Consider the following 48,963-nt stretch of genomic DNA (forward strand, 5'->3'; position numbering starts at 1 on the left):
GATATTTTTAGCTTCACTCCCTAATTCAAAAAAAGTATATTCTTTAGAAAAATTAGAAGAAGCGTATAGAAATCTTAACGGGTGATGGCAAGGGGAATGGTGGGAGTCCCAGTGTCAATTGCGAAATATACAGAGAGATGTAAAATAATTGAAAAAAATTGCAGCAAACTAAAAGAAGCGGAATATAACATAAAAATAATATCAGTGCATATCGCCCACAAGGAAATCCACCGTAAGCTGCTAAAGTAGCTGCCATACGACACGTTGGCAGTAACATAAAGTATTGAATGAAAAATGATGCGTCAATGAATATCTATATAAATGGTGCACTTCAAACTTGAAGTAGCAGCAAAAATATATTTGATAAGTGAATAAAAAAATACTTGCAAAGTGCAAGTATTTTATTACTATTGCATCTAGGGATAAATAATATGAGCTATCGCCAAAATATGTTAAAAAAATCAAAAATTAATATTAATAAAATACTACGTGATGTATTGAAAGCAGTGTATCAGTTTGAGCGCTATAAAGAAAAATATTTTGGCATTACCTATGAACTATATTATGCACTTACTCTCATTGATGATACAAAAAAGATTACAATATCGGAAATTGCTGAAGCTTTATGCATCCCATTGCATAAAGCAACGCGGATTATACAGCGGTTACATGCAAGACAGTTAGTAAAAAGAACAATATCTTTGCATGATAAGCGGGTGGTATATGTTTCTCTCACTAAAAAGGGGATGAAATGTCTTAAAACAATTGAAGATTTTTGCTATTCTATAGTGATGAATAATGCTGCCAGTTTATCTAAAGATGAGTTGTCAATATTTATTCATGTGGCTTCAGCAATACCAGATATTTTAAAGATATCGCATTCTGCATTTAGCGAGGTAAAGTATGCCAAGTAAATTTAAAGGCTATATGGGAAAAATCTGTGACATTAATCTTTCAACAGGAGCTATTGGCGAATATCCGCTTTCAGATGAAGACAGAGAAAAGTACCTTGGTGGAAGATTTATTTCTACAAAGATTTTGTGGGATCAACTTAGCCCGGGTGCTGACCCGCTGTCAGGCGAAAATATTTTGGTTGTTATGACTTCACCTTTGACGGGCACAGGTGCACCTTCAAGTAGCCGCTTTGACATTTCAGCAAAAAGCCCACTGACAGGACTCATTGGTCATTCCAACAGTGGGGGCAATTTTGGTATGCACCTGAAGCGTGCTGGATTTGATGGTGTTGTAGTACGCGGAAAGGCATCACGGCCAGTATATATAGAATTTGATGATGGTAATGTCAGCATAAAAGATGCATCATCAATATGGGGAATGAATACACAGGATGCACAAAAAGCCATGGGTCAAGGTGGCACCTTAGCCATTGGACCCGCAGGGGAAAATCAGGTGTTATTTGCTTCTGTTGTGTCCCAGGAGCGAAGCCACGGCAGGTGTGGTATGGGAGCAGTGATGGGTTCAAAAAACCTCAAAGGTATGGTTGCGCGGGGCCAGAGTAAAATTCCTATTCACAATAATGAAGAATTCAAGAAACATGTTAAGCAATGGATAACCATGTTGCAGCAACATCCTGCAACTGGTCAATTTGCACCTCGCTACGGTACCGCTGGTTTTTTGACAGCACTTTCAATGAATAATGCTTTGCCCACAAAGAACTTTTCTAAAGGCCAGTTTGAACATGCTTGGAAGATTGGTGGCGAGCGATTAGCTGAGGAATTTTTAGTAAAAAATTCTGGATGCATCTCATGCCCAATACGTTGTGGTAGGGTTGTTGAAATAAATGGAAAAGAAGTTAAAGGGCCAGAATATGAAATTTTATCTTTGCTTGGATCCAATATGCTCATAGATGATATGGACGCTATCATTAAGTGGAATTACCAACTTGACCTATTAGGACTTGATGCAATTACCACAGGGACATTGATGGGATTTGCAGCAGAACTCAATGAGCGTGGAATCTGGAAATGCGGGATTGAATTTGGAAAAAAAGAAAATATTTCACAGATTATTGAAGATATTGCATATAAACGGGGTATTGGCAAGGAGCTATCGCAAGGTGTAAGGTACCTTGCAAAAAAATACAATGCACAAAGTTTTGCACCTCATGTCAAGGGCTTAGAACTGGCTGCGTATGAGCCGCGAGCTTCAGTAGGGCACGGATTGGGGTATGCTACTGCCTCGCGTGGTGCGTGCCATTTAGATGGTGGGTATATGATATACTTTGAGGTTACAGGGCCGGTCACACTCAATCCGCATCACTATCGATCAAAACCATCATGGACAATACTTGACCAGAATCTGCTTGCTGCGGTCAGTGCAGGCGGCAATTGCCTTTTTACTTCATGGACTTTTGTTCCAAATATTGCATATAAAGTGCCCGGGAGAAAATGGCTTTTTTCACTTATGCGATTTATTCTAACGCATACATGGATACTCATTGACTTTACAGTTAAAATGCCCAAATGGCTTATGCACTTTCATGTGCCATTACTTCCGCATACAAAAGCTATTGAGCTTGCCACTGGTATGAAAATGGATTTTGGCAGATTTTATTGTGTTGGAGAGCGCGGTTATACCTTAGAGCGGATGTTTAATATACGTGAAGGGTTAACTGCACAAGATGATACATTGCCCGCTCGGTTTACAAATGAACCACTGATGTTTGGAAAGAAGGGATATACTGTGCCTCTATCTGCAATGTTAAAAAAGTATTATGCTCTCAGAGGATGGGATAAACAAGGGAAGCCCACACGTAAACTTTTGAAGAAACTTGGAATTGAATAATATCAAACGTATATAAAAGGAAATTGCAAAACTAAAGCTTAAAAAAATTGGATGTGCAGTATTGCATCATGCTCTTGTAGTAATGTTTTTGAGGGCTTCTTCATTTGTTTGATAAATGTTGACAAAATCAGTAATGCCAACAATATCCATTACTTTTTGAAAATGCTGTGAAAGCCCTGTGAACACCACCTTTCCGCCAAAATCGCCTAAATCCTGAATAATGTTAATTAATGTAGCTATCCCTGCAGAATTTATATATTTTGTCTTATTAAAGTCTATTATAAGGTAAAAAGGGGAATGTTTTTCTTTAAGTTCCCGGTAGCTATTCATGATATCATTATCAGCTTCAGAAGTAATATCACCCTCCAGGATAAGAATAGGAACATTACTCACTATCTTTGATGAAACCCGATGTGTTTTTTCCATAATCCAGGCCTTATAGTAGAATTTCTTAATATATAATTAACCAATTTTTAATATATAATGTCAAGAAAAAAATTATGATACAGGTTCAAGTGGTGTGTAACGCTCTAAAAAAGTTTTGGTGAAACCGTTCAGAAATCGTATAGTCAACTTAACATTATCACCTTTGCCCTGTATTGAAGTAATAGTACCAATGCCAAATGAAGGGTGTTTGACTCTTTGATGCACTTTAAACTTGGAATCGGAATTTTGGCTATGCGTGTTGCTATAATAATTTTCAGGAACCATAGTATAATTATTACCTGATAAGGTCTTGGGAATATCCCAGGTATCATACAATGAGTTATACACCTTAAACTCACACAGTGATGATGGCAATTCGCTTAAAAATCGTGATGCTTCTTTATATTGGGCAGTGCCCCAGCTGCGTCTTAGTTCTGCTGATGTAATAAACAGCCTGTCTTTTGCGCGAGTCATACCTACATAACACAGGCGCCGTTCTTCCTCAATTCCTTCTTCTGTATCGCTTGCATTGGCATGTGGGAATAAACCTTCTTCCATACCAGTTAAAAACACAACTGGAAATTCAAGCCCCTTAGCGTTATGCACCGTCATAAGAGTGACAGCATCCTGAACAGTACCGTTTGTTTCATCAGCTGGTGTAAGAAGCGAAATGTCCTGTAAAAATTCATCAAGTGTTGCAAGGGGTTTGAGATGTTCATATTCAAATATGCTGTTAACAAATGCATCGATATTTTCAAGCCTTCCGCGCGCTTCAATGCTGTTTTCAGCTTCAAGGGTCTTTTTATATTGGGTTTCGTTTAAAATGCTGATGCACAAATCAGAGAGCGTATAGTGCTGTGGTGTAAGCGCTGCTTTGTCAATTAATTTCTGCATTGTATCTTTGAATGAAGCAAGTGCAGGCGATAGTTTGTATGAGTATGTCTCACTGTTGGCGATGATATCCCATTCGCTGACTGCATGTATGTATGCTGCATCCCTAATTTTTTCTATAGTTGATGCGCCAATGCCACGCGCTGGCGTATTGATGATACGCAGCAGCGAAACGGTATCGTGCTGATTTGCGATAAAACGCATGTATGCCATTATGTCTTTTATTTCTTTACGCTCATAAAATTTTACACTGCCTATCACCACATATGGTATATTTTCCTTTCTAAGGTATTCCTCAAAAATTCGCGATTGTGCATTGGTTCGGTAGAATATTGCAAAGTCTTTGTTTGTGTAGCCTTCTTTATGTTTGAGGCTTATGATAGTGTTGATGACATACTCTGCTTCCCCATATTCGTTGTTGGCGGTGCACACTATTATTGGTTCGCCATCGCCGCGGTGTGATGTAAGTTTTTTGTCTTTTCGCTTATAATTGTTTTTGATAACATGCCAGGCAGCTTTAAGGATTGGTTCAGTTGAGCGATAGTTCCTGTGTAAGGTTATTACAGTTGCATTGGGGTAATCTTTTTCAAAATTTAAAATATTGCGGATATCAGCACCACGCCAGGAATAAATTGATTGATCATCATCGCCCACAACACAGATGTTCTTTGTTTCTGATGATAAATATTTTGCAATTAAGTACTGTGCAATATTTGTATCCTGGTATTCATCAATCATGAAATATTTCCATCGGGATTGTAGCGTGTGTAAAACTTCTTTATTGCGCAAAAGCTGAACTGTACGTACTAAAAGATCGCTAAAATCAAGTGCATTTGCAGCCGTAAGCTTTTCATGGTACTTGGTAAAAATTTCATGAAAATTGAAAGAGTGGAATTTATGCAAAAGTTTGGTTACATCTCCACCTTCAATGTAGTGTATGCTCTCCTTAATGTGTGAAATTTTTTCAGCAATCATTGATGGTTTGACTGCCTTGGGATCAATATGAAGGTCGCGTAGTATATCCTTAATCACTGATTCTTGATCATGGTCATCGTAAATGGTAAAATTGGAAGGAATACCAATAGCATTACCATGACGCCGCAATATATATACCGCAAGTGAGTGAAATGTTTTAATCATCACACTTTCTGCAATGGGGCCAATGAGATCTTTTATACGGGTTTGCATCTCTTGAGCGGCTTTATTGGTGAATGTGACGGCAACAATAGCATACGGGGGTATGCCAGCATCTTTTATAAGATGGGCTATTCTGTAGGTAATTACGCGGGTTTTCCCTGAACCAGCACCAGCCAGTATTAGAAGGGGACCATTAATATGAGTTACGGCCTTATATTGTTCTTCGTTGAGCTTTTGCACTAATTCCATGGTGTTTTTTAGTTAATTTAGTTGTTGTCTATGTTTACAGAGATAGTACGTTTTGCCATATAACTGTAATGTATACATCATCACTGCCATAGTATGGTGACAGTACATTAATGACATAATTAATACTACAATGAATTGTTCAAGATAAAAATATAAAAAATTACATCTGTTTAAGGATTTTTACTTGCAAAGTAAGTGAAATGCAAAACAGTAGAAGAAGAAATCTAAAACACTTTTTTTATGGCAGGTTATCTGTGAGTGAGGTGAGCATCACAAAATGGATGAAAATAGGTATACAAAATGTCATCCTGGACTTGATTCAAGATCTCAATTGAAGAAAAGATTACAAATCACGTATATAGTGATAGTGTGAGGACTTTTCAATCCATAGTACATTGCTAAATCACTTATTCTTAAGGAAATTCAAAGAGTGAAAAAAATAATTGCAATCATGCTCATATGCATATTTGTCAGTTGTGCTGATACAGACAAGCAGCATATTGTGATATTCCATGCCGGCAGCCTATCGCCATTATTTAAAGAATGCAAAAGTCAATTTGAAAAAATTCATAACTTTACCGTACTTTTGGAAGCTTCAGGGAGTGTGGATGCTGCCCGCAAGATAGTTGATTTAAAAAAACAATGTGATGTAATTGCACTGGCTGATGCCAAACTTTTTGAAAGCCTGCTGAAAGAGTACTGCGCTTACTGGATTGGATTTGCAGGCAATGAAATGGTGCTTGCATATTCTCCGGAAAGCAAATATGCTACACAATTAGCTATAAACTGGTTGGATGCGTTGAAAAACTATCCTGTTGTGTGCTCACGCTCTGACCCTCTTCGCGATCCTTGTGGTTATAGAACACTCTTGGTGTGGAAACTGGCTTCGCTGTTATACCACAATCCAAAGCTTGAGGCGCTGTGTGAAAAACGGTCGCCAGTACAGTATATGCAACCAAAAGAAATTGATGCAATAACGCTGGTTGAAACTGGAGCGTGTGATGCTGTATGGATATATAAGTCGCTAGCAGTACAACGAAATTTGCCATTTGTTACTTTTGATGAACGGATAAATTTAAGCAATACTCGATATAATAATTATTATAAAAATGCATGTATCACACTCAAAGATTTTATGCGTATGTATACCATCTGTGGTGATGCAATCCTGTATGGTGTAAGTATTCCAAAAAATGCTGGTAACACACAAGGTGCAGTTGAATTTATACAATTTCTGCTTTCACCAAAGGGGAAGGAGTTGATTCAAAGACACGGATTTACCAGTACTTTGTATGTTAACAATCTCAATGCACTTCCTCAACCTTTAAAGAAGGTGGTAGCTCAATGAAAGGAACTGTTATATTTTATATAAGTATAGTCACACTATCACTTTTGCTTAGTGTTATCATCATTGTGCCTATTGCTTCTATGGTGTTTTCGGTGAATGTGGTAGAGCTTTATGCTGCAATCACTGACCAAGAAATTATCAGGTCACTGCTTCTTACATTTGAGTGTGCCATGTATGCCACTGTGATAGCAGTTATGCTGGGCATTCCGCTTGCTTATATTTTTGCGTATATTGAATTTCCATTAAAACGATTTATTATAACACTTTTTGATATTCCAATGATAATTCCCCATACTGCAAGTGGCATAGCACTGTTGTTTGTATTTGGCAGTGGTAAAATTGGCAGCATGTTGCATTCTGCTGGTATTGAGTTTGTTGGTGCAAAAACAGGAATTGTGATTGCAATGACGTTTGTGGCAATACCATATTTTATCAATGCCGTACACAATGGATTTGCATCAATTGATGCACGGCTTATTAATGTTGCGCGTACGCTGGGCGCTACAAAAAGCCAATGTTTTGTCCACGTCATTGTGCCGTTATCGTTCAGGGCCATAGTTACCGGTGCATTAATGATGTGGGCCAGAGGAATTAGTGAATTTGGCGCAGTGGTTATTATTGCCTATCATCCAATGATAGCGCCTGTGTTGCTGTATGACAGGTTTACTGCGTATGGGCTTAAAGGCTCACATCCTGTTGCAGCATTGCTGATTATATTCTGTATTATATTCTTTGTGATTTTACGCGTTGCTCTGACATATAGGGAAAAACATGCTTACTCTCCATAATATTTACTGGCAAAATGCACAGTTTACACTGTCAATCCCTTTCCTTGAATTTGCCGATCATGCACACTGTATGATTATGGGCAGATCAGGCTCAGGGAAGACGCTTTTGCTGTCAATCATTGCTGGTATCGTGAAGCCACAATCAGGAAATGTGCTGGTAGATGGCGGTAACATAACCAGTGTGCCGCCACACAAGCGAGGTATAGCAATGGTATATCAGGAGCCATTACTTTTTCCGCATTTGTCAGTTTATGAAAACATCTGCTTTGGTCTTGTGATGCAGCGGGTGCAAAAAACAATTATAAATGATAAAGCACATGAAGCAATGAAATTGTGCAATATTGAACATTTGAAAAACCGTGATACCAGAAATTTAAGTGGTGGGGAAAAACAGCGTGTTGCATTTGCACGAGCTATCGTTACAGAGCCAAGAATTTTACTGTTAGATGAACCGTTCACCTCGCTTGACCCTGTGTCAAAAGAAGAATTAGTTGCGTTACTGCAACGCATAAAAAAGTACTATAACCCAATGATTATACATGTGACCCACGATTTTGATGAAACTGTATCAATGGGCGATTACCTATATGTGCTAAGTGGTGGGAAGATCATTCAGCATGGTAGTGTGCTGGATGTGTATCGGTATCCTCAGGATGTGTTTGTTGCAGCCATGGTGGGAGCAAGGAATATTTTTACCGGGAAGCTAGTGCATTCAAAGGAGGGTGCGTATTTTGTTACTCACAAAGGCTTGCGGTTTTTCTTGGGCAATTTTAGTGCAGGAAACCCTACGCATGCAATTGTCCGTTCGGAAGATATTATCATTGCAAAAAGAATGCAACACAGCAGTGCAACAAATCAGTTTAAAGGAGTTGTCACCGACATTACAGAAATTAAGGGGCTGTATAAGGTGAGCATAGATATTGGTGAAACCATACAATCGGTAATCACAAAGCGCTCCCTTATTTCGTTGAATATAAAAAAAGGAGCAAAAGTTGTTGTAATTTTTAAAGGCAGTGCAGTATATTTGTTGTAACAACAGAGGTAGTCAATGCAGCGATTATTTCATTACACTTTTCTGATAACTTTACTGTGTGTCCTTTCTCAAGGAGCTATCGCACAAAATCCGCTGGAAGCTAAAAGGTTAAACCAGTTGGGGCTACAGTTACTTGAATGTGGCAACTATCAAAAAGCATCTGAGTATTTTAATTATGCAATACAAGCCGATCCATCAAATAAACTTTTCTACAATAACTGTGCCGTTGCATATATGAATATGAAAGAGTATCGCAAGGCAAAGGATATGCTGGCGATAGCTCTGGTAATTGATCCTCACTATGTCAAAGCACTCACCAACATGGCAATTGTGAGTTTTCATTTATTACAATTTGCTGAAGCGTATAGCTATTACACAAAAGCGCTTGTAGCCGATAGCTCATATACAAAAGAACGCTTCAGGATAGATAAAGTCATTGCAGGCGTAAAAAAGGTACAGAGTGAAAATCCCAATAACTCAGATGTTAAAGAGATTCTGCGGCAACTGGAAATAATTAAAAATACAAATGATGCCACGTTAAAATAATTTTGAACTATCTAAAAGTATTGTAACAGGCCCATCATTAATAATGGAAACCTGCATATAAGCTTGAAATTTTCCCTGCTGCACTTTTGGATAATGCTTGGCACATAATGAAACAAATGCATCAAAGAATTGTGATGCCTGTTGGGGCTTCATTGCACTGGAAAAGGAAGGCCGTCGTCCTTTGCGGGCATCACCATACAGTGTAAACTGTGGCACGATAAGAAGCTCCCCACCAACATCAGCTACTGATAGGTTCATAAATGAATCTGCATCATCAAAGATGCGCAATCCGATTATCTTATGGCAGATGTAGTTGAGGTCGTTGTCTGTATCAGTATCGGTAAAGCCAACAAACACACACAACCCTTTATTTATGGAAGCTATAATATGGCTATCAACTGCAACGCTAGCCTGGCGTACTCGCTGGATTACTGCCCGCATTGTTTTACAAAAGTTTTTTCTTTAATACATTTTCAGGTTGAACACCAATCATTCGGTCAATCTCTTTGCCATTTTCAAACAGAATGAGCGTTGGAATTGATGAGATGCCATAACGCTGTGCTGTTTCAGGATTGTTATCCGTGTTTACCTTTACTATCTTTGTTTTTATTTCAGGATCCTGAGACAACTTTTCAAGTATTGGGGTTTGCATTCGGCAAGGACCGCACCAGGGTGCCCAAAAATCAACCAGCACTTTGCCATTATGTTCAAGTACTTCAGAACTAAAATTACTATCGTTTATTTCTACCAAGCCCATGATTACCTCCACATAATTTCAGATTACAATAATAGCATACAGATATATAAATTCAATAATTATTCTGTTACATATAATGGTATTTGTAATATTTTAGAATATAGCCAATATGGTTTAGTAGAACACAACATTATATTGATTGTATATAAAATTATTGTCAATTCAAAAGATTGGAAAGCAATGCTATAAGTTATTTTTTTTTTAGTTAAATTATAAGTATAGACAATAATAAAATAAGTTTATGTAATGTTTACATATTCTTTTTATTTGACATGCAGCTATGGGTTGATACAAATAATAAAATCTAATTTCAATAGTATATCCATTACTATGGTTTGTTGCAGTGTATACACTATAAAACAAAAGTGCATAGTAAATCGGGGGAAATGGTTACAGGCAACTATTATAAGGAGTTTTACGCATGCTAACAATTAAAAATCTTTTTAAGTCTATCTGGCTCATCATGTGGGCTTCGCTGATGAGCGTATTGCTTTTTATACCTATGACTGTGGCTGCTGTATTTTCAGTTACCGGTAATCTGGCGTTTAACATTTCCAAGATATGGGCATGGACAATGCTTATAGTAACTGGTGTAAAGGTGCACATAAAAGGTAGGGAAAAAATACAGCCTGGTGTGCAATATGTAATTATCAGCAATCATCAATCTCAGTACGATATATTAGCTCTAGTGACATCGTTAAAAATACAATTCAGATGGGTGATTAAAAAAGAATTGCTGTATGTACCATTGTTTGGATGGGCGCTGTATGCCGCAAAAAATGTATTTATTGACAGGGGTAACAGGGAAAAAGCCATAGCAAGCATTAACAGGGCCGTCAACCGTTTACCAAAGGGCGTTAGTATACTGGTATTTGCAGAAGGAACACGTTCAAAAGATGGTTCATTGCAAAAATTTAAAAAGGGTGGTTTTACAATAGCCATAGAACGAAAGATGCCCATTTTGCCAGTAGCAGTCAAGGGAAGCAGGGAAATTCTTCCTAAGGGCAGTTTTGTTTTTACCCGTGGCAGCATTGAGGTAGTGGTGTGTGATCCTATACCAGTTGAAGAGTATACTCACGAAAGAATTGATGAATTGATTAATAAAACTCATACAATTATAGAAGACGAACTCAAGAGAAGTTAATTTCCCTCAGCTGTGTATATATTGGTCCTGTGGGGGTTAGCTTTGATGAAAAAAGCACAATGCGATTGAATACTGCAGAGCCAAATTCTGCTCTCTCTAAGGATTTCAGCTTCTCGTTAATCTTTTCTGTTAGTTTTCTTCCCTTTCGGATGCGTGCAAGGGTAAGGTGTGGCACAAAGGGGCGGTTTTCTTCTTTTATGCCAAATTGTTTTACAAATGACTCCATTTGCTTTGCCAGCTGATTCATTGCTTTTTCATTGGTAATAATCCCAGTCCAAAGTACTGAAGGGTTTTTGCTGTTGGGAAACATCCCAATTCCCTTCACAGTATACTCTAAGGAGGATAGCTGTATTGCAATAGTACCAAATGCTTTTTCTATTGCATGTGCAACATTACCTTCGCACTCACCAATAAATTTAAGTGTTAAGTGGTATTGTGCAGGTTCTACTACTTTTAACACATCAGAGAAAGCTGATAATGTGTTGTATACGGGTTTTAGATTAGTGATAATTAAATCATCAATCGGCAATGCAATAAATAGCCTGTTCATTCTATCTCCTCAATGATGCGTGGTACAATAAAATGGTTTTTTTCAAACTGTGGTGCTATTTTTTCAACTTCTTCAACTGACAGAGATTGATGTACAGTATCTTCTCTAAACACATTGGATAGTGGAACTATATGATCAGCGGGTTGCACATTGGTGGTATCAAGTTCATTTATCTTTTCAACATAGCGGATAATGTCCTCAAGCTGCCTTGCAAACTCTTGTTTTTCTTGTTGAGTAAGCTCTAAACGGGCCAATTCACATACTTTGTTTATTACTGATTCATCAAATTTCATTTACTAATCCTCCATGGTGGTTTTAAGGAAATGATTGCCTTTTGTCCTATATTCTTTACGTACAAATGTACAATCAACAATTTTTTCAACAGTGGGCAACTTTATTACAACCTGCACAGTGAATTGGCGCTCACTCACCGGGATCCATTTTCCTGCTACCACCATGCAGTGGATATCTGCTGGTAGAATAAAGGGAAGTGTGTAGGGAATGACATCATTTTCAAAATCAATTTTCTGAATTTTACCGGTGTATGTGAGCAATCGTTGTGGGGTTAGCAGTTCTTCTGTCTTTATGAATCCATAGGCTGGCGAGGATAAATAGCTTTTCAATTCATCTTTAGTAAACACTGGTGTACGGTTGTTGCCGTAAATAACTGCAATCTCTTTTATTAAAAGAGGCTGATTGCTTTTATTTTCAATCAAAATAAGAAAAAAGGGTATTTTAGGCAGTCTTCCACTTATTGACCTGTCAATGAACTTGCTGCTGGTAGCAATTCTTGTCCAGGTGTCTTCGGTAAATGGCTCTATAGTTACGGTAATGTCATTATTAGTTATTGTTGCAATTGGCTCTTTAGTCTGTGACTCTACCGTGTGAACAAGTCCAAATTGCGTTTTACATGCCACTAAAAGAGATAGTAATACTATTATTGTTCTATACATAACCTGTGTACCTTTGGTAAAAACAATAAAAGGGCGATAGCTCATTTGTAAAGTTTTTTAAATATAAAGAAATAAGAAAATTTAATCACAGACTAAAGCTATACAGGATTATTCGGCTTGTTTGGATGCGGCAAACCTTTTGCAGACTCAAGTGCAGCTGACCCGATAGGATGCTATTGTTTAGAATGCAGTGGAATGATTAAAAACTACAATACGTGAGCACAGTGTTATATATACGTTTGCTATTGTACTTTGTACCTTGCAATAACCAAGTAGAAATAAACATCATTGTCAATGGTAATGAATCAATCTATAAATCAAATAAAAAAAAATTTATTGCAATAATCCCGTCATCTGCACTTTATGCATAGAATTGAAGGTTGAAAAAAATTTATGCGAAAATATTCTATTGTTTTAGCAATTCTATTGTATACTGCCTGTGGCAAGCAGCCAGTTGTGACAAATTTGTTGAATACAGATTTTGCCATTGAATACAATATACAGTATTTGCAGAATTTGTATTCCAACACCATTTATATTGATCCATGGATGAAAAAGCCATATATTGTAAAAATTGCTCATGACATTGATATAGAAAAAAAATGGTCAAAAACAACGCGCTCACTAGTGCTTGCAGCAACAAAACAAAAAAAGGCACGAGTTTATTTTCCACTGCTTCACAAAGGGGTTTTGTCGTTTGACTGTGCATCATTGGGTAAGGGAAGGCTTTCTATTCAGTTACTATCGCCAAAAAAAAAGATAGTATTGGGGCACTATGAACTCACATCATTGCCCTTTAAATCATTGAGCTTGGCAATAGATACAATACCAGCTGATTCAAAACTTGTGATGGAATTTGAAACTGATAGTGAAAAACCAGAGTATTGTTTTATTGCCAATGCGTTTGTGCAGCACAGGCCAAATAATTCTAAGCCAAATGTGGTGTTTATTTCTGTTGATGCATTGCGTGCTGACGCTGTTCACTGTATTGTACCAAAGTACAATATCACACCTAATATTGATGCGCTATCAGCTGATGGGGTTGCGTTTACCAATCACTGTGTTGTTGTCAACTGGACGCGCCCTTCCACCATTGCAATGCTTGCCTCCGTGTATGGCTCTGCAACGGGAGTCAACATTTACTACTTTCAGGTATCAAATCAGGAAAAGAAATATTTTTATAATCAAAGTGGTGTGCTGCCACTGCCTGTGCTATTTAGTCAACATGGTTATATAACCCGCTCCATTGGCAACAATGCATTTATACTGGACCATACTGGTATTGGTGTTGACTTGGGCTTTGACGATATGTCCGAATACCAGCGTCAGTGGGAAGATACCATGGATATTGCTGATGAAGTGATACAATGGTTGAACGCCAATAAAGATAAGCCGTTTTTTCTTTTCATTAATTTTAATGCTCCGCACAATGCCTATATACCACCACCAAAATATTTGGATCCACTGCGAAAATCAGTCAAAGGTGTGCACCCATGGTTTAGGCGCTATTTAGGCGAAGTAGCGTACACCGATGATTATGTTGGCAGGGTAGTTGCAACATTGAAAAAGCTTAATCTATACGATAATACAATTATTGTACTAACAACTGATCATGGTGAGGTTTTCAACAGTGCACATGAACATAGCCCTTACACTGACAAGAAGTCAATATTTACTCATGGGCAAACGCTCTTTGATGAAGAAATCCATGTACCATTGATTATAAAATTTGCTAAAGATAATGAAGTAAAGTCAGCAAAAGTGGCATATCAGGTGCGTAATGTTGACATTGCACCAACGGTATGCATACTTGCAAAGCTTCCTGTGCCCGATAGCTACCAGGGCAAAAGCCTGCTCCCATTGATTGAAGGGTCAGAGCATGCTGATAGACCTGTATACTGTGAGGGGAGGCTTATGTATGGGGTACGCATCGACAATTTTAAATATGTAGAGAAGTTCTATGGCTTTGGGGTTAAACCGCATCACTGGGGTGGTGCCATGGTTGATGAATATTATGAATTATACGATTTACAAAAAGATCCTGAAGAGCTAAACAACATTGTGAATGTAAATACGCAAAAAGCCAGGGAAATGCAAAAGAAATTGTATGCTCTGAGATTTACTCAGCCTGAGAATGTTCTGTATGCAAAAAATGATGTTAAAGGCAGTATATCCGTACAGCAAGGATTTTTTTATACACTGGAGTCTGATGGCAAGGTAGAAAAAATTAACAGGCAGCAATATACGTTCAGCCTTAAAAAAGGGCAAAAACTGGTATTCTCAACCATACCATCCCGCACTACGTATTACATCCAGTCAGAAAGTATGGTATTGTGGGGATACAGTGGTACTGTACTCCCTAAAGTAGGCAACCGGTATGTCTTTGATACAACACAGGTCCTTTTGCAAAAAGTGCCTGATGAGGCTGCGTTGGGCTTATTCCCTGATGATTTAATTGTGTGGAGTAAACAACAAAAGGGTGGTATACAAGCAGTTTTGGAGGATGTTCCTATTTCTAGTGAAATGAATACACTGCTTAAGCAATGGGGCTATATACAGAATGGTGGTGCTCGTTAAAATCTAACGGATTATATCCTGAATCCATTCAACAGTTTGGCCCAAAATGGAGATGCAGTCAAAACGGATGGTAAATTGTGTGGTATTGTATTGAGGATATTGTGTCAAGAAGTATGTTGCAACCGCACGCAGTGATTTTATTTTTTTATGAGTGATAGCGTATGATGGATTACCAAATGCTGGTGTATGACGCGTTTTAACCTCAAAGAACACTAGGAGATTATTTTTTGTGCCAATAATGTCAATTTCACCATAACGACCGTATCTAAAATTTTGAGCAATAATAGTAAACCCCTGATGTTCTATATACTCTTTTGCCAGGGATTCGCCCTGGTTGCCGTACTGATAATTATTCATTATTGTGTTCCGCTATGTATATTTTACATTACAATACTTCAAATAGATTGACGCCAATTTCAGATTCATCCAGTGCACGGGTAATGTACAGTGCTTTTTCTTCAAGCAAATTGACTATGATGGTATCAGTGAATCGCTTTTTGTTTGAATCAATAATAAGTTTCACTATAGGGCGTAAAGGCTTTTGCGGGATAGACCCTATTACAATGCCTATAGTACCATTGTTCAGCTCAACGATAGAACCAATTGGATATACCGACATGCGTGACAGAAACACTCGCAGGATAACTGGGTCAAATTTATTGATGCCACTTGAAAGCAGATTTTTCATTGCCTGATAAAAAAATACCCGCTTGCGGTATGCCCTATTTGCTATTTGAGCTTCGTATGAATCAGCTATTGCTGCAATACGTGCATATTCATCAATTTGTGTGCCTTTTAATCCTCGTGGGTAACCTTTGCCATCGTACTGTTCATGGTGCTGCAGGCACACAAGGGCACTTTTTTCGGGTATTTTGCCAAGCTGACGCAATGCCTTGTATCCATGCAGAGGGTGCGTTTTTATCTGATTAAATTCATGCTCGGTGAGGTTGGATTGCTTGTGCATAATGTATGCAGGTAATTTTATCATACCTGCATCAATAAGCATGGTGCCAATGCCAAGTTCACGAAGCTTAAGAGGAGTGTATTTTAAAGCCATACCTATGAGCAATGAGTAAAACGTAACATTTACCGAATGGACAACTAAATAGTTTTTGCCTTCTTCCAAACCATATAAAAACAGAAAGATATTGGGATAATTTTTCATAATTTCAATTATCTTTGTAAGGGACACATCAATTCCATCAATAGAAAACTGTTCATCTGCTTTGATAGCATTATGGACATTAGCTACCGCTTTGCAGGCTTCTTTATGAATTTCTATAAGGGGTACCCGCTGAGTGAGGAGTTTATTGTAGTCATCAATAATCTTTCTGGCTTCATCGCTTTCGGTCATGGTTGCTCGGGCTGTTGCAGCTTTAATTTCCTGCTCGGTAGAAACTAAATTACCTGCAGTTTCAACCTCGCTGACACCCCAGCGCATAAGTTTTTTTATGTCATCAAGCTTGATAGAGACATTGGCAGCAACCAGCATGTTGTTACTGTCTATATATACAGGTTTGTCAAACCTCATGCCGGGTTTTAATTCATCAACAGGTATTTTTCGCATTTCAGCCATAGTTGCAAGATTTTTATATTACATTATATTCATGTTTTTACAAACAAACTGTGTATACCATTCAGTACGGTATTTCAATTCAATTTTCGTCTAAAATCGCTGTTTACTCTATAACAATATGCCAGGACAATTGCTACCGCTGCGTAAAGATTTTCAGGTATGAAAGAATCTGGTTCCAGTGAAGATAACACTACAGCTAAATCTTTATCCTGATAAATTGGTATATTATACTCTTTTGCTTTGTCAAGAATACTTTTTGCAAGCTTACCTTTTCCTTTTGCTATAACCTTTGGAATTGCATCTTCTATTGAATATTTCAATGCAACTGCAATATCTTCCATTATTGAATTTCCTATACTGAATAATCGATGCTATATTGTATGTGTAACGTGTTAATTAATGCAATAATTTTTTCTTCCCACTGGCTCTTTTGTATGCATGTGCATAATGCCTTTTTGCCGGTATGTTCTTCAATCATCCTTGCAAGCAAAGTACTCTGTGGCTGTAATTTGTTAAATGATGTTTCATTGAAACAATATATTTTTACAGCTACCATATCTTTTTCATACATGACAATATTCAGCTTCCCTAAGTGGGTAAATGTGATATCAATACATACAAAATTATCATCGGCAATAATATAGGTATCATTAAATGTGGTGCCATCATAATACGGCACGGTGAATAAATTTCGGGAGCTATCGCCAAGATATTGTACAAGGCTTTCGATGTCATCCCTTGAAAGCATGGACATGATACTTTGTATTTCTTCATCTTCAAGCACAAGATTTTGCAATGAGCTATCGCCAATATTTTGTACTATATGCATAGTTAAACTTATACCAGTTTCTTTTGATAAAGTGTAACAAAATTTTTGTAGCAGTTTGTCAGGGATCCCTTTTTGCTGCAAACGCTTGAGCAAGGGAGATAACACTGTAAATGTTGCCTGCTGCGCTGCCATGCTGTCAAATAGAGCTTTATGAATTGTAAAAACAGTAAGGGCTTCTAGCTTATGCACTCTACGCAAAAATGATGGATAGTGTGGGGGTGTGGCCATAAGTATATCGTTATGTGCCACAGCCTTTGGTTCAATCAGTGAAAAGATAAAACGGTTGCCGGTGATTTTATCAAATTTAAGCAATATATGATTGGATGATGGAAGTCCTTTGGTAAAACGAGTTTCAAAAAACTGGTTGCCAACGCGCACCATAGCTGTTGTGGCGTCAATTCGTTTGGTTATTGTGCCTACTACAATCTGTCCACTTTTCAGTGCAAGTGTGGATGTCTTTGTGCTGTATGCGCTTACTATGTTATCTGTAATTTTCATTCAAATAGCGATAGTTCCTGGCAAAATAGGCTTGCAACCGGCTCATAGGTCCTTCGATGAAGGGGCGATGGGCCGCATTTTTTTATTGCTTCTATATGTTCTTTTGTTGCATATCCCTTATGGTGGGCAAAGCCATATTCCGGATATTGTGCATCAATATGCATCATATATTCATCACGGGTTACTTTGGCAATGATTGATGCAGAGGCAATGGAAATAGAACAGCAATCACCTTTAATTATGGAATGATAAGGGAGTGCTAGAGGGAATGAAAAATTGCCATCAATAAGTAGCTTATCAGGTGTGTACGGGCACTGTTGCAAAAGCCTTGTGATAGCAAAATAGGTGGCTCCATTGATATTTTTTTCATCAATGATTTCAACTGGCACCAGCAGGCAGTCCCACCACATGCAATATGTGGTGATAATATCTTTTGCTTTGGTTCTTTTTTTGTGCGATAGTTTTTTTGAATCATCTATGCACTGTACAATCTCCTTGGGTGGCTGCTTAAAGAATTCCTCAGGGTATATAACCATAGAAACAGAAAGAGGCCCCGCCAGTGAGCCCCTTCCTGCTTCATCTATGCCAGCTATGAGTTTACACCCTTTTACATATTCTTCATATTCTATTGCAAAATTTGGTTTTGCACACATACACTATTGTGCATTAGATTCAGTAGTTTCCTGGTTTTCCACAACTTCGTGTGTTGCAGGTGTTTCAATGGCCTTCTTGCGTGAACGCACTTCTTTAAGTTTGGCTGATTTACCTGTCCTTTCGCGGAGGAAATAAAGTTTGGCTCTACGTTTTTTGCCTTTTCTAACCACAGTGATTTTTTCAATTCGCGGTGAATGCAAAGGGAATATCCTTTCAACACCCACATCATAGGATATTCTCCTCACTGTGAAGGTTTTGCTAATACCTTTGTTATCTATAGCAATAACTATGCCTTCATACACCTGGATTCGCTCTTTGTCGCCTTCAATTATTCTGTAGTGGACTTTAACGGTATCCCCTACCTCAAAGTTGACATTGCGGTAACTTTTGCTAAATTCGTTTTGAACTAACTGTATTGCTTTCATTGTTCTACCTCATCTTTTTTTGCTAAATACAATCTATACAGATCAGGCCTTACTGCCTTAGTCTTTTCAATGCTTTTTTCCAAACGCCACTGCCGTATCTTTTCATGATTGCCGGAAAGCAGTATATCCGGGACCTGCATTCCGTCAATTTGGCGAGGGCGTGTGTACTGTGGATACTCTAAAAGATAATTTTCAAAGCTCTCTTCCGATAGTGACTGGGGATTGGACATAAACCCCGGTATATATCGGCACAGCGCATCTATAATTACCAGTGTTGCAAATTCGCCGCCAGAAAGGATATAGTCGCCAATTGATATTTCATAGTCAACGTAGCGGTCAATGATCCTTTGATCTATGCCTTCATACTGGCCGCAAATAAAACAGTAACTATCGTACTCAAAAAGCTTTTTAACAAGAGCCTGCGTCAGCACAGTCCCTGATGGTGAAGGGTAAATAACAATTGCATTACCCTTGTGCTGCTTTATAGCTTTACATAAAGGTCCTGGCATAAGCACCATACCGCTTCCGCCACCGTAGGGGTAATCATCGCACTGCCGGTAGTGCCCTTCGCCAAATTCCCTCAAGTTAATAATATCAAACTGGCATAGCCCCTTTTCAACTGCTTTTCCTAAAAGCCCCGTTTGCAGGGGACTTTGAAAAAATTCTGGAAACAGCGTAATGATTTTAAAGATCTTCACTCAATAAGCCCTTCAATAGGGAAAATCTCAAGGATACGCTCATCAATCCTTTGGGTACTAACCATACTTTCAACAAACGGGATAAGATATTCCTTACCTTCAGGAGTTTTTACTACCAGCGTATCCGCTGCGCCAGTTTGTACAATATCAGTTATATTGCCAAAATGGATGCTGTTATAATACACTTGGCATCCAATAATTGCCGAATAGTGAAAACTGTCACTGTCAAGATCTATTTGAGCGTCCTCAGAATCAACAAAAAGCTCGCACCCTTTTATTGCATTTGCAGCTTCTACATCATCTATGCCCTTTAAATATAAGTACCCTGTGCGGCGTGCTGCAATAGTAAAACCCGTTACAGTAAATGCTTTGTAGTGCCCTCGTATATTTACATATACTGGCACATCACCAGAAAACCGCTCAGGAAAATCAGTAATTATATGCACTTTTAGGCATCCATCAAGCCCATGGATGCCCGATATGACTCCAATACGGAAATATTCTTTACTGCTCAATCAAGTATTTCCAATACAATCCTTTTGCCAGTTTTTGTAGCTGAAGCATTTAAAATAGTTCTGATTGCACGCGCAATCCTTCCATGCTTCCCAATGACTTTGCCAATGTCTTCTTTGGTAACTTTCAATTCAAGGATAGTAGATTTTTCACCTTCAATCTCTCTAATTTCAACTTTGTCAGGATTGTCAACTAATGATTTAACCATGTACTCTACAAGTTCCTTGTAATTCATCGTTATCGCCTCCGCTTGTTAGATTGAGATAGCCTCTAAATACCGGCTTTTTTTAATAATTTTGCGATAGTATCTGTAGGCTGAGCTCCTTTTTTCAGCCATTCTACAACCTTTTCCTTATCAACCACAAATTGTTCACCTTTCACTATAGGTTGATAATGTCCCAAGCTTTCAATAACAGCACCATCACGACGTTTTCGTGAATCAACCACCACAACCTTATAAAACGGTTTCTTTTTGGTTCCAGCGCGTTGCAATCGAATCTTTACCACGTATCTACCTCCTGAAATAGTTAGTGGATGATTATTTTTTATACTAATCTTTTGTCAATACAAAATATACTACACCACAAGATTGAAATCAAGTAAACAACAATTTATGGGTAAAATATAAAGAATAAAATAATGTACTATGTAGTATAAGTATATAGTAGTGTTTAGCACAAATGTTTTACAAGTACAAAATTTATTGGGTTTATTGTTTTGCCTTTTTTGCTAATTCCAGTAGTTTTTTTGCCCTGGCATTGAAATCATCATTAGTGAATACAGCGCTTCCTGCAACTATGATTTGGGCTCCCGCTTTTACCACATCTGCAATGGTGTCTTCATTGATGCCGCCATCAACTTCAATACTGACATTGAGGTTGTTAGTAGTAATAAATGCAAAAAGTTTTTCTATTCTTTTGAGCGAGGATGCAATAAATTTTTGTCCGTAGAATCCGGGCTCAACGGACATTATCAGTACCATGTCGGTATATTCAAGAATGTCGTACAGGGATTCCACCGGTGTTGAAGGATTTATGCTAATGCCTGCTTTTATGCTGGCATTGCGTATAGTGTGTAACAGACGTACCGGTTGCTGTGTGCTTTCATAGTGAATAGTTAAAAAATAAGGCTTACATTCAATATACTGCTGTAGCGATAGCTCCGGTTTTTGAATCATTAGGTGTACATCAAGAGGTATATCAGTGTGTTGCTTTAGATTCTGTATATATCCAGGACCTATGGTAAGGTTGGGTACAAAGTTGCCATCCATCACATCTATGTGTAGGAAATGGATACAGGTGCTGTCAAACGACGACACAACAGAGCCAAGCGTTGTGAGGTCAGTGGCTATGATAGAGGGCGACAGTAATACTATATCAGTCAAATTCTTCAACATCAAAACTGAGTACCTTTACCTGTTTTTTATTACACATCACGTATACTCGTGCATTACCTGTACGGTGGAATACACAATCAATAGTATTGCCAGGTTTTAATTTCTGTGAAAAACAAAGCCGCTTTGATGAATTATCGCTTACATATATTTCATAAAGGCCTTCATCTTCATCATTGGGTACTGTGTATTTAAGACGTTCATACGCGTAATACGGCTTGTCCTTCATTTCGTAATAATACACCTGTAAGGTTACTGTTTGCCCTTCGGTTAGTGGCTGTCCTTCCTGTGGGTTTGCCTGTGCAATGATACCGCTCTGTGCAATGTCATTAGTGGGTATCACTGTAAACGTAACAAATACTTTTTTTGACATTAATAGAGGAAAGCACAGGTCAACAGATTGGCCTACAACCTTTGGCATTACAGGCTGTGTTGCACTTCCGCTTGAAACCAGCAGATTCACTTTTCGGTCAAGCAGTATCTTTTCTCCAGATTTTGGACTTTGGTCAATAACCACGTTGTCGGCGGTTTTCTCCGAGGGAATGTAGGAGATGACACCCACACGCAGTGATATGGTTTTATCATATAAATGCAGATTTTTAAGCTTGTTGAGGGCAAAAGGCAATTCCATGCCTACTACACTAGGCATATCAATGGTTAAATTACTGCGGCTTACTAATAGGCGAATGGTGCTGTTTTCAGAAACTATCTCCCCTGGTTCTGGGTATTGTCGCAATATAATATCATTGTCAATATCATGCACATCGTAAAATTTAAGCTGAGGCTTCAAACCTTTGCGAATAAGGCTGTTGTGGACATCAGCATAGCGTTTGCCAACTACATCAGGTATTTTTACTTCTTTTTCAGGTTTGGTCAATACCACTACAATGATAGCAGATACTATCAGATATATAGAGATAGCAATAAAAATTATAAAAGCAATCCTGCTGTATGGATGCTTAAGCCATCCTTTTGACCGTTCAATAATATCTTTCAATGAATAATTTGGCATTGCGTTTACCTTCTTTATGTTAGCAAAATTATAGTATATAGTAGTATCAGTACAATGAAATTTGAACACAAGCAAAATTTATATTTTGCGTCAAGAATTATTTTTGGTAATGGTTATTTGTTATCAAGAGTTTTCAATAATTCTTTAGCTTCTTGCGCTGCATTTGATTGTGGATAATATTGTAGTAGGTAATTAATTGTAGATTTTGCTAGTTCCTTGTTTCCCATTGCCAGATATGTTTGAGCAAGGCCAAAGTATCCTTCGCTTCTAATTAAAGGTTCGGGATAATTATTAAGCAATTGAGTGAATATGTGTTTTGCCTTTTCATAATCCTGTATATTTTTTAGCAGTATGTGTCCTATTCTGTACAATGCCACATTTGCTTCGGTTGTGTTTCCGGTTTCTTTTACAAATTCGTTGTATCTTTCAATAGCTTTTGTGTACTGCCCATTTGATTCAAATACCATAGCTTCTTGTAACAAGCGTTCAGTAATTCGTTCAATTCGTATACGCACAGTGTTAGTAATTCGGGGCTTGCAATCTATTTCAACAGTAGCAGCTTTACATCCTTCGGCTTTTGCTGTCACTACGTTTTTGCCTTTTTGTGCGATTGCCATAAGCTTTTTATTTTTTGTAGTACCTGCAAATGTGTCATTTATATAAATTTCCGCATCTACGGGCTCAGTAGTAATTAAAAGATTTGCAATTTTATTGTTGAGTGCATCGTCAATTGTTTTAGCAATATGCGATGCTATAGCCCTGAGGGAATTTGGAGTGACTGCATCTACACTTCCAGTAAAGATGATTTTTTGATTGCTGGAATTTATTATTCCGTAGTTGACAACAATGAGGTCAGGAAATACCCGTATATTGCCAATAATCCTGTATTCTATTCCATGAATGGTAAACAGTTGATCCGCTTTAGAATTTTCAATGATGCCAGCCATTTCCAGTGATTTTTCTTCAAGAAGGCGGCTTGTAAATTTACTTTCAATAATGCTGTTTTTGGTCTTATCAGCTAATGCGCTAGTAAGCATTTCCATAAATGTAGCGCAATATAGTGCAGTAGGTGGGTTTTCAAAAAATTCCCTGAACTCCTGAATGCCAACAGTTGGTGTGTCTTTTGTGTGTTCCAGATATTGTTGTATTTGTGAAAATGTTAAAGAAGAAAAATAGTCAGCAACCTTGCTCACTCCATTGTTGAGACCATCCGCTTCAACACCACAGGTTGAAACTATTTTCCATGATTGGATGTCCACCATACGTGCATCAACTTCGTATCTATCTAATATTTTGCCAATACTGCCAACAACAAGGTAGTCAATCTGCAGCATATCAGCTTTCCCTTTTAACACAGTGGGATCCTCAATTCCTATCTGAACCTTTTCAAGTAGATTAAGGTAGCTTTGTATGGCATTGGGTTGCCGTATGGTGATATGTTTATTGTTCGATAGTAACTGGGTAAGTGAATCTGTTGCAGATGGACTTATCGCTTCCATTGCAGGGGTGTCATCAAAAGGAGCTATCGCCACACGTATACTCTGTTCCTGACCGATCAAGAAGCTACATACAATAATTAATGTTATAATTATGGCAGGGATAATTGTTTTTTTCATAATGCGCCTCCAAGCATTCTTATCCAGGATTCAACTGCTTTGCGGTCGGGAGCATTTGGGCGCACGGTAAGATATTTTTTATACCACTCTATTGCTGCTTTACTGTTTTTTAATCGCGTTTCATAGAGTATGCCTAAGTTTTTATACGCTGGTGCAAAATCAGGTTTTGTAGTAATACATTTTTTTAAATATTCTTCAGCCTGAGAATATTTTTGTGTTTGGGCATAAAGCAAGGCCAGGTTATTCATTGCCGTGAACATTTTTTGGTCATATTTGATAGCAGTAAGGTATTCTTCAATAGCTTGAGGGTATTTATATTGCTTGTATAACGAGTTGCCCAATTCAAAGTGTGCTGGTGCAAAGTCAGATTTTAACTTTATTGCTTCTTCTAATTCTTTTTGAGCATCCTGATAGCGTCCAACTTCATTATATGATTTCCCTAACAGGTATCGGGAGGTATAGAGGTTTGGCTGATATTTTACCGCGTTCTGGGAGTAATCTAACATTAATGCAATATTGCCTTTTAATGCCAGTAACTGGGCAATTTGAGTGGATGCAACAGCTTTTTCGTAATCATTGGGAGCTTTGAGGAGTTTTTCTTTGAGTTGTTCAATCTGTTTATTTATGCTGGTTTTAGAAGCAAGGTTTGCTTCCCGAGCGACAATTGCCGCCTCATCCTTTTTGCTGCATGCAGAGCACAGAAACAGAATAAAAATAAGAAATGGTATTATGTGTTTCATAATAACCTTCGTAATGTTTTTTAAGATTATTGTGCCAGTACTTTGTGCACTTTGGTTGCAAATGTGTTCAAATAAAATGAATAATTTGATTAACTTGTCAAGAATAATATAACTGTTCAATTATAATTCATTTATGGAATGATTATCCATTGATTGTAGTTTTCTTTTGTTATGATCTTATTTACTTTAGATCATAGGCCATATCTGTTGTGAAATCAACAATACTGTGATATGAACTATATAAGTATGAAGGTATACAAATACACCTGTGGGAAAAAGAGAAGAGTTGAGAAAGGATAAGAATGTAATAAAAATATTTTATTACTATTGTGCGATAGTTACTGCTATTTAAACCACCGTAAGAAAATATTTAAAAAAATAGTAAGAATAATACTTATTAGTAGCATAGTCATAAATGGAAAGTACACTGTAATGTTGCCTTTGTTGAAGGTAAAATCGCCGGGCAACTTACCTAAAAATTTGAAAGATAGCTGCCACAGTAAGCCAATGACAATAAGAATAATACCTGCTATTATTAATAATCTTCCCATGATACACTCACTCTCCTACAATACGGTCTATTTATTACAACCATCATTACAACGACGGTGAATACATTTGTAATATAAATTTGTTATAAAATTAATTATCGCTTATAAAATACTAAAAGAGTTTGTTGTTGACAATATGTTTTTTGTTTAGTAGGATATTGTATAATAAAGTTGTTACTATATCATTATGGATTATTCGTTTGAACATACTGTTGATTTGCATGAATTAATCGATAATCTGCCAGATTTAATTTTGTCCGTGGATTATCCTTCAGGAATTATACAGTATGCTAATATCCATGCAATTGAAAGATTAGGGCTTTCTTTAAAAAAAGTTAAAACATTGCGCGACCTTTCTCACTATCTCCATCCACGTTATCGGAGAAAATATCTTCAGCATTGGCGTGATATAAAAGATGGAATTCTTGTGCCATCGTTTACATTTGAAGTCAAAACAAATGACAACACTGTGTTGTGGGTAGAACAAAAAAATATATACATAAAGCAGGGTGAACAAGTCATCCGTGTCTATGCAGTCATAAGGGATATAACCGAGCGCAAACGCCTAGAAGAAGAAATGCTTCAGGCATTTTATTTTTCTGAAAATCTTTTTTTGCATTCTCCATATATTATTTTGCTTTATGATACTTTGGGATATATAAAAAGGCAAAATATGACTTTCAGAGCAATAGCAGAACATGTTGATAATTTAATACCTCACTATAATGTATGGAAGGACAAACAGTTACAAAAGCATGGGATTGACCTTATTTTTAAAGAAGTTTTACGAGGGCGCATAATGGATGTGCCGCGTTTTCCGTATACGCTTAAAATTAAGGGGGAGGATGTCACCTTCTATTTTGCAGGAAAAGCTTTTCCATACGTGCGTTCTTCACGTGAAACCGAAGGGTTTGTTGTCATGTTAGAGGATGTATCTGCCAAGCACAAACGTGAACAGGAAACATTGGAAACAAAACGGCTTGAAAGCGTTGGGCGACTTGCACGCGGTATTGCACATGAATTTAATAATATCCTTGCTGGTATATCCGGATTTGCGGAGATTCTTTTGCGCAAGCTATCACCAGATGATCCTAACAGGCATTTTGCAACCAGGATATTTGAAGCTGCAAGCAAAGCAGCAACTCTTACCAATCAGCTGTTAGGATTTGCACGGGGGCAGCTTTATAATCCTTCATATCTAGATATTCGTGCTCCCATTATGTATGCGATAGGTGCCACGCCTAATCTGCATAACAGAATTAATATAAAAAAAGAATTTGAGGAATCAGAATATAAGGTATATGGTGATGTAAATCAATTACGTCAGGTATTTATAGAGATACTTCGAAATGCAGCGGAAGCAATTGGACAGGAAGGCCAAATTGAAATAAAAGTACAGTATATAAGCAATGAATTTTTGCCCGTAGAGGTCAGAAAAAAATATGCTAAGTGTGTTCAGATTGACATTACCGACTCCGGGGTGGGCATTGACAGTGGTATACTGTCAAGGGTGTTTGAACCGTATTTTACCACAAAAGATCCGTTGAAACATAGTGGAATGGGCCTGGCTATTGCATTTGGCCATATAAAAAATCATGAAGGGCATATAACAATTACACCTGTAGAAAAAGGGACAAAAGTTACAGTACTTCTGCCTGCAATAAAAGAGCCCGACCTTTCCATATTAAAACACCCTCGTTATCAGCGCATACTTGTTATTGACGATAACAATGAAACCTGTCTCCTGTTGCGATCTTATTTTGAGGACAGGGGAGTATTTGTAACTGTTTCCAATAATGGATTAAGTGCAATAGAAATGATACAGAATGCGCCAAATCGATTTGACTATATATTTCTTGATCTTATTTTGCCTGATATAAGTGGAAAGGAAGTGTTGACCAGGATAAGAAATTTTAATGCTACTGTGCCCGTGTGTGTTATGAGCGGACATGATATGTCGTCATTTATCAGTGAACACAGCAATGATTCAAGCCTTTTCTTTCTGATGAAGCCATTTAATTTGGAAGACCTGGACGTGTTATTGCAATAATGATTTAATGTATGCCGTATTTTTTTAATTTTTCATACAGTACACTTCTGCTAATCCCTAACATCTTTGCAGCTTTTGATTTGTTATTATGAGCAAGCGATAGCACATAAAGAATATGTTTCTTTTCAAATTCTTCCATAGCTTTAAAAAGGTTAAGGGGCGATAGCTCATGTGATGGACTTTCCTTGTATTCTGGCAAAATTTGTAAAAAAGTGTCTTTTGTAAGAATACTGTTTTCGGCAACTATCATTGCATGTTCGATAACATTCTGCAACTCGCGTACATTACCTTTCCATTCTCTTTTGGAAAGCAATTCCAGCGCATCATCGCTTATACCAATAATGTGCTTATTCAGGTCATAGCTATTCTTTAATATGAAATGCTGTGCCAAAAGAGGGATATCATCCCTGCGATCACGTAATGGAGGAACATGAAGTTCAATTGCAGAAAGCCGGTAATATAAATCTTCTCTGAAATTTCCCTGTGCTATCTCTTCATCAACATTAATGTTTGTAGCACTGATGATTCTAACATCCACTTTAACAATTTTACTGGAGCCTACCGGTTTAATTTCGCGCTCCTGCAAAAAACGAAGCAACTTACTCTGTATATGTGGTTTGAGATTTCCAATCTCATCAAGGAAAATAGTTCCCCCATGAGCTTCTTCAAAAAGCCCCTTTTTATTTTTGTCTGCACCGGTAAATGCACCTTTTATGTGGCCAAACAATTCAGACTCAATAATGGTTTCGGTTAGTGTGCTGCAATCAACCGGTATAAACTGGCTGTCTTTTCTCTGACTTTCTTCATGAATTGCACGGGCAATAAGCTCTTTACCTGTGCCACTTTCACCAAGTATCATTACAGTTGCTTTAGAGCCGGCAATCTGTTTGATTTTGCTTTTAAGTGAAGCTATGGCTTTATTATTGCCAATTATTCTGTGTATACCAGTGCGCTCTTGCGGCATTACATGTTCTTTTTCAATTACAGTTGATGTGATGTTAGCTCCGTGCATTTTTCCTTGCTGTAAGTTGTGTATATTGTGTATGAGTTATTACTACAATGCTTTCACCATTTATTGGTTATTGTATCACTATGCTTTTTATTAAAATTATGTGTATAACATTCAATATTATCTTCATTTATTATATAAATATGTTTTTATAAAGCTATCTACTAAACGGAAATACCTGTCATATTTGTTATGTGAATATTCCCTTTATTATAATAGAAATCACATATTATAACCAATAATGATACTAAACAATATTTCTACAATCATTTTTTTAAATTATGTTTGACCAAAGTATAGTTATTTGCAACTATTATTCAGAATTTTTTTAAAAATTTTTTTAAAATCTGTATAAAGCGAAATATATACAATGATTTCTATTTTGTTGATGTCTGACATTCACTTTGGTGCGGATACAGCATTGCCATATATTGATGACAGTGTACGATTTGCTACATTCCAAAAGATTTGTATGATTGCAAAGCAACACAGCATTTTTATTATAGCCGGTGATTTATTTGAAGGAGCTATCGCACAAAATCCTTATTATGATTCTGTAAAACAGCTATTGCAATCGTTATTAAACGAAGGTGTGAAAATAATATATATACCAGGTGAAGCAGAACTGAATGATACTAGCAATAGTGAGGCTATTCATGAAATCCCTTCAACTGCTACACTATTTAACCGCTCTGACAATTATTGTTGTGTTGTTTTGAATAATGAAATGATATACTGTTATGGTGATGGCAATAATATTACTGGTATTACAAAAGTAAGTCAGGATGGTTTTCATGTAGGTGTGTTTCATATTGATCTTGAAGAAAATAATCACAGTATAGGTGATTTACATACTGTTTCCCTTAAGCTTTTAAAATCAATGCCGTTAGACTTTTATGCACTTGGTCATCATCATAACTTTTCAATGTATAAATACAAAAATAAAATCATTGGTGCATACCCTGGAAGTCCTGAAGCAGTGACAATTAATGAAACAGGCGACAGATATGTTCTTTCTATTAGTGTAGTAAATAATGAAATTCATCAGATAAAACGCATCACAGTAAATACATTACGGATAGAATCGCTGGTTGTCCAATGTGATGCTATTAATTCTGACGATGATTTACATCGCATAGTAAAACCTCATAACAAGCCATCTGTTGTGGTGCATTGCATACTGGAGGGGGTTCGCTCATTTGATACTGCCCGGATCAACGCTATGTGTGACCGGTGTGCTGGTGTAATACTACATGATAATTCAAAGCCTTCGGGCGAGTTTATATGTGCACAGTATAAGGATGAGAAAACACTTAAAGGATATTTTTTTACTGAATTGCAAAAAAACTTACATACTATTACAGGAGACGTAATGCTGGAAATTATCAATGATATTGAAAATACCTGCTCAACTTTTAAAGGTGATCTGTGAAGTTAGTACGGAGTACAATATCAAAAATTGGTTTTGCAGAAAATAAACAAACTGATTACAATGATGGGCTGCATTTTTTCTTTGGCAAAAATAATTCTGGTAAAACATTAATTGCAAAAAGTTTTGTTGATACATTGTATCCTGATAATCCTTCCCTGATAGATAGTGACGCTTGGGATACAATGTTTGCAACATTTACACTACACTACAGCAACACAAGGATTGATATTCAGAGGAAAGGAAATAAGGAGATAAAAATTTTACAGATTGCATCCAATGGTACCACACTACAAGAAGAAACCTTCCCATTACCGGTACAAAATGGCAATTTTCCTGAACATTATTTAAGCAAGTTGCGAGCCCTATTTAACAAGGATGCATTCTCAATACTAAGCTATATTCCCTCGCCACTGGATGCACATTACTACAACAACGATTTTTCTGAAAGGATTAAAACAATTCTTTTGTTAGACAGATCTTTGTATTATTGTGCTTTTACAAAGCTATTTTACGACAAAAAGAATGAAACCCATGCCTATCACACTCATTTGCAGGCAGAGATTCAGAACAAAATCAAACATTGCAGGACAAAACTTGATTTAATAGAACTTAAGGAACAAAAACAAAAAAAACACCTTACTGAAATACAGGAGGCTAAAGAAAAAATTGCTGTATATACCAGCCAGATTGCAGAGCTACAGAAAAAGATTGAAGCATGTAACCGCTATAGTGATACATTGTCTGCTATTCATCATGTTTCTCAGCAGGTAGAAGCAATAGATACGCAGATAAAAAAATTACAAGAAAAGATTACAACCATAGAGAATTACACTAGGCTGATAGCTACAAAATATCCTCAATTCAAAGATTTTTCTGCTGAAAAGCGCAACAATATTCATACTATGCAGAACATTTACCGGCAGATACAGGCTATATCCGAAGAAATTGAAACAATTATTTTTGAACAGGAAAATAAAAATCATGCCCTGGCCCGAAATCTTTTAATCATTAATATTGTGCTTGCATTAGGAGTGCTGTTTGTATTTTTAAAGCCACTGTTTGCCACTGGTTCCATGTACCGGTGGATATTAGTGGCCTTATTAATATTGACGCAAATATCTAGCGTTGGGTACTATCTTATCTATACAATTATGCATTCATTTAAAAAAATTGTTTTGCCTTTGCAGCAACAAAAAGAAACGTATCAAATAAAATTAGAAACGTTGCTTAATCAAAATGATATTTCACTAGATGGGATAACAATTGATGAAATCTATGAATTTCTGTTACAGTATTTTGAAGAGTATAATGAATATAACGAAAAACAGATAGACCTTTTGACGATACAAAAAGAGGTTGATGAGAGTACATCGCTCGATGAGCTCAATGACCAAAAGAGAAAACTTGAAGATACAATGAGAAGTTTGCACAATACACTGAATTCCCTGGCCCAAGAGATTGGATTGAATGTTGGGTCAGGAGAGAATATTGCAGACATAAAAAAGGATTTGCAGAATGAACTTGAAGAAAAAATGGCATTAATAGTTTCGTTACAAAAGAAGTGTGATGATATGCCTCAGGAAATAATTGCTTTTGATGATGAAAAGAATAGCATACTCAATGAGATAGCAGAACTGGAAAAAGAACTGAATACAATAAATGAAAAAAACAGGCTCCTCACTATTATTACAAATTCATTTACTGTTGCTGCACAGCGGTACTATAACGATAAATTTGCCATATTCACTGAAAAAATCAAAACAATGGTACAAGATTGTACAAAAAATAAATTTGGGCAAATTGATGAGGAGTATATAAAAAAAATAATTACCAATTCCACCGAAACATCCAATGCTTCATTAAAATATTATGTATACGTTGCAGCTGTTTTTGTGCTATATGAATTATTACAGCAGGAACTGCCGCACATTCATCTTCCATTGATTATTGATGATCCGTTTGTACTTATGGATGAAGATGCCATGAATGATTTTGCTTGTATACTTGCGCAATGGGCCAGTAACAGGCAGGTCATTGTGTTTACACATAATTCAAATATAAAGAAAATGGGTACAGTTTCACAATTATAAATATGGATAAAAACGGACAATTAACATTTTATGATGACCCATTGCTTCAGGGCATTAATGAAGCCTATACCCTTATTGAACAGGGTGATTTTACTCAGGCAGTGAAAAAAATAGACAGCCTTATGTCAATTAATCCTGATTATCCGGGGCTTGCAGAAAGCTACAGGGTTGCACGATTCTGGGAATCACGCAAGAAGGCAATGGAAGAACTTCCTAGGGGAAAGGAAACAGCGGATTTTCTTATGACTCAATGGGAGGAATTTGAAGTATTTGCTAACAATAAAAGGCTTGTGTCAGCAACAGCGTATCAAAAAGCCATGCACTACGTATTTTTTACAGCTTCCGAGCACTATACGATAGCATTCAATGACAGGGAAAATCCAACTGATAATTTGCAACTTTTGATGCAGCTTGGAACGTGTTTTATACGCCTTGGTGAATATCAGCACACTATTGAAGCGCTTGAGTATGCGCGCAGTGCGTACCGGAGCAATGCGTGTATACTTTCTCTTCTTGCGGAAAGCTATTATCATACCGGTGATATACCCCGGGCATTGCTGTATTTCAGAGAAGCATTTTTGCTTAACCCATCTGAGATTGATATACAGTTACTATCGGCCAAACCCATTATTGAAGCAATTGAGCTTGTTAAGCAATATAAACCTGAGTGTGCTGATGTGCGGGAATGGATCCCGGTTGTGGCATTTATCCATGATATTTTTTATGTTAAGCGACAGCTCAATTCATCGCAGCTTGAATCTATAAAAAAGGATATTGTAAAATTAGAAGCAAGCTTTCAGACTCTTGACAAAGAAAAAATAGCCAACTCTAATGTTGTACCGCGACTTATTAACCGGTATTTGTGGATGATGGATTATTTTGAATTTCAGCAGTATGATCAGAAAAGCTTAATTGACATTCGCGACCGTTTGCTTGCAATTGATAAAGAGCTTTTTGAAAGTTACTTTCAAAAGAAGACATTTACCAAACCGTAAATACTCAATTGAAAAAATTCATTGACACTGAGTACAGTGCTCAATAATTAACAACATAACTATCTTACTAAAACGCACAAATAACACAGGTGGTATGGTATGGAATTGTCAGCGTCATACAATCCAAAAATTGCCGAATCTAAATGGTATGCAATATGGGAGAAGGAGGGACTTTTTCATGGTGATGAAAATGATCCACGTGAAGCGTATTCAATAGTAATACCTCCACCTAATGTTACCGGCAACCTGCACATGGGGCATGCTCTCAATAATACTTTGCAGGATATTCTCATCCGCTGGCAGCGTATGAATGGAAAAGCAACATGCTGGATGCCTGGTATGGATCATGCAGGTATTGCCACTCAGAATGTAGTGGAACGGCTGCTATTAAAAGAAGGAAAATCAAAATATGACTTAGGCCGTGATGAATTTGTAAAGCGCGTGTGGGATTGGAAAGAGCATTCAGGCGGGCAAATAAAAGAACAGCTCAAGCGTTTAGGATGCTCGCTTGATTGGGAACGTGAGCGCTTTACACTGGATGAAGGATTATCGCATGCAGTGCGCACGGTGTTTGTGACATTGTATAATGAAGGGCTCATCTATCAGGGGTACAGAATTATCAACTGGTGCCCACGCTGTGAGACAGCTCTTTCAGACATTGAAACAGAATATAAGGATGTAGCAGGAAAGTTGTACTATATCCACTATCCGTATGAAGATGGTAAAGGACATATTACTGTAGCAACAACCCGACCTGAAACAATGTTAGGAGACACTGCGGTTGCAGTAAATCCCAATGATGAACGCTATTCCCACTTAATTGGCAAAAGAGTTATTTTGCCACTTATGAATAAACCCATTCCGATTATTGCCGATGAGTTTGTTGACCCTGCATTTGGAACAGGACTTGTGAAAGTAACCCCTGCACATGACCCAAATGACTTTGAGATGGGGAAACGCCATAACTTAGAAGAGGTGAATATCTTTGATAAAAATGCAATTGTGAATGATAATGGTGGGGTGTACAAAGGGCTTGACCGTTACACGGCACGCGAAAAGGTGCTTGAGGATTTGAAGGCGCTAGGGCTTTTAGAAAAGGTAGATGACCACAATCACGCTGTTGGCCATTGCTATCGTTGCCATACTGTTATAGAACCGTATTTATCCAAACAGTGGTTTGTGAAAATTCAACCACTGGCACAGGAAGCAATAAGAGTGGTGGAAGAGGGCAAAATACGATTTATTCCTCAGCAGTGGACAAAGATATACTTTGAATGGATGTATAACATTAAAGATTGGTGTATTTCACGCCAACTGTGGTGGGGTCACCGAATTCCTGCATTCTATTGCAAAGACTGCGGCCACATCATGGTAGAGCTTGAAGATCCCACAGTATGCAGCATGTGTAATTCAAAAAATCTTGAGCAGGACCCTGATGTGCTCGATACGTGGTTTTCATCAGCGTTGTGGCCATTTTCAACATTTGGCTGGCCCGAGAAAACAAAGTCACTTGAGAAATTTTATCCCACGAGTGTACTGGTAACTGGCTTTGATATTATCTTTTTCTGGGTTGCCCGAATGATTATGATGGGCTGCAAGTTTATGAATGATGTTCCCTTCTACGATGTATATATACATGCACTGGTTCGTGATGAACATGGCCAAAAGATGAGCAAATCCCGTGGCAATGTAATAGACCCGCTTATTATGATGGATAAATATGGCACGGATGCCTTCAGGTTTACACTGGCAATATTTGCTGCTCAGGGTAGGGACATTATCTTATCCGAAAAGCGTATTGAAGGTTACAGTGCTTTTTGCAATAAGATATGGAACAGCACGCGTTTTATTGTGATGAATTTAGGCAATGATTTTACACCTCAGCCAATAGATATTGATTCGCTTGAGTTGTTTGACAGATGGATATTACACTCGTTCAACCAAACCGTAAAGAAGACGACACAAGCGCTTGAGGAATACCGCTTCAATGATGCGGCACAAACGCTGTATGATTTCTGGTGGCATGAATTCTGTGACTGGTATATTGAGCTTTCAAAGCCACGTATATACAGCCAGGGGTCATTGTCAGGAGCTATCGCCAAACAGGTGCTTTATTATGTTTTGCATGAATACCTTAAGCTCTTGCACCCGTTTATGCCATTTATTACCGAGGAAATATGGAGTACTATTACTCGCAGTGAAGGGCGTATTGTGGTGGCTCAATGGCCACAATATGACGAGCGATTTTCTTTTAACACCGAGTTTGATGATGCAGAAATATTTAAACAGATAGTATATAAAATACGAAATATCCGTGGTGAAATGAATGTACCCCCTGATAAAAAAGCTCACGTAATTATCAAGGCAAGTCCAAAAATTGAAACGTTAATACAACAACAGGAAAATAATCTAAAGATTTTGGCAAAGCTTGAGGATGTTACCTATGATGCAGCGTATGTGCCACAGAAAACTGATGCTTCTGCTGTTCTTCCTGAATGTGAGATATATGTGCCGCTGAAAGGTTTAATTGACCTGGATAAAGAAAAGGGGCGTCTTGATAAAGAGATTACCCGCATTCGGGGTGAGCTTGATAAGGTGCTGCGGAAATTAAACGACAGTACATTTATGTCAAAAGCACCCCAGAACATCGTTGCAAAAGAACAGAGTAAAAAAGCTGAGCTTGAAGAAGTGCTTGATAAACTTTTAGCTAGCAGAGCAAAATTAGGTTAAATATATTGGAGGTTGCCATGAAACGCAAAAAGATTTTTTTATTAATTACTGCTTCGCTCTTTTTATATGTTTCCTGCTCATCTTCTCTGTTAAATTTTTTCAGGTGGTATGAGCGCTCCAGGGCTGGCCTGGTTGAAAAAACAATTGAAGTAGATGGACACACAGTTCATTACCTTGAAGGCGGCAAGGGCCAAACAATTCTGTGCATTCACGGTTTTGGTGGAACCATGGATCATTGGACTCGGTTTGCTCGCTATATGACAGGAGAATATAGAATCATAGCCCTTGATCTTCCTGGTTTTGGCGATAGCTCATTTATAGAAGGCCAAGATTATTCAATACTAAAGCAGGTAGAACGCGTCCACCAGTTTGCACAAAAGCTAAAAATTAGCCAATTTCACATTGTAGGGAATTCTATGGGAGGCTATATTGCTGGCTACTATGCTGTAACCTATCCCAAAGATGTAGTAACATTGGCGTTGTTTGCTGCAGCTGGTGTAAAAAGCCCAAATGAAAGTGAGCTTTCAAAAGAATTGAAAAAGGGTAATAACCCCCTTATAGTTAGTGATGTGAAAAGCTATGATAATTTAATGGAATTTGTATTTTATAAGCCAATATGGCTACCTGGTTTTGCCAAGCAGTATTTTGCACAAAAGGCAGTAGAAAAGAAGAGTCATTTTGAGTATATTTTTGCGCAGGTTCATGATGTGACATTACTGGAAAAACATTTGAACACTATTAGTGCCCCTACATTAATCCTTTGGGGTGAAAACGATAGAGTGCTTGATGTATCTGGTGCGTCTGTATTCAAAAAAGGGATTAAGAATTCTCAGTTGATTATATTCAAAGAGTGTGGCCATTTGCCAATGATTGAAAAGCCTGAAGAATCTGCAACAGTGTATAAAAAGTTCTTAAAAGGGGAAAACGTGGCATTATAGCTTTCTATACAACATATCTTCGTAGCCTTGCAGCATGGAAAATGTTGCACGGTCAAAGTACAGCACCACGCGGTTGTTTAATGCCAGCGCTTCTTTATAAGCAGTGGTGTCGTCATACAGCTTATCAAGGACAAAAAGCCACAGGTGTCGTTTTTGCAATATTAACGCCTTGCATGCCTGAGAAAAAGGGATACCCTGTTCATACCGTTCGTGCCCAACCCTTCGGTAATAGCGTGCTATCTCCTCTTTGGGATAATCTTTTGCAATCCATTTTGATAATTCACGGTATAGATTGTCAGCAAATTCATAAATAAGCTGCCTATCAAGCTTCCTGAAGGCTATAGTATCAGGATTGCGCAGAAGATTGTTCATAAACTGTTCAGTAATGACTTGATGGTTTTCCTCAATAAGTTCAACAAACCTGTTAACAAGAGCGCTTTTTATTTTCATATCGTATGATTTGTATTATGATAATATAGTATAATGTAATGATAAAAAAGCGTATATATAACTATATGTAAAGTACTTTTTTTAGTTACTTTCTTTTTTTGGATTTTGCTCTAAAAGCAAGATTATATATTGTATCAAACTCCTGCAGATACAGTTTTGCTATATCACTGGATCGTATCATGATACAGTTTTCGTCATTGCGTTTTTTAGCATTTTTTGAAAAATTATATGACCCGGTAATAACCCATTCCTCATCAATAATTATTACTTTATGATGCATCGTGTTGGGATTGGCATCATAGAGTACATCAAGTCCTTCAACCTTCAATTTGATATATTCACTGTTAACATTTTTAATGTCCTTTTTTTCAAATACTCCTTTTACTGTAACACCTTGTTTGTGTTTAGCAATTATTGCTTCGCCAATTTCATCGCTTGTAAATGAAAACGCTAAAAAGAAAATTGACTTCTTTGCCTTTTCTATTCGCTTAGTTATGATACGCTCAATATTGTCATCAGGGGAAAAATATACATTAATATCAATGTCATTGAGTTTGACATAATACTTGTTTGATAGAAATGGGAATGGGGTATAGTCTGCACGGTTTCCAAAAACACCTTCTTCAAACATTTCATTAAATTCTGCAAAATAGATAGAAGCTACATCTTCATTTTCAATATAAATGGCATTATTGTTATTGAGCTTAGCTTCGCGTTGCGTAATATTATATGAGCCAGTCCATACGGCTTTACTGTCAAAAATAAAAAATTTGTTGTGCATAAAACCTTTTCGTTGATCCAACCGCATAGGGATATGATATCGTTCAAATTGTGATTTTATGTTTTCTGGCAATCTTTCGGATTCCAATACTAATTTTACGTCTACACCTTTTGATTTAGCATAACATAATGCATCTACAATTAATGGATCAGTAATTTCATATACGGCAGCATGTATTGATATTTTTGCAGTATTTATTTTTTGTAATAGTGCTTTTTGAATTGCGGTGACCTGTTCCTCTTTTTCGGGAGCAGTAAAATATACTTCAATTGGTGAAATTGCATATAAAAAAGTATATGATATAAGCAGTATGGCGCATGCTATCAATGTTTTATGATACTTCATTGTCTTTTTTCCCATATAGCATTTTCGTATTCAACAAATTGTAATTCTGCTTCCTTTGTGGGAAAAAGCAACTTTGCTTTTTTAACTAATGTCTGAAATGTTACAAGGTCATTTTTTGTAGCTTTGTCAATAAATTCTTTAATTTTCTGGTCATTGTGGGTAATAAGATATAAATAAAATTCGTAGGCTCGTTTTAATTCCTTTAGTTTTTCCACATGTTTGCGCAATTCTTCCTTATCGGAATGTTGTATCATTGTGGATAAAAATGCAATGATATATTGTGTATCGGATTCCGTAATATCCATATCTAGCATGATTTGTTTCACTCTAACTAAATCTAAATTACGTAAATGTATGCGGGCCAAAAACACAGGATTCTGCGAAAGCAGATTAATATCAACATTGGTTAACTGATCAACTGCTCGTTTGGAGTCATCTATTGTGGTATCTGGAGCTTTATTGACTATCTCCAGATACGATGATGGGGCAAGGGAAGATATAAACTGGATATCGGTCTGGTTTAGAGTACTATTTACAATTATGTAATCAGGGAGAGTGCCTTTTTTAACAAAACTGACAAAAGAAGCAGTATCACTAAAAAACTCAGTTATGCAGGGTAGCATATCCAGAGAGGTATTAGTGTGAATAAAGAGATATTTCTTTTTCCCTTCGTCGGAAGTGTAGGGAATAATCATGGAATTATTCTGAATTTTAAATAACTCGTACGCAGGTTTCCTTATTGAGCTATATGATTCAAAACCAATGAAAACAACTGTTTTCATTGGATGGAAAGGTTTTGCTTTGTTTTCATCGGAATAGATGATTTCCCCTTTTGGGTTGAACACTACAAACTGTTTTTTTGCAATGTTAATTTTAAAAATATATCCCTTTGGTGTCTTCTCTTCAATAATGGGTGTTGACATTACCATGTACCTTTACATAGAATTTACTGGAGCATGTAAATTTTCATTGAAATTTTATTAATAGTTAGCACTTTATGCTTTTTACAACTATTATTATGTATTGAGTTAAATATCTGTACAAAAAAATTATGTATAATCAAAAATACGGTATAACCACTAAATTATAATTGATAAAAAATCAAGCAAATGTAACTATTTAATGCAAAATCATGGAATAAATATTGTATCATAAAATATAATTTTGAATAGTAGTGCTATGAATATGGCTTTATCTTGAAAGTGAGTCATAGCCATAGCAGCTACTAAAACTTTTTTAAAATAAGTAATGTTTTTTATGTTACATCTTTTTAATATGGTATTGAAACGTGCACGCTGTATGATATTCCACAATATATGGTGGGTTGATAATTCAATAGTGATTAAGAGCATTTTCCTTTTGCACTTTCTTTTGTTGCTTGTTGTGAAAGAAGAAAGTACATAATATATTTTAAAATTTATTTTCTAAGGAGAAAATAATGAGTACTGTTAATATACTGTATCCTGTCCGCTATACAGGGAAAATCCATGCTTTTTCAAGCAGCTTTGAAAAAAATGAAGCAGAAAATGTTTTAAAGAATGATGCAACATACTGGTGCACTGCAAAAAATCACAATGCGGTAAGTGAGTACATCACAATTGATTATGGTTCAATGGTTGCGGCAAATATTATAGAAATTTTTCCATCTCCTTCAGGGAAGACAACATTTCCTTCAGAGTTTAGGCTAGAATGTAGTGCAGATGGCATTAACTGGGAGGTAATCAAAGCAGAAAACAGATATACCCTAGAGGATGATGCCTATCGCCTGTTTTTACCCATTAAAGTGTTCCGGTTTTTAAAGTTATATATTGCCAAACCCAAAAGGATTGCCGCAAAATACTTTTCTGAGATAGGAAGTATCCAGGCAGGCTTGCAAGGCGCTGTTTCAATTACAGCCAGTTCAAGTTCTTCGTATGAACATGATCCTTCATGCCTAATAGATAGTGATACACAAAAATATTGGGAATCTGAAATTACACAAAGTGCATCCAGGCAATGGATTGAAGTTGATTTAGGACGCATGTTCCCGCTTATACACATAGGGATCATTGCAACCGGGAATCCTACACTCTTTCCTGAGCAATTTTCTATAGAGATAAGCGATGATAAAAAAATATGGTCTACACTTGCAGATGTTAAACGTTTTAAAGCAGAACCAAAGGGGTCGTATATATTTGGAGGATATCAGTTTAATGCCAGGTATATACGAATAAATGTAATGACAGTACAAACCGATAAACAGAAATATTGTGCACAAATTGCTGGCATTACTGCTAATGCTCCATTACCTGCAGTACAGCACTTTCATATAAATGCGGGAGTACAGTATGCCACTGTTTTTCAGCCGGGCATTGTTAAGCTAGCTGCTGATGGTGATACCACTCCGGGTACGGTGGTGCAGGCACATGATACAAGGCTTCGTGATGCAAGCACAATATTCAAGGGTATAGTACAACTGGCTGAAGATGGCTCAAGTGAGAAAGGCTTAGCAGTGCAGGCATCAGATTCGCGGTTGGCGCTTGCAACTGAATTAAAAGCAGGAATTGTACGGCTGGCGTATGATAGGGAGGTTTCCGAAGGGGCTGTGGTGCAATCTACTGACTCTAGGATAAAGGAAGCAACTGAAACAACATTTGGTATAGTAAAATTGTGTCCTGATGGACAGTATAGCAGCAATTCGGTTGTTCGCGGTGATGATAGCAGATTGCATAAAGCAACAACAAGGAAATATGGCATAGTGCGCCTGGCTGAAAATGGCGAAGACAATGAATTCTGTGTTGTACAGGGCAATGATAGGCGCCTTAAGGATGCTACAATCGTTTCTAAGGGGATAGTAGAGCTTGCAGAGGATGGTGAAGATGCACCGAATGTAGTAGTGCAGGGCAATGACAGAAGGCTCAAAGAGGCAACTACGCACAGCAAAGGGATAGTAGAGCTTGCAGAGGATGGTGAGGATGCACCAGGAGTAGTAGTGCAAGGCAATGATAGGCGTCTTAAAGAGGCAACTGAAGAAACTCCTGGTATTGTTACACTTGCAAAACATGGCCAAAGCCGTAAATTTCATGTAGTTCAGTCAGATGATCCGCGACTATCTGATAAACGCGAACCATTACCGCATACACACGACTATGCACCGTTAGTACATTCATTTGACAGCCATACAGGAACTATCGCCATAATTCAGGAAAAATCAGGTGAATTAATTGGTATCACACCACCGACAAGTGACAGTGCAATACTATATGGAAAAAATACTGCACACACAGGCACTACAATAGGTGTTGCCGGAATTGCATTCACTGCTCCTGATTCAGATGCAAGGTCGTATGGTGTTGTTGGGCATGCACCATTGTGTGGTGTGCGCGGGCAGTCACAGGGTAATTCAGATACGATGCAGGGCAGCGGTGTAATGGGTGTATCGCGTTTTGGTGCTGGTGGTGTGTTTGTAAGCGAGCATAACTGGTCGCTGGTGGCTGATGGCTTTGGAGCTATCGCCCACTATGATGATACGCTGCAGTTGGTAGGTGATGGTAGAGCGCTGTACGTTAATGGCCAGGCATATTTTAAAGGAACAATAACAATAGATACAGATGCAAAAGAATATTATGCCAATATAGTTGAGATGTTTGAAACGGATGAAAAAGAATTTATCTCTCCTGGCGATGTACTTGTGGTCAGCACCCAAGGCAATTCAATACTTTCACGGTCGCGCACTGCGTATAACAAAGGGGTAATTGGCGTTGTTGCTGGCAACCCTGTTGTAGTGATTAACAATGCATCAGCTGAAAAAAAATTATATCCGGTAGTATTAACAGGCTCAGTGCTATGCAAGGTAGATGCACGCCAAAAACCGGTAAAGCCTGGTGACTTATTAGTGACTTCCGACACGCCTGGATGCGGCATGGCAGCGTCCATTGATTCATTTGATAAAATTGGCACAGTGTTTGCAAAAGCACTCACAGCGCTTGATGATGGAATTGCACTTATACCGGTTATGATATGGAAGATGTAATAGGATAAGAAAGTGCAAGGTTATGGTTTGAGTTGTTTGAGTATCTCCTGTTCTTTTTTGCTGAATACCAGAGTGTGATAGGCGTTAATATCCTTTGCCATTATTTTGCTCAAATAGGTTATCTTGCGGCAGAAGGGTTTTTTCTCATAACTGTCCACCCATACAATTATAGATGTTGATTCTGATTCCCATATATATGCGCCCTGATTATTCTTTATAGATTCACCAGTTGGTGGGCCATACTTTTCTTCCATTTTCTTCTTCATATCATCCAGTGAAATATAGGGAAACTGAATCACAACATAAAACAGCTTTGGCTGCTGATTTGCTTCCTGATTATACTCTGGATAAAAAAATCCATATCGATATTCTAATTCACCATCTTTGGATACAATAATACGCTTTTCATCAGTAAATGCAATTCTTCCCAGTACCTGTGGTTTTACATCGTTAAATGTGCTGCCCCACCTGGCATTACCATACCCGTCAGCTATGTTTTTACTCTGGGCTGGCTGTGTTTTCTCAGGTGCTTTCTGCTGGGTAAATGAGGTATTCACTGTATAAAAAACAATGCCAATACACCCAAGGGCTACCCATAGTATTTTTTTCATAGTACTATCCTTTGTACATAAATATATCTTTACGCTTATACTATCGGAAATATATTGTTTAAAATATATTATAAATTTTAGGGCGATAGCTCCAGTAAAAAATCCACTCATGTAATTGTTGAATATATTTTGTAATACAACCATCTTGCGTGAGAATGAAAGTATAGACGATGAATGGACGTGATACAAATTTAGGGTAGTATTATACAATAATAGTTTACTTTGTGTAAAAATTTATTGAAGAATAATTAGTACCAGAGTATATTATCATAATCGTTTTATGTAAGGGAAACAACATGGAATCTTTTCACCAGCATGAGCATCATCACTCTCATAAGAGTAATTCTACCATACGGTTTATTCTGGTTGTTATACTCAATATTGTTATAACTGTTGCAGAATATATTGGTGGCATGGTATCAGGAAGCCTTGCACTAATTTCTGATGCAGGACATAATCTTTCCGATGTTGCCTCTCTTGTATTGGGATATATAGGGCAAAAGGTGTCACGTCAAAAGCCAGGTAAAAAATATTCTTTTGGGCTCAAACGCTTTGAAGTACTCATAGCGCTTATCAATGCTCTGACACTGCTTGCTATTGGTGGCTACATTATTTTTGAAGCAATTCAGCGATATATTAATGTACAGCCGGTTCATGCGGGTATCATGCTTCCTGTTGCTTTTGTTGGTCTTGCAGGCAATGCAATCTCAATGCTAGTATTGTATAAAAGTAGGGATGAAAACCTCAATATAAAAGCTGCTTTTTTGCATCTGTTGTATGATGCTGTATCATCTGTTGGAGTTATTGTGGTAGGCTTTGTGTTGCTAATTAATAGCAGCTTAGTTATGCTTGACCTGTTAGTAAGCGTGGCGATAGCTCTTATGATTGTGGCAAGTTCACTTGAAATCATCAAAAGTTCATTGCGAATATTTTTACAGGGTGTACCATCAAGAATTGATTTTGATGAAGTGTATAATGCAATTTTAACAATACCACAGGTTGCAACCATACATGGGCTGCATATATGGTCAGTTGACTCCAATGAGATATTCTTGTCATGCCATATATGTATAAAAGGTGGCGATAGCTCCTTAAATACTGATTCCATAATTCAGGCAATAAACACAATGCTTGAGGAGCAGTTTAACATTACTCATACTACATTACAGATAGAACATGACAACCTGTGCACATTAGAAGGTGGAAACTGTTGCAGGTGAATATGAGTGTATATTTTACACATCCCACACTTGGGCAACAGATAGAATCTATTGCAGGGGTATATGCATATACTGAGGAAAAATGCATACAGATAGATGGAAAGAACGTTCTGTATTTTATTGGATTTTGTGTTACAAACAAAAGCTGCTGTGGTGTTGGTGGGTGCATGTTTGCTAATGTTGCAGGATTTGTAAAAAGCTATGGCATACAAGCTAAGGAAGGAAAAATTATATCAGAAGTTGAACCCATAGATGATGAAATAACAAAACACTACATAGAAAAGCTAATAAAGTTGCACGGAGTGCTCCAGGTAAATTTTTTAAGCTAATCAGTCAATGTAAATTTCCCACTAAAATAAGTTTTTTTCACATTTTTTGCTTTTTCCAAAGCCCATTTTTCCAGTCCCATTTTCTTGATGAGGCATAGGTTAAACACCTTTGTATTATGCGGAACCTGTGAAGCTTTGTCTGCATACGGGTGAAGGTTGTCACAGGGGAAATCGTCACATTCATAGCAAAAGCTAATCCCTTTGCCCTGAGCGCACGCATACACGCTGCAGGGTTTTTGCATATTCATAAATCCTATTGTTCCCTTTTCATTACGGCAGCCCTGGCACACTGCTTTTTCCTCAGGGATATTCATTGACTTTGCAATTTTATTTCGCAATTCTTCATTGGTAAGTGCCTGGTACATAGGGCAATTGAAACAATCAAGGCCACAGGGTGCAGTAAGTTGAATGTAATCCATAGTAAAAGTACCTCACAATGTTAATGGCACTGCTTGGTGAAACGGTGCGTATGTTAGTAACTATCGCATACTACCTATGTATATAAGTTTGTAAAGAATAATATTGTTTATTATAGTATAAATGATTATAGAGCAAAATAAAAAATGAGTGTAATATCATTAAATATGGTTGGACATCCAATTAATTATTGACAAAAAATAGTCTCTACAGTAACATTGCAATTATTATGGTATCGTGAAGTCAGTAGCATTTATAGTGAAAAGGTACACTAATTCAGAATTGATTAATTTTTGTGATAAAATGTTGACATATAATTAATACGTTTTACAGTTTACGTTAACTGGATTCATTTTTAAATTTTTATTATATGTTTATTAATATATTACTCTTTAAATAAAATAATTGTGACAGAAAGGAGAGATTGGTATGGGAGCTTTTAAGGAATTAACCATGTGGCAGGCGCTTCATGAGACGGTTGAAAAATATCCTGACCATGAAGCACTGGTATGCCCAGAATTTGGGGTTAGGTTGACTTATGCTGAGTTTTATAGCAGATGCAGGGAAGTTGCCAAAGGGCTCATAGCATTGGGGATACAGAAAGGGGACCATGTTTCACTGTGGGCTACTAATGTGCCTGAGTGGGTATACTTACAGTTTTCATTGGGTATGATAGGAGCTGTTCTAGTAACTGTCAACACCAACTATAAATCGCATGAACTTGAATATCTGTTAAAACAGTCCGATTCTACTACACTCTTTATGATAGAAGGGTATCGTGACAGCAATTATTATCAGATAGTTCGTGAAATAATACCTGATTTAGACAACACAAATCCGGGTAATGTAAATGCTTCCAATCTTCCAATGTTGAAAAATATTGTGTATATTGGCAAACGGGATTCTACCCCTGGTATGTATAAGTTTAATGAAATTGTTGCATTGGGAAGTTCCGTAAATGATGATCAGCTTGATAAAAGAATACAGGAATGCGATATTCATGATGTTATTAACATGCAGTATACATCTGGTACAACGGGGTTTCCTAAAGGTGTCATGCTAACACATTACAATATTGTCAACAATGCTATTATGGTGGGCGATGTGATGGGGATGACCCCTAATGACAAACTGCTCATCCATGTACCTTTATTCCACTGTTTTGGATGTGTAATGAGTACCTTAAATTGTGTAACGCATGGATCAACCATGGTAGTAATGGAATATTTTGATCCACTGAAGTCGCTGCAGGCGGTACAGAACGAAAAATGTACAGCTATCAATGGGGTGCCAACCATGTTTATTGCAATGCTTAATCATCCCGATTTTGGCAAATATGATATGTCTTCACTTAGAACTGGCATCATGGCAGGAGCTCCATGTCCTGTTGAAACAATGAATCAGGTGCGTACACTCATGCACTGCCCCGAAATAGTCATAGCATTTGGCCAGACCGAATGTTCGCCGGTAATGACTATGACACGGCGAGATGATCCGGTTGATCTGCGGGTGTCAACGGTTGGGCGTTTGCTTCCCGGCATTGAAGGAAAAATAGTTGATCCAGAAACTGGTCAGGAGTTGCCGCCAAATACTCAGGGCGAGATAGTGACCCGTAGTGCATGTGTTATGAAAGGGTACTACAAAATGCCTGAAGCCACTGCAAATGCAATTGATAAAGATGGATGGCTACACACCGGTGATCTTGGATCGGTTGATGAAAATGGATATTTCAGGGTTACGGGCCGTATTAAGGATATGATTATCCGTGGCGGTGAAAATATCTACCCGCGCGAAATTGAAGAATTTTTGTTGACTAATCCAAAGGTAAAGGATGTACAGGTAGTAGGTATTCCTGACGAAAAATATGGTGAACAGGTTCTTGCCGTAATACAGCTAAAAGATGGTCAAAGTTCATCAGCTGAAGAGATGGTGCAGTTTTGTACAGGCAAAATTGCTCGCCATAAGATTCCTAAATACTGGGAATTTGTAGATACGTTCCCTATGACTGCAAGTGGCAAAGTGCAGAAGTACAAACTGCGCGACATATTTGCTACAAAATATGGCAAGGCCAAATCAGTGTTTGAAGCAATGCAGAGTAAATAAGTGATAGAACAAAAAGTAAAAACATATTCAATTGGTGAGCTGGCTAAGCTTTTAGAGATGAGCACGCGCACAATCCGGTATTATGAGGAATTGGGGCTGCTCAACTCTGTAAAGCGTATTGAAAATGGCCGCCGCATTTATACCGATGATGATGTCAGGCGCTTGAAGCTTATCAAGCGCCTGAAGATTTTAGGTTTAACGCTTTCGGAAATGCATGAGCTAGAGTCAATTTGGCAGATACACAAAACAAACGATATCGTGTTGCGCCGACTGCTTGAAATCTTAGATTCGCACGTCACACGCATTGATGACAGGATTAAAGATTTAGAGATATTAAAAAACGAAATAATAGAGTACCAGAACAGAATCAAAAATAAAATTAATAGATAATTTCACGCTGATGCCTTTCCTGCTATGAACTGTCGCACAACCGTATCCTGACACTCCTGTATCTGCTGTGGCGTTCCCTCAAAGATGATTGTGCCATCATGCAGCATTGCAATGCGGTCAGCAATTCTGAATGCAGAACGCATGTCATGTGTTACCACCACTGAGGTCATACCAAAAGTGTTGCGCATATACACAATAAGTCGGTCAACCGAGCCTGCGGTAATTGGGTCAACACCGGTGGTGGGTTCATCGTACAGCATAATTTCAGGGTTTTTGGCGATAGCTCTGGCAAGTGCCACCCGCTTCTGAATACCGCCTGAAAGCTCTGAAGGCATCTTTGCCTCAATGCCCTTTAATCCAACGTGTGCTAACAATTCAGGTACTTTGTGGGCGATAACCTCTTCACTAACGCCCTGCCTTCTGAGTGGAAATGCAATATTGTCGTACACATTCATTGAATCAAAAAGCGCACCACCCTGGAAAAGCACGCCAAACTTTTTAACGATAGCTGCATCAGCATCAGTGTAGGTGAGCGGTTGACCATCAACAGCGATTGTACCGCTATCAGGTTTTATTATGCCAATGCAGTGTTTGAGCAATACTGATTTGCCACTTCCGCTTTTGCCAATGATGCAAAGAATTTCACCTTTATACACAGAGAGGTTGAGTCCAGAAAAAATAACCTGCTGTCCAAAGGATTTGTAAAGGTTTGTGATTTGTATTTTTGTGTTCATAAAGTTAAACACTACTTGTCCATGCAATGGATTACATATAATTAAAGTGTATAATTGGTGTAAAATAGAGTAAATGTCAAGTAAGAGATTTTTAATTCAAAGTGTTATTTGTTTTAATTTAATTACTGGGTATTATTGATAAAATTTTGATTCTAATTCTTTTAAATTCGTCTGGAAATTTTGAATTTTGATATTCATATATTTTTTCTAATGTTTTTATTATTACATCACATGAACTTACAATAATAAAGGTTAATGTTTCTTTATCTAAATGTGGGTTTATATCAAATTGATGATTGTTTGTATCTGCATTTATATAATAATGTTCTAATGTTTTTATCTGATTATGTACTGACATTGATAGATAAGGATACAAATTATAATAATAACATTCCATTCCTGCCTTTTTTGATAATTTTGAAATGTTCAATTTATAGTTTTGATATTTTTTATAATAATCTTCAGCATATTTAATTTCATTTGAAGTATAAAACATTTTTATCAATTTATTTATTCTTTTGTATTCATCTGTATCTTTATTTATCACCATTAATTCCTTAACCTGAAAACTGAAGAATTTTATCAAAATGTATATCCTTATATGTACAATTTATTATATGT

General features: G+C 37.4%; 49 protein-coding genes. 19 read left to right on the forward strand and 30 right to left on the reverse strand.

Annotation, left to right across the window (positions count from 1 at the left end; genetic code table 11):
• The first annotated feature begins 431 nt into the window (after positions 1-431).
• Both N3F66_05330 and N3F66_05335 read left to right on the forward strand, forming a co-directional pair.
• A complete protein-coding gene (locus tag N3F66_05330; protein MCX8123570.1) occupies positions 432-914 on the forward strand; it encodes a MarR family transcriptional regulator in 483 nt (160 codons plus the stop codon).
• The gene (locus N3F66_05335) at positions 904-2,802 is read left to right on the forward strand and encodes an aldehyde ferredoxin oxidoreductase family protein (GenBank protein MCX8123571.1); all 1,899 of its coding nucleotides are present in this window, start codon (positions 904-906) and stop codon (positions 2,800-2,802) included. The genes N3F66_05330 and N3F66_05335 overlap by 11 nt, the downstream gene beginning before the upstream one ends.
• A gap of 66 nt (positions 2,803-2,868) precedes the next feature.
• Here the strand turns inward: N3F66_05335 and N3F66_05340 are convergent, their stop codons facing one another.
• Both N3F66_05340 and N3F66_05345 read right to left on the reverse strand, forming a co-directional pair.
• Positions 2,869-3,228 (reverse strand): STAS domain-containing protein, encoded by a 360-nt coding sequence (locus tag N3F66_05340; protein ID MCX8123572.1) that lies wholly within the window; start codon positions 3,226-3,228, stop codon positions 2,869-2,871.
• 72 nt (positions 3,229-3,300) lie between these two features.
• A complete protein-coding gene (locus N3F66_05345) occupies positions 3,301-5,505 on the reverse strand; it encodes a UvrD-helicase domain-containing protein (GenBank protein MCX8123573.1) in 2,205 nt (734 codons plus the stop codon).
• 430 nt (positions 5,506-5,935) lie between these two features.
• Between N3F66_05345 and N3F66_05350 the strand changes: the two genes are divergently transcribed.
• The 4 genes from N3F66_05350 to N3F66_05365 are packed head-to-tail and all read left to right on the forward strand — an operon-like array spanning position 5,936 to position 9,220.
• Positions 5,936-6,853, forward strand: coding sequence for an extracellular solute-binding protein (locus N3F66_05350; GenBank protein MCX8123574.1), 918 nt, complete (start codon positions 5,936-5,938; stop codon positions 6,851-6,853).
• The gene (locus N3F66_05355; GenBank protein ID MCX8123575.1) at positions 6,850-7,641 is read left to right on the forward strand and encodes an ABC transporter permease; all 792 of its coding nucleotides are present in this window, start codon (positions 6,850-6,852) and stop codon (positions 7,639-7,641) included. The genes N3F66_05350 and N3F66_05355 overlap by 4 nt, the downstream gene beginning before the upstream one ends.
• Positions 7,625-8,674: an ABC transporter ATP-binding protein gene (locus N3F66_05360; protein ID MCX8123576.1), complete on the forward strand. Its 1,050-nt coding sequence runs from the start codon at positions 7,625-7,627 to the stop codon at positions 8,672-8,674. Before N3F66_05355 ends, N3F66_05360 begins: the two co-directional genes overlap by 17 nt.
• 15 nt (positions 8,675-8,689) lie before the next feature.
• The gene (locus tag N3F66_05365) at positions 8,690-9,220 is read left to right on the forward strand and encodes a tetratricopeptide repeat protein (GenBank protein MCX8123577.1); all 531 of its coding nucleotides are present in this window, start codon (positions 8,690-8,692) and stop codon (positions 9,218-9,220) included.
• Here N3F66_05365 and dtd read toward each other — a convergent pair.
• On the reverse strand, positions 9,212-9,661 hold the full coding sequence (gene dtd / locus N3F66_05370) for a D-aminoacyl-tRNA deacylase (GenBank protein ID MCX8123578.1): 450 nt from the start codon (positions 9,659-9,661) through the stop codon (positions 9,212-9,214). The genes N3F66_05365 and dtd overlap by 9 nt on opposite strands.
• Before the next feature lie 4 nt (positions 9,662-9,665).
• Positions 9,666-9,977 carry a thioredoxin gene (gene trxA / locus N3F66_05375; GenBank protein MCX8123579.1) on the reverse strand — a complete coding sequence of 104 codons (312 nt, stop codon included), beginning with the start codon at positions 9,975-9,977 and terminating at the stop codon, positions 9,666-9,668.
• 421 nt (positions 9,978-10,398) lie between these two features.
• Between trxA and N3F66_05380 the strand changes: the two genes are divergently transcribed.
• Entirely contained in the window at positions 10,399-11,121 is a 723-nt protein-coding gene (locus tag N3F66_05380) for a 1-acyl-sn-glycerol-3-phosphate acyltransferase (protein ID MCX8123580.1), read from the forward strand.
• On the opposite strand, the gene thpR is transcribed toward N3F66_05380, so the two are convergent.
• The 3 genes from thpR to N3F66_05395 are packed head-to-tail and all read right to left on the reverse strand — an operon-like array spanning position 11,108 to position 12,669.
• Entirely contained in the window at positions 11,108-11,671 is a 564-nt protein-coding gene (gene thpR / locus N3F66_05385; protein ID MCX8123581.1) for an RNA 2',3'-cyclic phosphodiesterase, read from the reverse strand. The two genes, N3F66_05380 and thpR, sit on opposite strands and share 14 nt — an antisense overlap.
• Positions 11,668-11,964 (reverse strand): Asp-tRNA(Asn)/Glu-tRNA(Gln) amidotransferase subunit GatC, encoded by a 297-nt coding sequence (gene gatC / locus N3F66_05390; GenBank protein ID MCX8123582.1) that lies wholly within the window; start codon positions 11,962-11,964, stop codon positions 11,668-11,670. Before gatC ends, thpR begins: the two co-directional genes overlap by 4 nt.
• A gap of 3 nt (positions 11,965-11,967) precedes the next feature.
• Entirely contained in the window at positions 11,968-12,669 is a 702-nt protein-coding gene (locus N3F66_05395) for a hypothetical protein (protein MCX8123583.1), read from the reverse strand.
• 348 nt (positions 12,670-13,017) lie between these two features.
• On the opposite strand from N3F66_05395, the gene N3F66_05400 reads away from it, so the two are divergent.
• Positions 13,018-15,201 (forward strand): sulfatase-like hydrolase/transferase, encoded by a 2,184-nt coding sequence (locus tag N3F66_05400; GenBank protein ID MCX8123584.1) that lies wholly within the window; start codon positions 13,018-13,020, stop codon positions 15,199-15,201.
• Between the two features lie 3 nt (positions 15,202-15,204).
• On the opposite strand, the gene N3F66_05405 is transcribed toward N3F66_05400, so the two are convergent.
• The 15 genes from N3F66_05405 to N3F66_05475 form a co-directional block, all read right to left on the reverse strand.
• On the reverse strand, positions 15,205-15,558 hold the full coding sequence (locus N3F66_05405; protein ID MCX8123585.1) for a YraN family protein: 354 nt from the start codon (positions 15,556-15,558) through the stop codon (positions 15,205-15,207).
• Between the two features lie 28 nt (positions 15,559-15,586).
• Positions 15,587-16,777 carry an HD-GYP domain-containing protein gene (locus N3F66_05410; protein ID MCX8123586.1) on the reverse strand — a complete coding sequence of 397 codons (1,191 nt, stop codon included), beginning with the start codon at positions 16,775-16,777 and terminating at the stop codon, positions 15,587-15,589.
• A gap of 74 nt (positions 16,778-16,851) precedes the next feature.
• Positions 16,852-17,118, reverse strand: coding sequence for an EscU/YscU/HrcU family type III secretion system export apparatus switch protein (locus N3F66_05415; GenBank protein MCX8123587.1), 267 nt, complete (start codon positions 17,116-17,118; stop codon positions 16,852-16,854).
• An 11-nt stretch (positions 17,119-17,129) separates the two neighbouring features.
• On the reverse strand, positions 17,130-18,104 hold the full coding sequence (locus N3F66_05420) for a hypothetical protein (protein ID MCX8123588.1): 975 nt from the start codon (positions 18,102-18,104) through the stop codon (positions 17,130-17,132).
• Positions 18,101-18,757 (reverse strand): ribonuclease HII, encoded by a 657-nt coding sequence (locus N3F66_05425; GenBank protein MCX8123589.1) that lies wholly within the window; start codon positions 18,755-18,757, stop codon positions 18,101-18,103. The genes N3F66_05420 and N3F66_05425 overlap by 4 nt, the downstream gene beginning before the upstream one ends.
• A 3-nt stretch (positions 18,758-18,760) precedes the next feature.
• The gene (gene rplS, locus N3F66_05430) at positions 18,761-19,183 is read right to left on the reverse strand and encodes a 50S ribosomal protein L19 (protein ID MCX8123590.1); all 423 of its coding nucleotides are present in this window, start codon (positions 19,181-19,183) and stop codon (positions 18,761-18,763) included.
• Entirely contained in the window at positions 19,180-19,881 is a 702-nt protein-coding gene (trmD, locus tag N3F66_05435; protein ID MCX8123591.1) for a tRNA (guanosine(37)-N1)-methyltransferase TrmD, read from the reverse strand. Before trmD ends, rplS begins: the two co-directional genes overlap by 4 nt.
• Positions 19,878-20,396, reverse strand: a complete 519-nt coding sequence (rimM, locus tag N3F66_05440; GenBank protein MCX8123592.1) for a ribosome maturation factor RimM — start codon at positions 20,394-20,396, stop codon at positions 19,878-19,880. Before rimM ends, trmD begins: the two co-directional genes overlap by 4 nt.
• Positions 20,393-20,629, reverse strand: a complete 237-nt coding sequence (locus N3F66_05445) for a KH domain-containing protein (protein MCX8123593.1) — start codon at positions 20,627-20,629, stop codon at positions 20,393-20,395. The genes rimM and N3F66_05445 overlap by 4 nt, the downstream gene beginning before the upstream one ends.
• 35 nt (positions 20,630-20,664) lie before the next feature.
• On the reverse strand, positions 20,665-20,901 hold the full coding sequence (rpsP, locus tag N3F66_05450; protein ID MCX8123594.1) for a 30S ribosomal protein S16: 237 nt from the start codon (positions 20,899-20,901) through the stop codon (positions 20,665-20,667).
• Between the two features lie 202 nt (positions 20,902-21,103).
• Positions 21,104-21,778 carry a ribulose-phosphate 3-epimerase gene (rpe, locus tag N3F66_05455; protein MCX8123595.1) on the reverse strand — a complete coding sequence of 225 codons (675 nt, stop codon included), beginning with the start codon at positions 21,776-21,778 and terminating at the stop codon, positions 21,104-21,106.
• Positions 21,771-22,799 (reverse strand): PASTA domain-containing protein, encoded by a 1,029-nt coding sequence (locus N3F66_05460; GenBank protein ID MCX8123596.1) that lies wholly within the window; start codon positions 22,797-22,799, stop codon positions 21,771-21,773. The genes rpe and N3F66_05460 overlap by 8 nt, the downstream gene beginning before the upstream one ends.
• A gap of 113 nt (positions 22,800-22,912) precedes the next feature.
• Positions 22,913-24,415 carry a tetratricopeptide repeat protein gene (locus tag N3F66_05465; GenBank protein ID MCX8123597.1) on the reverse strand — a complete coding sequence of 501 codons (1,503 nt, stop codon included), beginning with the start codon at positions 24,413-24,415 and terminating at the stop codon, positions 22,913-22,915.
• Positions 24,412-25,155, reverse strand: coding sequence for a tetratricopeptide repeat protein (locus N3F66_05470; GenBank protein MCX8123598.1), 744 nt, complete (start codon positions 25,153-25,155; stop codon positions 24,412-24,414). Before N3F66_05470 ends, N3F66_05465 begins: the two co-directional genes overlap by 4 nt.
• Positions 25,156-25,499: 344 nt before the next feature.
• On the reverse strand, positions 25,500-25,706 hold the full coding sequence (locus tag N3F66_05475) for a DUF2905 domain-containing protein (GenBank protein ID MCX8123599.1): 207 nt from the start codon (positions 25,704-25,706) through the stop codon (positions 25,500-25,502).
• A gap of 187 nt (positions 25,707-25,893) precedes the next feature.
• On the opposite strand from N3F66_05475, the gene N3F66_05480 reads away from it, so the two are divergent.
• Positions 25,894-27,756: a response regulator gene (locus N3F66_05480; GenBank protein MCX8123600.1), complete on the forward strand. Its 1,863-nt coding sequence runs from the start codon at positions 25,894-25,896 to the stop codon at positions 27,754-27,756.
• A 4-nt stretch (positions 27,757-27,760) separates the two neighbouring features.
• Here N3F66_05480 and N3F66_05485 read toward each other — a convergent pair whose 3' ends face one another.
• Positions 27,761-28,768, reverse strand: a complete 1,008-nt coding sequence (locus tag N3F66_05485) for a sigma-54 dependent transcriptional regulator (GenBank protein ID MCX8123601.1) — start codon at positions 28,766-28,768, stop codon at positions 27,761-27,763.
• 367 nt (positions 28,769-29,135) lie between these two features.
• On the opposite strand from N3F66_05485, the gene N3F66_05490 reads away from it, so the two are divergent.
• The 5 genes from N3F66_05490 (at position 29,136) to N3F66_05510 (ending at position 36,950) form a co-directional block, all read left to right on the forward strand.
• On the forward strand, positions 29,136-30,197 hold the full coding sequence (locus N3F66_05490; GenBank protein ID MCX8123602.1) for a metallophosphoesterase: 1,062 nt from the start codon (positions 29,136-29,138) through the stop codon (positions 30,195-30,197).
• Complete coding sequence (locus N3F66_05495) at positions 30,194-32,287, forward strand: hypothetical protein (GenBank protein ID MCX8123603.1); 2,094 nt, start codon at positions 30,194-30,196, stop codon at positions 32,285-32,287. Before N3F66_05490 ends, N3F66_05495 begins: the two co-directional genes overlap by 4 nt.
• 2 nt (positions 32,288-32,289) lie before the next feature.
• Positions 32,290-33,282, forward strand: a complete 993-nt coding sequence (locus N3F66_05500; protein ID MCX8123604.1) for a hypothetical protein — start codon at positions 32,290-32,292, stop codon at positions 33,280-33,282.
• A 99-nt stretch (positions 33,283-33,381) separates the two neighbouring features.
• On the forward strand, positions 33,382-36,012 hold the full coding sequence (locus tag N3F66_05505) for a valine--tRNA ligase (protein MCX8123605.1): 2,631 nt from the start codon (positions 33,382-33,384) through the stop codon (positions 36,010-36,012).
• A gap of 17 nt (positions 36,013-36,029) precedes the next feature.
• Positions 36,030-36,950 (forward strand): alpha/beta hydrolase, encoded by a 921-nt coding sequence (locus tag N3F66_05510; protein MCX8123606.1) that lies wholly within the window; start codon positions 36,030-36,032, stop codon positions 36,948-36,950.
• Here the strand turns inward: N3F66_05510 and N3F66_05515 are convergent.
• The 3 genes from N3F66_05515 to N3F66_05525 form a co-directional block, all read right to left on the reverse strand.
• Positions 36,945-37,400: a hypothetical protein gene (locus tag N3F66_05515; GenBank protein ID MCX8123607.1), complete on the reverse strand. Its 456-nt coding sequence runs from the start codon at positions 37,398-37,400 to the stop codon at positions 36,945-36,947. The genes N3F66_05510 and N3F66_05515 overlap by 6 nt on opposite strands.
• Before the next feature lie 85 nt (positions 37,401-37,485).
• Positions 37,486-38,526 carry a phospholipase D-like domain-containing protein gene (locus N3F66_05520; protein ID MCX8123608.1) on the reverse strand — a complete coding sequence of 347 codons (1,041 nt, stop codon included), beginning with the start codon at positions 38,524-38,526 and terminating at the stop codon, positions 37,486-37,488.
• Positions 38,523-39,449, reverse strand: coding sequence for a hypothetical protein (locus N3F66_05525; GenBank protein MCX8123609.1), 927 nt, complete (start codon positions 39,447-39,449; stop codon positions 38,523-38,525). Before N3F66_05525 ends, N3F66_05520 begins: the two co-directional genes overlap by 4 nt.
• A gap of 515 nt (positions 39,450-39,964) precedes the next feature.
• Between N3F66_05525 and N3F66_05530 the strand changes: the two genes are divergently transcribed.
• Positions 39,965-42,538, forward strand: coding sequence for a discoidin domain-containing protein (locus N3F66_05530; protein MCX8123610.1), 2,574 nt, complete (start codon positions 39,965-39,967; stop codon positions 42,536-42,538).
• 20 nt (positions 42,539-42,558) lie between these two features.
• On the opposite strand, the gene N3F66_05535 is transcribed toward N3F66_05530, so the two are convergent.
• Positions 42,559-43,149, reverse strand: coding sequence for a hypothetical protein (locus N3F66_05535; protein MCX8123611.1), 591 nt, complete (start codon positions 43,147-43,149; stop codon positions 42,559-42,561).
• 296 nt (positions 43,150-43,445) lie between these two features.
• Here N3F66_05535 and N3F66_05540 point away from each other — a divergent pair, with 296 nt between their 5' ends.
• On the forward strand, positions 43,446-44,369 hold the full coding sequence (locus tag N3F66_05540; GenBank protein MCX8123612.1) for a cation diffusion facilitator family transporter: 924 nt from the start codon (positions 43,446-43,448) through the stop codon (positions 44,367-44,369).
• A gap of 2 nt (positions 44,370-44,371) precedes the next feature.
• Positions 44,372-44,698 carry a hypothetical protein gene (locus N3F66_05545; protein MCX8123613.1) on the forward strand — a complete coding sequence of 109 codons (327 nt, stop codon included), beginning with the start codon at positions 44,372-44,374 and terminating at the stop codon, positions 44,696-44,698.
• On the opposite strand, the gene N3F66_05550 is transcribed toward N3F66_05545, so the two are convergent.
• The gene (locus N3F66_05550; protein ID MCX8123614.1) at positions 44,695-45,117 is read right to left on the reverse strand and encodes a DUF3795 domain-containing protein; all 423 of its coding nucleotides are present in this window, start codon (positions 45,115-45,117) and stop codon (positions 44,695-44,697) included. The two genes, N3F66_05545 and N3F66_05550, sit on opposite strands and share 4 nt — an antisense overlap.
• A 427-nt stretch (positions 45,118-45,544) precedes the next feature.
• Between N3F66_05550 and N3F66_05555 the strand changes: the two genes are divergently transcribed.
• A complete protein-coding gene (locus tag N3F66_05555; protein ID MCX8123615.1) occupies positions 45,545-47,218 on the forward strand; it encodes an AMP-binding protein in 1,674 nt (557 codons plus the stop codon).
• Positions 47,219-47,608 (forward strand): MerR family transcriptional regulator, encoded by a 390-nt coding sequence (locus N3F66_05560; GenBank protein MCX8123616.1) that lies wholly within the window; start codon positions 47,219-47,221, stop codon positions 47,606-47,608.
• A 2-nt stretch (positions 47,609-47,610) separates the two neighbouring features.
• Here N3F66_05560 and N3F66_05565 read toward each other — a convergent pair whose 3' ends face one another.
• Positions 47,611-48,342, reverse strand: a complete 732-nt coding sequence (locus N3F66_05565; GenBank protein ID MCX8123617.1) for an ABC transporter ATP-binding protein — start codon at positions 48,340-48,342, stop codon at positions 47,611-47,613.
• A gap of 118 nt (positions 48,343-48,460) precedes the next feature.
• Positions 48,461-48,928, reverse strand: coding sequence for a DUF5677 domain-containing protein (locus N3F66_05570; GenBank protein MCX8123618.1), 468 nt, complete (start codon positions 48,926-48,928; stop codon positions 48,461-48,463).
• Positions 48,929-48,963: the final 35 nt, after the last annotated feature.

This window comes from Spirochaetota bacterium (assembly GCA_026414805.1).
In the GTDB taxonomy this organism is placed as follows: domain Bacteria; phylum Spirochaetota; class UBA4802; order UBA4802; family UB4802; genus UBA4802.

Excerpts from the sequence above, each read along its gene's own strand:
- N3F66_05330 (MCX8123570.1), top strand. The coding sequence starts at position 432 with ATGAGCTATCGCCAAAATATGTTAAAAAAATCAAAAATTAATATTAAT.
- N3F66_05335 (MCX8123571.1), top strand. The coding sequence starts at position 904 with ATGCCAAGTAAATTTAAAGGCTATATGGGAAAAATCTGTGACATTAAT.
- N3F66_05340 (MCX8123572.1), bottom strand. The coding sequence starts at position 3,228 with ATGGAAAAAACACATCGGGTTTCATCAAAGATAGTGAGTAATGTTCCT.
- N3F66_05345 (MCX8123573.1), bottom strand. The coding sequence starts at position 5,505 with ATGGAATTAGTGCAAAAGCTCAACGAAGAACAATATAAGGCCGTAACT.
- N3F66_05355 (MCX8123575.1), top strand. The coding sequence starts at position 6,850 with ATGAAAGGAACTGTTATATTTTATATAAGTATAGTCACACTATCACTT.
- N3F66_05360 (MCX8123576.1), top strand. The coding sequence starts at position 7,625 with ATGCTTACTCTCCATAATATTTACTGGCAAAATGCACAGTTTACACTG.
- N3F66_05365 (MCX8123577.1), top strand. The coding sequence starts at position 8,690 with ATGCAGCGATTATTTCATTACACTTTTCTGATAACTTTACTGTGTGTC.
- dtd (MCX8123578.1), bottom strand. The coding sequence starts at position 9,661 with ATGCGGGCAGTAATCCAGCGAGTACGCCAGGCTAGCGTTGCAGTTGAT.
- trxA (MCX8123579.1), bottom strand. The coding sequence starts at position 9,977 with ATGGGCTTGGTAGAAATAAACGATAGTAATTTTAGTTCTGAAGTACTT.
- N3F66_05380 (MCX8123580.1), top strand. The coding sequence starts at position 10,399 with ATGCTAACAATTAAAAATCTTTTTAAGTCTATCTGGCTCATCATGTGG.
- thpR (MCX8123581.1), bottom strand. The coding sequence starts at position 11,671 with ATGAACAGGCTATTTATTGCATTGCCGATTGATGATTTAATTATCACT.
- gatC (MCX8123582.1), bottom strand. The coding sequence starts at position 11,964 with ATGAAATTTGATGAATCAGTAATAAACAAAGTATGTGAATTGGCCCGT.
- N3F66_05395 (MCX8123583.1), bottom strand. The coding sequence starts at position 12,669 with ATGAGCTATCGCCCTTTTATTGTTTTTACCAAAGGTACACAGGTTATG.
- N3F66_05400 (MCX8123584.1), top strand. The coding sequence starts at position 13,018 with ATGCGAAAATATTCTATTGTTTTAGCAATTCTATTGTATACTGCCTGT.
- N3F66_05405 (MCX8123585.1), bottom strand. The coding sequence starts at position 15,558 with ATGAATAATTATCAGTACGGCAACCAGGGCGAATCCCTGGCAAAAGAG.
- N3F66_05410 (MCX8123586.1), bottom strand. The coding sequence starts at position 16,777 with ATGGCTGAAATGCGAAAAATACCTGTTGATGAATTAAAACCCGGCATG.
- N3F66_05415 (MCX8123587.1), bottom strand. The coding sequence starts at position 17,118 with ATGGAAGATATTGCAGTTGCATTGAAATATTCAATAGAAGATGCAATT.
- N3F66_05420 (MCX8123588.1), bottom strand. The coding sequence starts at position 18,104 with ATGAAAATTACAGATAACATAGTAAGCGCATACAGCACAAAGACATCC.
- N3F66_05425 (MCX8123589.1), bottom strand. The coding sequence starts at position 18,757 with ATGTGTGCAAAACCAAATTTTGCAATAGAATATGAAGAATATGTAAAA.
- rplS (MCX8123590.1), bottom strand. The coding sequence starts at position 19,183 with ATGAAAGCAATACAGTTAGTTCAAAACGAATTTAGCAAAAGTTACCGC.
- N3F66_05445 (MCX8123593.1), bottom strand. The coding sequence starts at position 20,629 with ATGAATTACAAGGAACTTGTAGAGTACATGGTTAAATCATTAGTTGAC.
- N3F66_05460 (MCX8123596.1), bottom strand. The coding sequence starts at position 22,799 with ATGCCAAATTATTCATTGAAAGATATTATTGAACGGTCAAAAGGATGG.
- N3F66_05465 (MCX8123597.1), bottom strand. The coding sequence starts at position 24,415 with ATGAAAAAAACAATTATCCCTGCCATAATTATAACATTAATTATTGTA.
- N3F66_05470 (MCX8123598.1), bottom strand. The coding sequence starts at position 25,155 with ATGAAACACATAATACCATTTCTTATTTTTATTCTGTTTCTGTGCTCT.
- N3F66_05475 (MCX8123599.1), bottom strand. The coding sequence starts at position 25,706 with ATGGGAAGATTATTAATAATAGCAGGTATTATTCTTATTGTCATTGGC.
- N3F66_05480 (MCX8123600.1), top strand. The coding sequence starts at position 25,894 with ATGGATTATTCGTTTGAACATACTGTTGATTTGCATGAATTAATCGAT.
- N3F66_05485 (MCX8123601.1), bottom strand. The coding sequence starts at position 28,768 with ATGCACGGAGCTAACATCACATCAACTGTAATTGAAAAAGAACATGTA.
- N3F66_05490 (MCX8123602.1), top strand. The coding sequence starts at position 29,136 with ATGATTTCTATTTTGTTGATGTCTGACATTCACTTTGGTGCGGATACA.
- N3F66_05500 (MCX8123604.1), top strand. The coding sequence starts at position 32,290 with ATGGATAAAAACGGACAATTAACATTTTATGATGACCCATTGCTTCAG.
- N3F66_05505 (MCX8123605.1), top strand. The coding sequence starts at position 33,382 with ATGGAATTGTCAGCGTCATACAATCCAAAAATTGCCGAATCTAAATGG.
- N3F66_05510 (MCX8123606.1), top strand. The coding sequence starts at position 36,030 with ATGAAACGCAAAAAGATTTTTTTATTAATTACTGCTTCGCTCTTTTTA.
- N3F66_05515 (MCX8123607.1), bottom strand. The coding sequence starts at position 37,400 with ATGAAAATAAAAAGCGCTCTTGTTAACAGGTTTGTTGAACTTATTGAG.
- N3F66_05520 (MCX8123608.1), bottom strand. The coding sequence starts at position 38,526 with ATGAAGTATCATAAAACATTGATAGCATGCGCCATACTGCTTATATCA.
- N3F66_05525 (MCX8123609.1), bottom strand. The coding sequence starts at position 39,449 with ATGTCAACACCCATTATTGAAGAGAAGACACCAAAGGGATATATTTTT.
- N3F66_05530 (MCX8123610.1), top strand. The coding sequence starts at position 39,965 with ATGAGTACTGTTAATATACTGTATCCTGTCCGCTATACAGGGAAAATC.
- N3F66_05535 (MCX8123611.1), bottom strand. The coding sequence starts at position 43,149 with ATGAAAAAAATACTATGGGTAGCCCTTGGGTGTATTGGCATTGTTTTT.
- N3F66_05540 (MCX8123612.1), top strand. The coding sequence starts at position 43,446 with ATGGAATCTTTTCACCAGCATGAGCATCATCACTCTCATAAGAGTAAT.
- N3F66_05545 (MCX8123613.1), top strand. The coding sequence starts at position 44,372 with ATGAGTGTATATTTTACACATCCCACACTTGGGCAACAGATAGAATCT.
- N3F66_05550 (MCX8123614.1), bottom strand. The coding sequence starts at position 45,117 with ATGGATTACATTCAACTTACTGCACCCTGTGGCCTTGATTGTTTCAAT.
- N3F66_05555 (MCX8123615.1), top strand. The coding sequence starts at position 45,545 with ATGGGAGCTTTTAAGGAATTAACCATGTGGCAGGCGCTTCATGAGACG.
- N3F66_05565 (MCX8123617.1), bottom strand. The coding sequence starts at position 48,342 with ATGAACACAAAAATACAAATCACAAACCTTTACAAATCCTTTGGACAG.